Here is a 57,323-nt window from a genome sequence, read left to right as displayed (position 1 = left end):
TATTTTGAAACCTGCGGGGAAACCGTCCAATCCGACGTCCCAACTGGTCCGTCAAAGCTCCAACATCACCGTGGCTTTGGCTGATGATGATCGCACTTTGGATCTGCGCGGCCGCACGGTCGAAGATGCCTTGCAGGAACTGGAATTGGCATTGGACAAAGCCGCCCAAGCCCGCGAAGATCGTATTAAGGTCATCCACGGCCATGGCACGGAAGCTTTGAAAAAAGCCGTGCGCACCTACCTGTCCCGCTCCATTTACGTGAAAAAATGGAAAGCCGGATCACCGGAAGGTGGCGGCGATGGCATTACATGGGTTGAGATCGGCGAAGCATAAGGAACTTTATGACGTACGTGAATATGGTTTTGAATCATCCTTGGTTTAATCAGTTTGTGCTTTGGTCCCTGCTGGGACTGGGCGTGGGCGTGGTTGCGAAAATCATCATCCCCGGCAGCGAAAACATGGGATGGATTCGAACGATTCTTTTGGGCCTTGCGGGATCTTTCATTGGAAACTTCCTGACGCCCCGGGTGTTTCACTGGCCCAAGTACAACGCCTTCAGTTGGGAGGGCATTGCCATCGGTATTGGTGGCGCGGTGATTCTGGTTCTGGTGAACCGGGTGGTCACAAGATCCTAGAGCGAACTCAAAAGCGCGCCCCTTAAAAGGCGCGCTTTTTTTATTTATTCAACAAAGTTAGGCTCCGGAACAGGTGGCGGAGTTTCACGCTTCGGATGACAGACCACTCCGCATTTCACGAAACACCCGCGTCCCGTGTTCCAGCAATACTTCGCAATGGGCATCATGTCGGAAGGACAACTAAGGCGATTGGCCTCAAAAACAGGTTCCACTACGAAGTTTTCTTGAATTTCCTGAAGATTGACCACTTCCTCAGCAGCAAAAGACGTGGCACTTGACAAGGCCACCACTGCAAAGAGAGATAGAACGAATGCTTTCATATATTCTCCTGGGTTATGATTGATGTATGCGACCCGGGATCAGGCTAAAAGGAAGCACCTTGGACTTGCTATTGATTTCAGATAAGCGTGCCGGAAATCAGCGACAGAAAGAATGAATATGTTAATTGAAGACTACAACATCGCAAGCTGGATCATTTCAAAGACACTGGCGCTATCTTACTTTGTCGCCTTTTTGTCTTTGTTGCCACAGGTATTGGGTCTTTATGGATCTCAAGGCATCTTGTCGATTGATCATCTGCTGAATCTTCTGGATAAAGAGCTTAAAGCGGAGCGCTTCTATCACGTTCCCAGTCTGTTCTGGTTTTCTTCCGGCGATTTAACTTTGAAACTTTTCTGCTTTATCGGCATGACCGCTTCTTCTCTGGCATTTCTGGGGTTTTCTCAGAGCTTTATGTTTTTGACGTGTTTCATCTGCTACCTTTCTTTTGTCAGTTGCGGGCAGATCTTTTTAAGTTATCAGTGGGACAGCTTGCTTCTTGAGCTGGGCTTTTTGGGATTGTTCTTCGCCCCTTGGCAGTGGGAGTGGATTCCACTGGCGGCGCACAACCTGCATCCGATCATGCTGGGGCTGGTGATTTTCCTGTTGTTCAAACTGATGTTCTTATCCGGCATCGTAAAACTTACGCACAAAGATGGCAGTTGGAAGGACCTGACGGCCCTGACTTATCACTACTGGACACAGCCGCTGCCCACGCCGATGGCTTACTTCGCGCACAAGATGCCCCGCTGGTTCCAGAAAATGAGCACCGTGATCATGTTCTTTATTGAACTGGTGTGTCCGTTCCTGATGCTGGTTCCCGGAAAAACCCAGGTCGTTGCCGTGGCGCTGCTTTTGACTTTGCAGTTCCTGATCATCCTGACTGGCAACTATGGCTTCTTTAATCTGCTGACCATCGGACTTTGCCTGGCCGTGCTGCCGGATTCGGCGTGGGGTTTCAAAATCAACTGGGTGGAAGCCACCACTCTGCCTACTGCGGTGATGCTGATTCCGGCATTGATTCTGGTTCCGTCGTCCCTGTTTTGGATTCTGAAAACGCTTTCTGAAAACAGCACGAAATTAAATTTCATGTTGCCGTACATGCGCTTCTTCTATCCGTTCCGCATCAATAATCCCTATGGGCTGTTTGCGGTGATGACGAAGACCCGCCCGGAAGTGGTTTTACAGGGAAGCAACGACGGATTGAACTGGGAAGATTATGAGTTCCAATTTAAGCCTGGCAGCCTGAAGAAAGCTCCTCCGGTGTGTGCTCCCCACCAGCCGCGCATGGACTGGCAGATGTGGTTTGCGGCTCTAGAGAACTTCAACGAAAACATGTGGCTGCAAAACCTCGCAACCCGCGTATTTGAACAATCCCCCGACGTGATGACCCTGTTCAGCAAGGATCCGTTCAAAGGAACCTCGCCAAGATTCCTGCGTTTTGAACGCTACGAATACCGCTTCAGTGACTTCAAGGATCTGCGCCAAAACGGCCAGTGGTGGGAACGTGTTCATTCAGGTTCTTACGGCCCCGTGTTCGGCAGAGACGACGGGAACGGCGAACCTGCTTAGAAGATTTTTCAGCCTGTCTTAAGTGTAATCCACCATAAACAAACAATGAGATTTCAGACTTAAACGCGCCGGTGACGAAACTGGCGCTCTTTTATTTTTTGCATTCTTTCATTAGAACTTCTCCATTCACAATCAAGGAGTTTTTATGAAAGCCCTCTTGTTCCTTCTGATCGCTGGTCTTCTGCTTGGCACTGTCCCTTCCCACGCCAAACTTCAACCTCTGACAGACGACGAGATGTCGAACGTCTACGGCTCGGCCGATTTGGCCAGCAGCCTGCTCTTTATGTTCGAAGTAAGACGGGTTTCCGGTCAACCCATGACCGGGGTTGAAGTCATGAACCACCTTCAGGCTGTCAGCAAAGCTTTCGGTATCACTCTGGAAAACATCACAGTTGTGGGTGAAAGATATGGCTCATTGCAGATGACGGTGATCAAGGATGGCAAAACCATTTCGACCACTCAGCTTCCGTCTTACTTTGATCGCATTCACATCGGAGCCATTCGAGCGGGCAACGGACCTTCCATGGGTTCTATGACGATTGAGGGTTTAAGTATCTCCGGCCACATCACCGTAACACTGCACTAGAATGAGAAACCTGCGCGCAAAGTGACACGCCTTGCGCGGCACCCTCTTAGAAGTTTGACGTTTCACTCTGGGAACGTATCACCCTGAGAATGATGGAATTTGCAACCACCTGAAATCAGGTGGTTTTTTATTTTGTCTCAGTCTGACCTATGGCACCGCTGTTGCTTTATAGATTGGCATTAGGGGGCTTTATGAAAAATGCGAAACAAATCTTCACAACTCTTCTGACACTCGGTGCACTGTCCATGTTGACAGCTTGCGGATCCAGCCAGCAGGTAGCAGGCTCTACGGATTCTTCCAGCCGCACACCAGTCACAGACATTGGTTCTGCTTCTTCTAAAGCTCTGGCTTATTGCAATCAGGCTTCCGGCAACGAGATCACCGGTAAAATGAAGGTCTTCGTTGATTCCAGCAACTATGTTCGCATGGAATACGTTTACCTGCGCCTGACTTCACTTCCAGCGACTTTCAAATCCGGCAACTCTTACATCTCTTTGTGGAAATGGCTGGCAAACCCATCCGGTTACACCAACCTGGACACTTCCGCTTTGAACTTCGCTTTGATGAACCCGGCAAACGGTCAATACCTGACTGGCTGGAAAACAACTTTGAAATGGTCTGATGTTGTGACTGTTGCTTCCGGCATGGGTTACACAGACCCACAGACTTTCTTCAACAACGTAAACATCCTGGTTGATCTGAAAGATCCAAATGGTGAATACGATGCTTTGAAGATCTCCAACTACGATGCATCCACCAACAAAACCATCAACTCTGTTGACGGTCTGTTGCCACTGTTCTCTGCAAACCCTGCGGACTATGCTAACGACGGCGGCTCTACCCGCGCCGGTGTTCTGCAGAAGCTGCACCCGTTCTATGGCAAGTCTGGTCAGTTCACAACTTCCCAGTTCCAGTCCATGGCGAACAACTACTGCTTCTAAATAAGTCCCAACCCCCAAACGCAAAAAAGCCACTCTTCCCCCAGAGTGGCTTTTTTCATTTTTACGCGGTGTTTATGCAAAAGTAAGCAGGTACCTTTTGCGACCACGGCCGTTCAAAACGGCCCAGATGCAAGGCGGAGGTGGGTCCTCGCAGCGCAGGCGTGCTCCTGCACGTCGAAGCGAGAAGCCCCGCCGACAACGCAGTCAGATGGGCCTTTTTCACCGACCGTCAGTGGGCGGATTCCTGGCTGACTTCTTCGGCCTGTAAGTTTTCGCCTTGTCGGTAGCGATCTGCCAGCGTCTTGTCGGTCGTTGGGAACGAGAACAGCAACGAATGAACGTTGGAGTCTTCGTCTTCCTGAGTGACCGCGATATAGATCAGATCCTTGGTGGTTTCGTGATCCGGGAATTCGCGGATGAAGCTGACCAGGATGTTTCCGTCCAAATCGTTTTTGCGCCAGATTTCATCGGCACTTTCGATAGTTTCTTCACGAAGGTCGGCGTAGTCTTTGAACTTTTCCTGTGGAATGTCCTTTTCCCCACGCACTTTCAGCATCGCCTGATAAAGACCCATGGCCAAAGGATCCCCTTCGCCCATGGCATCACCTTCCACCGAGCCTGCGGATACTTCTTCAAAGGTCTTATCATAGACCATTTCACCGCGCTGATAGTTCTGCCACACGCGACTGTCTTTGGAGGGGAAATGGATGAACACGAATGAAGGGTACTCGTCTTCACTGGACACGTACGCGACCGCGACGTATTTGAAGGCTTCATTGCCTTCTTCGAAACTTTTAATGAAGTGATAGATGGCAAATTCTTCGAAGGTTTTGTCATCCATCCAGACTTCATCTGGTTCGTCCAATGTGGACTCCAAATAATGCTCGCGTTCAATTTGCTCTTCGTCAGTGAAATCCTCAGCCGAACGCAGAGCGATATACTCTTCCTCCAGCTTATCGATGGCGCTTTGGAAATAGCCAAAAAGGTCTTTTTCATTCTCAAAAATAAGTCCAGCCGCCTCATCAACCAGAATGAGTTCTTTTTCGGAGGAGGTGCTTGGTTTCTTCTTTGCGCGGGTCTTTGTTTTCGCCATTCGTTTCGTATCCTTCACCTTTTTATTATTGAGACAATCCCTTCAGCCAACAACTAGAAAAAAGACACTCTCGACGGCCCCTGTCATAGACGCATTTTTGGTCTTGCAAGTGTGGACAATATTCCTCACCATTCAACTTAAGACGTCAGCAGGAGGCGCTCTTGGTCAACTTAGAAGAAACAAGTCTGGAACGAATGGAAGCTTTGCTGTCTCATTCCGCCATGGGTGTTCATGTTCTTTTTGACAACAAGTCGATCGCCACGGTCCTTAAGGAAGTGGCAGACGATAAGGACTTCTACAGCTTCGATAAGATGAAGAAGGTCCAGGATGTCATGACAGAACTGATCGCGAAAAAGACCTACTTTGAAAAAATGGCGTACTTGCAGGCACTGGATCAGGATTCCTACCAGATGCTGGTCAGGGCCTACTTCCACATCGTGGAAAACACGGTCCGCGCCAATCACGAACACGCACACTAAAGAAAACGGGAACTAATAATTCCCGTTTTTTCGTTTAAAGTTTGCACACTTTCCCCGACTTGCTTCAGCCAATTTGGGATCTTCGATATTTCGTCTAAAGCTTAGAGTATTAATTCGACATCACCGCGCTTATTTAATGCGATGTGCCGACAGAATGTTATTCTGAAGAGGTCGGATTTGGTGTCTTTCAAGATTCCCACCGCAAAGCCGATAGGAAGAACTGTGAAATATCGGATCTTCTTATCGGCTTTCTTATTTGTTCTGCTGCCGGCCTTTGCACAGGCCGAGTACCGGGTCTTTCTTTTGAAGATCACAAAAAAGACCGCCGCCCCCCAGGCACAACAACCCGAGACGCAAGACTTCCGTCTAGTTGAGAGCACGTTGGATCACGTTCAGTACCGCTATTACTATCCCGTCGCCGCCGATGAAGAGGTTACCTACATTGATACCTGGCGCTGTTATGGGCGCACCAGTGATTTCCAACCTCACTGCCCCAACCCGAAAGGCCAGATTCCTGCCGAGCCCACCCCGGCACCTTAAAACCTGTGTGTCGATTTGATACACTGGTTTCATGTCGTCAATTGACAATTCCACGAGAAAAGCCCAGCAAGCGGATTTGAGTGAACTTCAAGCCGATCACGCGCGCAAAAAAAAGCAGCTCGTGAAAGAGAATGAAGCACAACTTTCTGATCTCAAGGACTATTACAACGATAAGAAGACCGGACTTCAGGAACAGAATGAAGCCGCCATCAATCACATCCGCAAAAGCCAGCAACAGGCCGCCTCGGAAGCTCATGAGGACCGTCAGCGTCTGACTGAGAAATACAATTCCCGCACCCAGGCTATTGCCAAAGGCTATGACGAAAAGCTGACCACCACCCGTCAAAAACGCGCTGAACAGATTGCGCAGGCCCAGACAGATTCCCGCGAAAAAGTGGCCAGCATTGAAAAAGACGCCGCCGAACGAGTGGAATACGTGCGCACCAAAAGTGCCGATGACATCAAGGGCGCCAAAGAAAAATACAACAAGGACATGTCCCAACTGAATGAGTTCAGCGATCGACGCCTGGAACAGCAACGCACGCAAAACGATGCCAGCCTGAAAAGCGAAGTTGAGCGCGGCCGCAACGTGCAGGAGCGCGTGCGTGCACGCAATGAAAAAGAATATGGCGAATTGCGCGAACGCGGCGAAAAAGTTCTGGTTCAGGAAAATGAAAAGCAGCAAAAACAACTGGCTCGTCAGGACAGTGATTTTGCAAAACGCTATGACCAGCAGCAGACGCAGTGGGAATCCCGCGAACAGAATCTGAACAAACAGTACTCTTCCCGCCTGCAGGATCAGAAAGTGGCTTATGAAAACCAGCTGGACAACCAGCATGACCGTTTCCAAAGCACTTACATGAAAACCGAGGATGCCAACCGCGAATCTTTGAACATTCAGAAGAAACGCTATGTGCGTGAACTGGCTGAAACCCGCAAGGACTTTGTAAAAGCCGCCGGCAAATACGCCACCAAAGAAGCCGATCCGTTTTACAAGGTTGAAGACCGCGGCAGTCAGCTAAAGGAGAATCCGGATTTCTATATTCTGCGTGCCTATGTGCCCGAGCATGAAAAGGATTCCGTAAAGGTGACGATTCAAAACGATCGCGCCACCGTTTCCGGTCAGCGTTCTTTCAAAGACAAGATTGAGGAAGACGGAAAAAGCGTCAGCAGTTCCAATTTCCAGACATTCCGTGAAGAGTTTGCTTTCGACAAACCCGTCATCACAGACGGCATGACCCGCCAGCGCGATGGCGACTGGGTTGTCTATCACATCCCTAAAGGGATTCCGAGCCGCTTTGAGCGAAAGGCTTAAGGCTCGTTTGCGCGGCCAGCAGATTTTCCAGGAAATAAGCCGACAACTGATGACGTCCCTCCACTGAGGCTTTTTTGTAAAGGCTCAGGGCTTGCTGACGAGTTGTCGTTTCAGAAGTGCCCCGCCTGTCCGCGATCTCGCGCAGACTGAGGCCAAGAAGAATCAGGCTACCCACTTCACATTCAGTTTTAGTTAGTCCCCATTTGTCGAAATGAGTTTGAAAGTAAGCTTGAAATTCTTCAGGATTTTGTTTCATATCCGAAATTTAATCGGAATTTGTTTAAACTGTCATCATACAGAAGTACGCAGTAAGAAAATATTCTTCCCCGGGTGGAGAAAAAGAACTCTCCGGAACGGGTGTTCCTTAGACTTTCATCAAATAACGAACTTCACGCATTACAAACGCCAGACGAGTTTGCAGATCCTGAAGCATCTCAAGATTGGCGTGCAACTGAGCCAAAGCATCCACTTCCACAACAGGTTTGTCGGCCATCTCGTGGTAAGCTTTGTGAGCCACAGGAGAAAAGGATTCAACAACAGACTCAGTCACCACCGCTTCAACTTGTGCGTTTTTATCCAAAGTGATCACTCTCATCTTGTTCTCCTTCACCTGCGTTCTCAGGCGCGAAATCAAAGTCTAGTTAGCTTTTTTCAGTTCCAACAACTTAAATAAACTTACATGGACATTTTACACTGCTAGGCGCTAGTACTCGCACTGCAGGGCTGAGCTGTCCGTCTCTGCCAGCACCACTCGGTCATCACCGCTGGACAGATAGGTCGCCATCACGGAACCCGCGCCATCCTTGTGTTTCAGGCCGAGCACGTGACCCATTTCATGAAGCACCAAAGCCTCAATATTCACCGGGCCGGAGCTTTTGCGGGACGGATTCACCGCCGTCGTCAAAGTGGCACCATTCCAATAGAAATTAAAGTCATAGCCGTTCAAACGGATGTCGGCTTCCTTAATAAGGTCCCCGATCCAGTAAACACTTGTTCGCCCCTGTTCCGAAGCGCGGTTGCTTTCCCAGGCATCCATCAAATAGATGATATTCTGCCCGTCTTTGTGAGGAACGATCGGTCCGCTATAACGTGGATATTGAATGATATTAATCAGCTTGCGTCCGGCGGTGCGTTCCCAGGTTTCTGCTGCTCGCATGATTGCAGGCACCATGGAATCCGGAATCGAGGTATGCAGTTGCATGGTCACTGGAGCATCGCTTTTCCAGGAGATTCGTTCGCCATACACGTTTTGCACGAAACCACAGTCTTCCTGGGATTTCGGCGCGCAGGCTTGAACAACTAATGCTATTGATAGGACCAACGCGGTCCCAAGCCACTTCCACATGAGAGCGACCTCCTCTGCCTTGGTGTATTACAAGGAAAGGGCCACCTTGGCCCGCGCGAATGTTTTGTCCTAACTGATTGCTTTTATTGGTCTATTCAAGGGCCTCGCGATTCAGCCCTAAAACCACCCAGCGCCAAGGAAAAGCCGTCAGGTTTAGCGACAGCGCCTTAAAATCGCCCTAAGTAATTGATTTTATATGAGCTTTTACGTGTAAAAGCTTTGAACACCCCTTCGCCGCAAAGTGTGGTGCAAAAGGATCCCAAACAAACTGGCCCGCCGATTGCTTTAGTAGAAAGTATGTCTCAAATAGAGACAATCGGACCCCACCCCAATCGGGGAAACCTTAGCGGTCCACACAACACATCCCACATCCTACCTTCCCTGGTGGTGAGCTGAAGAAAAGCTCCTCCCGCCAGCCGCGCGCGCGACGTTCAATCCTTGGAAAAAGACCGCAATTTTGATAAGTAAAAACCTTTCAACCAGAAAGGTCCCCTCATGATGAAACTGACAGTGATTCCCGGCGATGGTATCGGCCCAGAGATTATGACTCAGGTCGTTCGCGTTCTTAAACACGTACATGCTCCTTTCGAATACGAAGAGCATCAGGCCGGTGAAGTGGCCCTGAACTCTGTGGGCGAACTTTTGCCTCAGACCACCATTGACTCCATCAACAAAACCAAGCTGGCAATCAAAGGCCCGACAACCACTCCAGTGGGTGGCGGTCATAAATCCATCAACGTGACCATGAGACAAAAGTTCGATCTGTACGCCAACGTGCGCCCGGTTCGTTCTTTGCCTGGTGTTCAGTGTGTTTGTTCTGACGTGGATTTGACCATCGTGCGCGAAAACACCGAAGACCTTTATGCCGGCATCGAACGCATGGTCGATGAGGACACTGCTGAAAGCATCAAGCGCATCACCCGCAAAGGTTCTGAGCGCATTGCCCGTTATGCTTACGATCTGGCTCAGAAAACCGGCAAGCCTCGCATGGCGATCGTGCACAAGGCCAACATCATGAAGCTTTCCGACGGTCTGTTCCTGAAAGTGGCGCAGGAAGTGGGCTGGCAATATCCAACCATCACCACCAAAGACGTTATCGTTGATAATGCCTGCATGCAGTTGGTGACCAAACCTCAGCAGTTTGACGTGATCGTGACTGAAAACCTGTACGGCGACATTCTTTCGGACCTGTGCGCGGGTCTGGTGGGCGGTCTGGGTGTGGTTCCAGGCGCAAACATCGGCGCAAATCACGCGATCTTTGAAGCGGTTCACGGTTCTGCTCCGGATATCGCAGGTCAAAACAAAGCCAATCCAACAGCCTTGCTGCAATCTGCAGTGATGATGCTTCAGCACGTGGGCGAAAACGCCAAAGCCGATGCGATCATGAAGGCCTTGGTTGCCGCACTTTCTGACGTCAACGCAAGAACTGGTGACTTGGGTGGTAAAGGCACAACAGTGTCCTTCACCGACGCCATCATCCAGCGCCTGGGTCACTAATTATGACAAAGCCACTGATGATCTCTCCGGTTCGCACAGCGATCTTCCATCAAGGTGGGGATCTGGTGGAGTTCATCCTGGCTCATGTCGAAAAATCCCAATGGCAGGAAGGAGTCCTTCTTGCCATCACCTCCAAAGTGATCTCTCTGGCGGAAAACCGCCTGGTTCCTTTAAAAAGCATCGACAAAAAAGACCTGATTCGCCGCGAGGCTGATCACTACCTGGGTGAAATCGGTCATGGCGTGTCCTTGACGATCAAAGAAGGTCTGCTGTTGCCTGCGGCCGGGATTGATGAATCCAATTCTGAAAACGGCGACTATATCCTGTACCCGCAGGATCCCTATCTTTCTGCGGAAAAACTGCGCCGGTCCCTTTGCGAGCGCACAGGACTTAAAAACCTGGGTATCATCGTAACGGATTCCCACACCAGTCCTTTACGCAACGGTGTGACCGGTATTGCCCTGTCCTTTGCAGGCTTTGATCCAGTTCGCAATATGGTGGGTGAAAAGGACATCTTTGGCCGTGAACTGAAGATGACCAAGATCAATCTCGCCGACAGTCTGGCTGTCTCGGCAGTTTTGATGATGGGTGAAGCGGCGGAACGCTGTCCGCTGGCCCTGATCGCGAATGCACCGGTGACTTTCAATGAAAATCCCCGACGTGAGGATCTGCAGTTTGCTCCCGAAGACGACATGTACCTGCCTCTTTACAAACATCTCATGAAGTAGAGTTTGCCTGATCCCGGTTTTAAACTTAACATTGGTTACATGAAATCAATGTGTTTGCTTCTTGGATTCTGCCTGCTGATGTCTGCCTGTGCCACCAACCAAAAAAGCCGTCTGGCTGCCACCGGAATCGGTATCGGTGTGGGGGCTGCGATTGGTGCTGCCACCGCCCCTGAAGATGAACGTCCTGAACTGCATGCCCTGTACTGGGGTGGCATTCTGGGGGTCGTTTCTGCTGTGGCTGCCAATTACTATTATAACGACGAAAAAGACATGGAACTGATGCGCCTGGAAACTGAAAAAATGAAGGCTCAGTTGGATTTCTTCCAGAATGGCCCTGCCACTTTGCTGAAAGAAACCACCGGCAAAGCGGACAAAAAATACTTCCAAAGCGGCAAAGCCAAAATCAAACTTTACAAAATTGACCAGTGGGTTGATGAAGGCCCGAACAAAAAATACCACCGCGATCAGATGATAGAAATTCTGCCTTTGGAAAAAGGTGAATAATGAAAACGCGGGTTTTGTCGGTCCTGCTGGCAGCGTCGGTGATTTGGGCTTCGGTCGTCACTTACCTGTACTGGCAGCTTAAGAACAATCCGCGTGTGGTCGCCGTGACCATTGATGCCGGGAAAGAATCCCTGCAAAACATCCAGATGGGCGAAATGGAGCGCATGACCTTCCTGCGCCAGTATCTGGAGCGTTTCTTTAACTATGACTCCAACAACTTCTGGCAGTCGCAAACCTCGCTGGCATTTTTGATGGCGCCCAAGCTGGGTGAAGAGCGCATCCGCGAAGTCAGCCGCCTGCGTGAAAAAGTGCAGCAGAAAAACATGTCCCAGATCGGACGCCTGATCAGCTTAAAGCTTCTTTCCGATGGCAGCTATAAGGCCCTGCTGCAACTTCAAATCACCGAAGACACACAAAAGAACCAACTGTTCGCCACCACACAAATCCGTCTGAACACCACCGAGCGCAGCCTGGAAAACCCCTGGGGTCTGGTGGTCAGTGAAATGAAGTTCACCGGCACAACTCCGCAGGAACCGGCATTCCCCGCCCAGGTGTTCGCAAGTCATCAGAATCCGACATTGCTGACTTTCCCGTGTGCCATTGAAAATATTGAAAATCCGCGCGAGCAGGATCTGAAAATCAAGATCACCACCCTGAATATCAGCGAACTGCAAATCACGACGGCCAAATCCTTCAGTGGCACGGCAGCTTTGATCGCGATTTGCAAGGACCGCGAGTTCAAGTTTGAAATCAGTGCTGATGGCAAAGAGCGCGATCTGTTTGCCGCCTTCCCAGCCGCTGCTGGCAGCGAGCGCCGTCGCGAGACTGCCCCGGTCAAAGCCAAGAAAAAAGACATCTATGAAAAGACCATCGAAAACGTTCTGGGAATTGAGATCGACAACTAGACCGTCTTCATGTCACTGCGCTTAAGGGCATCATTCAACAACGCCTGATCGATGCCCACCATCACCCCGACTTTCGGATCTTTCGCTTCACAGACAAAATAGGCCGGCACCGGCAGCGTTCGGCGCTTTCCTTTCAGGTCATACCAGTCATCATCTTTTTGGATCTGACGGTCGCCTTCCTCTGTGGTGAAGGGCCAGATGTCGGCATCAAAGAATTCCCCCACGAACAACGCCTGCCCCTGCGGCCCTTCCGCTTCGCCTTCCACGAAATAGCGGGAAAGCTTGCGGCTGTCGCCCGCAACGTAATTAAATGACGTCAGTTTCCCGACAACAAAGCATCCACTTTCCGGGTGACGCAAAAATTTTCTTAATACATCCAGACGTCGTTCCCGCAAAAACACGCGGGAACCAAAAACAAAAGTCCCCGCCAAAAGCAACATCGCCAGTGCACTGCCCACGGAGGACCACATCGGAAGCTGATGGGAATAAGCCATTTGCAAGAAGAAACCGGCAAGCCCCAGGCTGATCAGGGCACATGCGGCGAAAACAAAGATCATCAAAAAGCCCGGAAGCCCGCGATGCCTTGCCAGTCTTTGCAGGCGTTCGCGGTTCTTCAGGTCCTGTTCATTTTTTACAACCAGATATTTCCATGAGCGGTACATGGATTAAGGATGATGAGTCGCCACCGCGCGGTCAAGCCCCGCCTCGACCGGCTTGGGGAATCGCAGAACCACCTGAGTCCCCACACCGACGCGGGAACGAATCTGCAGGTCACCGCCCACCGATTCCAGAGTTTTCTTGGCATCATACAGACCCAAACCGTTGCCGTTGTCTTTGCCGTAGCTCACGCCCTCTTGCGCCAGTTTTGGCAAAATGTCCTCAGGGATACCGCTGCCATTATCCATAATCTGAAGCAGCCAGTGATCCTGACGCTCCATCAAAGTCAGATTGATCGAAGCCTCTGATTCCGGCAGCGCTTCCAGGGCATTGTTCAGCAGATTGCTGACCACACGCTGGATTTTCACTGATTCCAGATTCACTTTCACCGCATCAGAATGAATGTGTTTATGCCATGTGAAGTTCACGGCAGGGTGTGAGAAACGATACTCTTTCAACAAAGAATCCATCAAATCCGTCAAATCAGGTTGCACGGTCTTCACAACCGGCAAGCTGCTTTGCGTATTTTGCTTGCGACCCTTCGCCAGCAGATCTTCGGCAATGCCCTTGATACGGGCCACGGCGTGATCAAACAGCTCTTTCTTTTCTGTGCTCATATCATGGGACAACTGACTTAAAGTGGTCAATGCCATCAACGGACCACGGATATCATGGGCCACCTGGCGCGAGATTTCTGAGATCTCTTTGTTGCGAGCAAGTTCAGATTCAAGTTTTTGTTCGTGCAGACGCGCCAGGAATTCACGGCGATAACCAAAACCCAGCAGAATCAAACCCAGCACCACACCCAGCATGAACACCGGAGAAGTCAAAGCTTTGACCACCAGTTCAGACGGGCCAAAACACACCGCCATTTTACCGGCAGGCAAAGAATTCAAAGTGATAGGCACCTCGGTGGAAACCAGGCACTGCAAAGAATCAGGATTTTGAACTTCGCTTTTTACGACGGCGGTGTGAACTTCTTTAAGTTGCTTCAGAATTTTATTCTGCAGGGTTGGATCCCCCTGGAAAAGTTTGGCACGGGCAATATCATCTTCCCAGATACCGACATACTGGCGAACGGAGTCCTTCGCACGGTGAACTTCGTAGCCGAAACTAAGCACGGCCACCACCAGACTTACGATCATAAAGACCGACAGCCATTTCACGGGGATCTCATTTTGAGACGAAGTTCTTGTGTTTTCCATACCCTAAACACAAGCAAAGCCCGGTCCGACCTGCCCTCGACCAAGACCCCCAAGGACCTGTTTAAACTTTTAACAGGAGACGAAACAGGGGCGCTGTTAATTTTTGGAAATTTCTTAAGGAAAATCGTTAACTTTTACCTCTGAGGAGCCGTTTTAGTACCTGATGAATAAGCTCTTGGGAGGCCTTGCACTGGCCATAACATTACTGACTTCATGCACGGGCCCGCAGCGCGCACCGAGCTCTGTGATGTATGACGATGAACGCGCCAACCGCATTCAGGAAATCGACGTCGAACTGTCCCGCTATTGGAACAGGGACTGGAAGTACAATCAGGAACTTTTCCAAAAAGGGAAAGAAAACGCAAAATTCCAAAAAGACCTCGATCACGCCAATGAAAACTGGCCCCATGTTGAAGCCCTGCTCAGTGAGCGCAATGCCGAAATCAACCAGCTGTCCTCGAAACTTTATCTGCGTGAATGGTCCGGCCTGGGCCCGTGGTTTGAAGCCACCTTCCGCCCGCGTCTGTTTGAAAAAGAAGAAGTTTTAAGAATTCGTTCTATGGACGACTTCAAGCTGGGAGCCCCTTCCGGGGCCTTCCCGATTGAGCATCAGTTCTATGGAACTTACATCCTGCGCTTTGAAAATGACCTGCCGGTTGAAAACAGTCCGTTCCGCGACGAAAAAAGCAACCAGCAGAAGAAATATCTGAGAGCCCGCCTGGAATGTGATGGCGACATCATTCATCCGGGAGGCTGGATTTTCTCGGGCGAAAAGCAGAGCCGTGTTTATGAATTTAACTGGTACTTCAACCGCGAAAACGGCCAGAAAGTGCGAGTGAAGTTCACTCCCCGTGTGAACTATTGCAAATTCTCGTTCCGTGATCCAGACAAGTCCTCAACATGGACCAATGGTCTGCAACTGGTGGATCTGAGCCGCGTGTCCCAGGAATGGATCAAGTTGACCAACCAGATCGACATCTGCGCCCGTCCCGATGGCAACTTCGGCAACGACGTCACGGCCTTTTTCTGGAAGCAGGACTTCAACTATACGACCTGCCCGCAGACTTTCGATAAACTGGTAAACCTGCGCGATCCGTATGTGTCGATCAATCAAAAGATCCTGGCACTGACCGGCTCTCCGCTGAGCCGCAAGGATTTCAACAACAAGAACCCGCTGGCGGAACTGGATTTCTCTAAAGCTCCGAAGTTTGACATCATCTGGGTTTCTTCTTTGAACTTCTCGGCGGACTTCTATGGCATGGTATTGTCCAGTGCCCTGAGATATCACGGTCAGCAAGGCACCCAGATCCGCATTCTGGTCCCGGAAGTCACTATGACTAAAAAGGACAAGGCGATTCTGGATCGCTTGCAACAGGGTCTTCCGAACATCAAAGTGCAGTACTATAAATACGTACTGTCTGATGAAAACAACGGCGGCTGGTTTGACAAGTTCCACCGGGTGAATCACACGAAACTGATTATTGGTCATTCCAGCACCAACACCAAAGACAGCTTCCTGATCACCGGGGGCCGCAACATTCGCGATTCTTATATATTTAGTGATACACCTTTCTATAAGGCGTACAAATACCTGAAGAACTACGGCGATGGCGAAGAGGCTTATGTTTATTATGACGATTTCGAAATCGAAATCCGTGGTTATGCCTTCGTAAAATCCGTGATGGCCCAGATGCTGGCCTTCTGGATGCGCGATCCAGAAACCCAGCGCCACCGATCCACAAACATCAACGTGCCTAAAGAAGCCTCGGCAGATCAGGTCATGCGCCTGCGCTCACTGCCTTATGCCGCACCACTGGTTCGTCACATCACTTCGATGCCTTACTTTGACGGCTATCAGTTGGAAAAGTTCTATATCGACATGATTGATTCTGCTCAATCAGAACTGCTGTTGACGACACCGTACTTCCGCCCGTCGGTGGCAATCAGTGCAGCGTTGGATCGCGCTGTTCAGCGCAAAGTCAAAGTGAAGATCATCACCCGTATTCATCTGGCTGGTGACGGCACACCAAAGATCGCCGAAGACGTGAACAAACAAGGCATCAACCGCCACCTGAAAAATGTCGAAATCTACGAATGGACCCAACCCAATTCGATCATGCATTCGAAAATTCTGGTGATCGATAAAAAGTTGAGTTTCATCAGCAGCGTTAACATGAACCGCCGAAGCTTCATCCACGACACTGAAAGCGGCGTATTGATTTTGCACGGCCCCACCGCACTAGAAATGCGCAAAGAGGCCTTAGACTACATCAGCAAAGGCCGCCGCATCACAGCCCAAGAAAAAGTAGGCTGGATCAACTCGACCCTAATCGACTGGGGAGATTCGCTCTTCTAATTCTTTTTTTGAAATCGGGATTTGGTTTGAACACGGGGGGATTGGGGAGGTCACCGGGCTTTCCCGACACTCCGTCGGCACGGCGTCGTGCCTCGTCGCTTCCCACCTGCGGTGGGAGGGCCATCCAAGCCCCGCGAAGGCCGACTGCGGTCGGGAAAGCCCGGTGACCTCCCCAATCCGTCTTCGAACGAAATGACTTAAAAAGAAATTAGAGGAGACGACTGCGCACGCGCGCGAAGTTCCAGGTTCTTACGAATGAAATTGTGGACACATTTCTTTTGACGACGCTTTTACGACGGACTTCCGTTTATCTCGCGCAGACGTTGATTGTCAGGTTTGGTATCCCCTGCGCTGCTTTTTTTCTGTGGCTGAGCTTAGAGACCATCCCAAAGATCCCTACTCTAGAAATTCGAAGATGATTGCAGGACAGGAAGGACTTGGCTGGCCGAAGGGAGACCTTCGCGGGGCCTGGATGGCCCTCCGCCGTCAGGCGGAAGCGACGAGGCAGGATGCCGTGTCTCCCGCAGCGCCGGGCAAGGCCTTGCTGGCCTGCAAACCCCGCGCTACGAAGAACTAACTAGTGAAGGGACTCTTTGTGAAGCTTGTCTTTAAGCTCCTGAACCTCAGGAATGGAAACTTCGTAAGGACGACCACAAACCTGACAAGTCACGTGGACTGGTTCGGATTTTTTGATCATGTCTTCGAAATCTTCCACCGTCAAAAGTTCCAAAGCTCGCATCACGCGGTCTTTGGTGCATGGGCAGAAGTATTCAACTTCCGGTTTGTGTTCGATTTCTTCAAACGGGATGCCATCCATGAATGGGGCCACCAATTGTTCGGCAGTGGCGCCGTCCAAAAGCATTTGTGAGATGTTTGGTTTTTTGTCTTCGTAATTTTTCTGGATTCTTTCCACGACCGCTTCGTCCACGCCAGGCATGACTTCAATCAGTACGCCGCCGGCAGAACGAACTTTGCCGTAAGTGTCCAGATAAACACCCAAAGAAACCAATGAACGGATTTGGTGGGACTGGTGCAGATAGTGGGCGATGTCCTGCCCGATTTCACCGCTGACCAGTTCAACAGTTCCTTGGAATGGTTGTTTTTGGAATGGTTGATGTCGAGCCACACTCAACAAACCGATGCCGATGGCGTCTTTCAAAGACAAACCATTGTCATAATTGGCTGGTTGGTATTGTGGGTTTGCGGTGTAACCACGCACGTGTCCGTTGTAGGACGCCTCTGCATAAACACTTCCCAGCGGGCCGTTACCACGGAAAAGCAGGCCGACCATTTGATCGTCCTTCAGTTGAGCCGCCATCAAAAGAGCGCCCACCATGCTGCGGCCCACGGCCACCGTGGCCAAGGGATAAGTGTTTTGCAGACCCTGCATATGTCGAACGACTTCAGTCGCATTCACTGCGGCAATACGCACAGTCAGATCTTTGGATACGAAGCGATGAACTCGTTCTTTACTCATGACAAACTCCCGGACTTTATGGAAAAATGAACCTAACAAAGCAAGACCCTAATTTCAAGCAGAAGAGAGCCCCCCGCAATGAAGATCTACGTCTTTAGACACGCCCAGAAAGCCATGGATTTTTCCGGAGACCCCGATCTCACGGCCGAGGGACATGCTCAAGCCTCCAAACTGCTCGACAAGGTGCTTAAAGAGGAATTACCGCGACCGACGGAGCTTTGGGTGTCCCCTAAAAAGCGCACCCACAGCACCTTCCGACCCCTGTCCCAGCATCTGGGGCTGCCGCTGATCACCCAGGACGCGCTGCTAGAACAAAAAAGCGACGAAACCCTGAGTGATTTTCGTAAACGCATCAGCAAGCTTCTGGAAAATGCCGCCACCAAAACAGATGCGACAATTTTCATGTGTTCCCACTATGACTGGGTGGTTGAAGCCATGGGAGTGGCCCCTGCTGATAAAGATCTCTCTGATGCTGAGTTTTCCCACTGGAGTCCCTGCCAGCACGTCGGTTTTCATGTGAATTCCGACGGCGTTTTTGAATTCATCGAACTAAAAAGGATTCAACTATGATTCGCAATATCTGGGCTGTCGGCCGTAATTACGCTGAACACGCAAAAGAACTGGGTAACGAGGTTCCCACCGAACCGATGATCTTTTTAAAGGCCGGAAGCACCGCCACTTTGGCCGCCAAAGAACTGGTTGTGCCGGCTTGGATGAATGAGGTTCACCACGAGGTGGAACTGGCGCTGCAGTTTGATGAAAACCTGCAGATTGACGAAGCCTGCATTGCTCTGGATCTGACCGACCGGGACAAGCAAAATCAGTTGAAATCCAAAGGCCATCCCTGGACGCTGGCCAAAAGCTTCAAGGGCGCCACTCCTCTTTCGGCGTTCTTCCCGGTGGACGATCTGGAAGAGCTGAAGAACCTTGAAATTATTCTAAAAATCAACGGTGAAACCCGCCAGATGGGGAACACCAACCAGATGATTTTTTCTCTGGAAAACCTGATCGAATTCGTGCGCCAGCACTTCCCGGTTGAACCCGGCGACCTGCTTTTGACCGGCACTCCGGCCGGGGTCGGCCCTATTCGCCGTGGCGACGCTCTGGAAGCCGAAATCGTGGGCAAAATGAAACACCAATGGCTGGCTCGCTAGCCATTCGCGTCAATACCCTGTTTCCACCCCTATTCCCGGAACACTAATCGCTTGAATTTTTATATCCCCGTGAGAATATGCGGCCCTTCTGTAGAGGTAAAAGCATATGAACGACATTCAGTCGCAAATTGTCTCCCGTGGTGAAGAGATTCTGAAACGCATGGAAAGCCAATCCAAGGCTTCCATTTTCTCCAAAGACTTCTGGTATGGCTCCATCATGGAATGGAGCATGAAAAACGAAAAATTCAAAACCAACATGTTCCGTTTCGTGGACGTGCTTCCTTCCATCAACTCGGGTGATGAAGTCGCGCGCCACTTGAAAGAATACTTCTCTGAAGACGGTGGCACTCTGCCTCCGGTATTCAACGTGGGACTGGGCTTGGGCTCCTTGGCTCCGGGCCTGATGGCTGGTGCTATCAAAAAGAACGTTATGGGTATGGCAAAAATGTTCATCACTGGTGAAAGCCCGGATGAAGCTTTGCCGGTTCTTAAAAAAGCCCGCAAAAACAAAATGACCTTCACTGTCGACATTTTGGGTGAAGCGACGCTGTCTGAAAAAGAGGCGCAAGATTACAGCAACAAGTACATGGAGCTTATCTCCTGGCTGGCGAAAGACGCCGAGAAATGGGACGAAGTTCCGCAAATCGACCGCGACCACGAAGGCGCTTTGCCGAAAGTAAACGTGTCCGTGAAAATGACGGCGCTTTATTCCCAGATCAAAGATGCGGCTTGGGATGAATCCAAAAAAATCCTGAAAGACCGTCTGCGCCCGGTGTTCCGTCTGGGCATGGAAAAAGGCGTGTTCGTGAATCTGGACATGGAACAGTACTCTGTCAAACACCTGACACTGGAAGTGTTCACAGAACTGATCAACGAACCTGAATTCAAAAATTACAAGTTTTTTGGCATCGTGATTCAGGCTTACCTGCGCGATTCCTTCGAAGACGTCAAATCCCTGACAGAGTTCGCGCAAAAACGCGGCACTCCGTTCTGGGTTCGCCTTGTTAAGGGAGCCTACTGGGATTACGAAACCATCGAAGCTGAACAGCGTGGCTGGCCGGTGCCGGTTTACACCAACAAGGCTGAATCCGACGCCAACTACGAGTTGTGCGCGAAGTACCTTCTGGAAAACATCAAATCCATCCGCCCTGCTTTTGCATCCCACAACGTCAGAACTTTGGCGGCGTGCATGCTTTACGCAGAGAAACTGAACATCCCGAAAGAGGCTTTGGAATTCCAAATGCTTTACGGAATGGCAGAACCCATCAAAAAAACCATTGTGGACATGGGCTACCGCATGCGTGAATACGCTCCGGTGGGCGAACTGATCCCAGGCATGGCGTACCTGGTGCGCCGTCTTCTGGAAAACACATCCAACGAATCCTGGCTGCGTGGCAAATTCGCCGACAACAAATCCATGGCGGAACTATTGAAAGATCCGGCACAAGGATTGACTCCGACGTCTCCGGTTATTCCGAAAAAACCAGGCAAGTTCTATAACGAACCGCTTTTGGATTTCGCAGTAAAAGCTGATCGCGAAAAAATGCAAAAGGCACTGGCTGATGCGAAAGCCTCTTTGCCAGTGAACGTGAACATCGTGATCAACAACAAAGAATTTCAATCCGGCAAAGTCTTTGACCGTGTGAATCCATCCCAGTCCGATCAGATCGTGGGTAAGATCCAGATGGCAACAACGGAGCAGGCTGAACAAGCCATGCAAGCAGCGCAAACTGCTTACAAAACCTGGAAGAACGTTCCTTGCGAACAGCGCGCCGCTTTGGTTGATAAACTTGCTGACATCATGACCCGTGACCGCTTCAAACTGATTGCGACGCAAGTCCTTGAAGTTGGTAAACCATGGGCGGAAGCTGACGGCGACATCGGCGAAGCGATCGACTTCTGCCGTTACTATGCGCGCCACATGCGCGAGCTGCAAAAACCACTTCGCGTGGGTGGCTTGCCGGGTGAACTGTCCCACTACATCTACAAATCCCGCGGTGTGACGGCGGTGATTGCTCCTTGGAACTTCCCTCTGGCGATTCTGGCCGGCATGGTGACTGCGGCGGCTGTTGCAGGTAACACCGTGGTGATGAAACCTGCAGAGCAGTCCACAGTGGTTGCCTGGGGCTTGATGAAAATGATCCAGGAAGCCGGATTCCCACAAGGCGTGATCAACTTCCTTCCGGGTTACGGTGAAGAGGTCGGCGAATACATCGTGAATCACAAGTACACGACCACGATCGCCTTCACAGGTTCCAAAGCCGTGGGCCTGCACATCATGAACCGCGCAGCGGTGGTTCAGCCTGGCCAGCAGCACGTCAAACGTTGCATCATCGAGATGGGCGGTAAAAACGCCGTGATCATCGACAACGATGCGGATCTGGATGAAGCAGTTGATGGCGTGATCTATTCTGCGTTTGGTTTCAGCGGTCAGAAATGTTCTGCTGCCAGCCGCGTGATCGTGCTGGATGAAGTTTACGACCGTTTCGTGGACCGTCTGGTGGAAACAGCGAAATCCATCGAAATCCACCCGGCTGAAAATCCAAAAGCTTACATGGGTCCGGTTGTCGACAAAGAAGCTTACGACCGCATCCTGGGAACGATTGCAGAAGCAGAAAAAAATCACAAACTGCTATTCAAGGGCTCGGTTCCTGGCGGCGGATTCTTTGCCCCGCCGACAATCTTTGGTGATGTTCCAGGCGACGCGAAGCTGGCTCAGGCTGAAATCTTCGGCCCGGTGGTGGCTGTGATCCGCGCGAAAAATCTGGATCAGGCGTTGGAAATCGCCAACAGCACCGAGTACGCGCTGACGGGCGGTATGTTCTCTAGAAGCCCTGCAAACATCGCTCGCGTGAAAGAAGAACTGGAAGTCGGAAACCTTTATGTCAACCGTGGCATCACCGGCGCAATGGTCGACCGTCATCCGTTCGGTGGCTTCAAGATGTCTGGTGTTGGTTCTAAAACCGGCGGCCCGGATTACTTGAAACAGTACATGGAGCCAGCGTGCGTGACCGAGAACACTCTTCGTCGCGGCTTTGCTCCGGCGGAAGAATAGTTTTCCTTCAATTCAAGAAAACCACCCAAAAGCCCCTGGTCACCCCAGGGGCTTTTTTGTTTTTTCCCTTTAGCCGAGCCAGGGAACGCCCATTCTTTAAACACCTTCTGGCAAAGACTTCACGCCCCCCAACCTCAATCCCATTCTAAATTTAATAGAGCTGGCCCGGCCCCTGCATTGTTTGCGGTATTGATTTTTAATCCCTCACCACTAAGGATTTATATGAAGCACCTTCTGCTTTTCGCCATCGCTCTCATGCTGACTGCCCCCGCTCAGGCCGTGACATCGGACCGTTTTATTTTTGATTTTCTTGAGCAGACCCAGCGCTCTTTGAACGTTATCAACAAAGAACGGGCGGCAGAAGGCAAGCGACTGTACTGTGAAGCCCTGAACCAGGAGCAGGTTCTGCTGATTGCAGCCACGGCTTCGGTCCCCGACATCACCGTCGCGGAGTTCACCAAAACCGTTACCGAAAATCTGAAGTGCTACCCGGTCTTTTTCCCACCGTGGGGCCGCAAGGGTGTTGGTGGTACGCTTTTGAATACCAAAGCTTATGTCATGGATGTTCTGCTTGTTCAGAATGTTCTAAAGTGGATGAACGAAGGCAAAATGCCTTCTCCCGAAACTCCCCTGATGGAAAGCTATAATCCCGATTTTTTCAAACAGTTCGAACAATAGACAAAAAGCCGGCACTCAACGCCGGCTTTTTTTATTTAAAGCGGATGTCTTCTTCAATGCTGTAAGCCGGACTGTTACCGCAGCTATCGGCCTACGCCGCAAACACCTTAAATCAATTTTAATTTACACAAGAACTCCAGCCTGTCTCAGATCAAGACAAGAACCTCCACCCGGGAGCTACCAGATGCGATAAATTGAAGATGAAATTTCTGCGGAGAAAATCGAACACTTCTCGAGAAAGAAAACTCACAAAAAAGTCTGTGGTTTCCGATAAGAAATCATGATCTCTTACGGTACGTTACCACCAAATCCAATTAAAGCGATCTCAAGGGGTTTCCTTGTTCTGCTGACCTGTCTTTTGACGGGATGTACCTTGGATTCCGTCATTCAGGCTCTGACCAAAGAAGACTTCAAACTGCTCACCGATCCGGCCACAGATTATGTGGACCTGAGCACTTCAACACTGAATCTTCAAGGTCATTGTGATGCCACCGAAGGTACTGTGACCCTGAAGCTGGGCTCGGTGGAAAAAGAAACACTCACCTGCCCAGAAACAGGCCTATGGCAATACCAACTTGATGTGACTTCTTTGGGGGACGGTGAAGTTGATCTGACCGTTGAACAAGCCGAGTTGAAGGATGCCAGCAAAAACGTCAAGTCCGCCACTGTCACGCTGAACAAAGATACAACCCCGCCACAACTTTTGGCGATGCCCGATATCATCCTGAATGATAAAGGTTATATCAGTTGGGACTGTCAGAATCTGAATGACAAGTGTACGTTCCGCTCATTCGTCTCGACAACGGACCTGTTTACCTTTGCTGCTGAACCTTACACAAATCTGAAAAGCAACGTGACCTTCCCCGACGGAAAGTCATATCTGTTCCTGCAGGCCAAAGACGCTGCCGGAAATCTTTCGGCCGTTAAGAAAATTGAAGTCTACTCCGGCGCTATGGGGATTTTGCTGAATCCCATGCAAATGAAACTCGCGATGGATCAGTCCGTAACTCTGCGATTCTATATCCCCCAAGTGTTCAGCGAATACACTCTGTTTAACAACGACACCTGCACGGGCGCAGAGAGTTGGCAGACCCGTACGACTGGCGACCATCCTTGGAATTTGCCATCCTCGACTCCAGCCAACTATTTCGTTTCCGCTAAGTTCCGAACATCCACGGGAGTCGTCAGTCAGTGTTTCACGGACAGTATTCCCATCATCGATACGCTCACTTCATATGATATTTGCTCGAGTGGTTCTTCTAATGCCATATTTGGCTTGCTAAGAAGCAGCCTTTACTCACAAAATCCCGGATACAATAACAACGAAAACTGCTCCTTTACCGTGAACACGACCGCCGCCATGGACATTGTTCCGGCAGCCAATATATCCACCGAGATCGACAAGGACATTTTATCCGTCCGACAAAATGGTCTGACACTATATTCTATTTCAGGCACGTTACTCCCAACGGGACTACAAATAATCACCAGCACTGAGCCTGGGTCTTTCACATTCAATTTCAACTCAGATGCTCAAACCGGCGCAGAGGGCTTCGTTCTTTATTGGATGCCCAAAGACGCCATCCGCCAGGAAATCATTATTAATGACGGCGCCACTCAGACTAGTTCAAAAAATTTGCGTGTGTCCTTTGACGTTCCCGCTTATATGAAAGAGTACTATCTGACTGAAGACTCTTCGTGCACCGCCGGAGGCACCTGGAAAACCCTCGCAGCTCTGAACCAGTTTACGGCCCTGACCACCAACTCAACAATATCCTTAAAAGCCCGTTTCCGCGACGTTTTCGGCAACGAGTCCGAATGTGCTTCGGCATCCATTGCCTATGTTCCGCCGGAAATCTCAATTATGGATCCAGTCACCGTGGCAAACATCACCAATTCCGTGGATCTAAGCGGAACCTGCAGCGACGGTGGGGCCACAGTCAAAATCTCAGGGACCTATACGGGCGAAACAACTTGTACGGCGCAAAGTACCTGGTCCAAGTCCTTCGCGCTTGGAAGTGTCCCAAACAACACCACCATCACCGTCACGGCTGAGCTGATACTGGCAGGAACGGCTCAAGCTTCAGCAACAAGATCTTACACCATCCATCGCCACGTCACCCCGACATTCCCCGTGGCCAATGGTTATGTGGGCCCGACCTTCACCATGCGCGGAACCTGCTATCCGAACAGCGCCACTATCAACATCACGGCTCCAAATCCTGCCACTGTCACTTGTACCAATGGGGAATGGCAGTCCGTTCAAACCGTGACCGGCAACAACGAAGACGTCATTAACGTCGCCGGAAATCTTGTTTTCAATTCGACCCAGCAGGATTCTTTTGCCTTCACCGCCAAACTATCCACTGAGCCAACGCTAGCCACCGTCTTTGGGGCCCCCGTTGGGAAATCCTCAGAGGCCAGCCATGCCTTCACGGTCAGCGGAGTTGGCATCAGTGCCTTTAAGTACAAGTTCGGCAAAGACGTTGCCTGCTCGAATTCCTCGGGCTATAGCGCCGAGATCAGTTCCGCCACCGGTATCTTCGTCAGTCAAATCAGCAATGCTGATGGCGATAATATGGTGCTTTGTGTGGTGGGACTCAACGGACTCAATGGTCTATGGCAGGACTATGCCGTTGCCACCACCCACACCTGGAAAAAAGTTTTGCCACAGTCCGTAAACTTCAGCGCCTCCAGTAAAAAGTTTACGGAAGGTCAGACCGCCATCACGGTGGACGTGACTCTGGATGCAGTTTCCACGGTTCCAGTCCGTGTTTACTACAATCTCACCGGAGATGCGGTCTACATGGTCGATCATAATCTGGGACTGGGTTATATCGAGATTCCGGCAGGTCAGCTTTCAGCACAAACCACCTTTGATACTCTGAACAACACACTGGATTCCAACGACAAGGATCTGGATGTCTATATCACCCACACTGACCAGCCAAACGTTGTCGTTGGCATAAACTCACGACAAAGATTCGTCATTAAAAACACGACCAACAGTTACAAAAAAATCCTCAGTTTCGCTCACGGTTCTGACTACACCCAACCTTCTTTCCTGGCCCTGGCTGACGATGGTAAAATCCGCGTCTGGGGCGAGGCCAATGCGACCACTGCCGGAATCACGATCACCCAGGCGGGGACAAACTTTAAACAGGTCACTGGAACGCGAGTGAATTTCTGCGCCCTGAGTGAAGCCAATCAGCTCTACTGCGGTGGCGTGGGCGGCCTCAGCGGCACAGTTGTCGACTCTGGTATCACTTACAAATCGATCAGTCTGAAACACTACACAGGCTGTGGCATCACCTCCGACGACCGAGTTCGCTGCTGGGACATTTCTGCGTCCCCTGTCACGCCCTACTATATCGATGACGGCGTCGTGAAATTTAAAAAAGTCGTGGCGGCTCAGTCTTCAACGATTTGCGCGATTTCACTGGCGGATGATCTGTACTGCTATGGCAATAACACCTATAAACAAATCGCCAACAATGGCACAGCCTCCTTTGGCGTTCTCACCCAGGTCGACTCTGGGGTGAAATACAGTGACGTGACTTCTTACACCTATGTCTGCGGCATCACACGCGACACTCAGCAAATCAAATGCTGGGGGCGCAACAATCTTTACCAACTGGGCAACGGCTCGACGATCAACAATCCGACGCCGACGATTGTAAATTCAACCACGAAATACCTGCAAATCAGCGGTTCTGACAATCATGTGTGTGCAATCACTGAAACCAATGCACTGAAATGCTGGGGTACCGGAATCAAAGGCGGTTATAATAGCGCGCAAACAGACCGGACTTATACGACGCCGACCCTGCTGAATACGAACATCGCCTGGAAGAGCATTCAGACCAACGATGGATCCATTTGCGGTCTGTCGGACGATGATATGCCTTACTGTTTCGGCGATGGCACGAACTATGGTGATATCCCTAAGACGGCGACTCCAGTACTTGAAGCTGTCGATCTTTACTCATCCTATCGCGATTTCGCGACGGCCTATGGCCGCGTGTGCGCCATCCGCAATGATGGTGCAGGCTACTGCTCCATGGTGGGTCATCCCCTCTTCCGAGCTCAGCCCAATGTGGACTTCAGCAGCGGCAAAGTCATTTCGTCGCGAGGCGTGGTCTGCCTGAGTCTTGCGAATTCTTCCTACTGCACAGGGGTGAATTCCAATGGGCTTTTGGGCGACACCGATACGACGAATACTAAATTGGATCTGGTACACACAGGAGGCCTGGCTATTCAAGCCCTGGCGACAGCTGAAAACTACTGCGTGCATGCCATCAATACCGCTGGCAGCTTGTACCGATGGGGTTCGAGCTCCGCGCCTGTATGTACTTCCATCACAAACCAGATCCCGACTTTGGTGGCCACAAGTGTGAAGTTCAAACCCCTCATTCAAAGTACGACCTCCGCCGCGTGCGCCTTGAGTTTGGACAATGAAGTGTATTGCTGGGGATACGGCGCAATCATGCGCACTGGATCAAGCGCAACCCCCATCAGCGTGGATCCAGGCTATAAATATACTGACATTAAACTGAGTGACGACCGCTTCTGCGGCATTCTGGAAAACTCTCAAGTGCGGTGCTGGGGTACGGGGTCAGCCGGAAAGCTGGGACACAACAGCACTGCGAACTCCACTGGCACCCTGACCGATGGCGGTCGCACTTACAGTCAACTGGTGCTGGGCAACTCGATTGCCTGCGGGATTAGCGGCACTAATCTGGAATGTTGGGGCGGTGGCTTTAGCAATGTCCCTGTGGTGGTGAACAGTCCGACCAGCTACAAAGAAGTCGCTGTTGGCAATGGAGAACTGATAGCTCTGACCACAGGTGGCGCCGTGCACTTCTGGCAACTGGGTGACTACTTGAATCCACCGACAGTGATTTCTGGCGGTGTGACGTTTGCAAAACTCAAAGCCACGAATTATTCCGGAACCACCAGCTCGATGTTCTGTGCGCTCACAACGACAGACAAACTTTATTGCCGAACTCCAAAGGGTGCGGGCACCTCAATCAACATACTGCACCAGGTTCGCGCTTCCCGATTCTAGAAAAAGAAAAAGGCCACTGTTTCCAGTGGCCTTTCTTAATTTAATTAAAATAGAGGTGAGAACATCATGCTCCCCGAGACCTTCCTTGGTATCACCCCTCCCGTAAAAATGATTGCAGCATAACAAAAACTCGATTGCAAGCGACTTATTACAGATTTTTTAAGAATTATGCCCGGAGCCTACAAAAACCCACCCTTTCTGCCAAGTCCTTAAGCAAAACTCAAAATTCCTAAAACTCTTTTGTGTTTACGATTGCAACCTGAATCCAAAAGCGAGCGCAGCGATGCTGCCCCAAAAAACAAAACCCACCAGTCAAGGTGGGTCAAAAAGGTTCAGATGCAAGGCGGAGTAGGCCCTCGCAGCGCAGGCGTGCTCCAAGCACGTCGGAGCGAGAAGGCCGCCCGACAACGCAGTCAGATGGGCCTTTTTCACCCACCGCCTTAGAAGTCAGACAAGCGGTCTGCTAGTTCTGGGTGATCAATGAACGGATTTCTGTTCCCCTGAGCTTTAAAGATCTCAACATTACGTTTCATTTCGTCCTGATCTACCGGATCTTCGCGGTTCCATTTGCGAAGAATGTTTTCTTCCTGTGGATCAATCGGAAGGTCATAGCGCATGGAGAAATAGAACAACGCACGAGCCACATTCCCTTTGTGGTTTTGAGGTGGCTCAAACACCTCGTCAGAACCGGCGCTGCCGATACCGAAACGGGAATCCGGGCATTTCAACTCCATCACATCTTTGCTGACTTCACCAAACGGATGGTTACCGCGGATGGCATTCAACTGAGAATCCGTCGGGAACAAGTGATGCAAATCGGATTTCTGAACATCATCCGGGAAACGACGAGTGAAGTGGCTTTGTGGCCAGGTGTGCTCAACGTTGATCACGGTGTTGTTCGGAATAGTTCCCGGAGAAGGCGGAGAGCTGCGGAAGTCTTCCGGACCACGATCCGAATTGCAGTAAACGTCACGAACCGCATACTGATTGCCGTCTTTAACAAGGTAGTAGTTCCCCATCAGGAAAACTCTGGCTGCCTTATAGCCGATGGCCGTGTGGCGGTAGCAGTGACCTTGCCCCTGCATGCAGTTTTTCACTACAAGATCATAAGAGCCTTTTACCGCAATATGATAACTTTGCAGAACAGACTTGATTCGGTTTTGAAGGGTCTCTCCGGAAACTCCGGCGCGAAGGTCGCGATAGAACTCTTCCCCATAGTATGGGACCGCTTGGGATTGGGAAGCTGCATTTGCAACTCCAGCAACAGACAACAATGTAAGAACAATCACTGACTTAATGAGCTTCATTAGCTTCATTCGGGTCCGCCATTTCAACGTAGGGGGTGATCTCCAGCCTCTGCGCGGTAATGTGTCCCACCGGTAACGTTTCTGTCAACGGGTATATAGAATTTACAAACAAGCCCCAGCATGGCGCCAAACACGCTGCCACCCAAGTGCGCCGCATAGGCAACGCCACCCCCAAGGCCTTCAGGAATCGCCCACAGGTTCGCCAGATCGACGATCAGGAACAAAGGTATGATCAGCAGGGTCGGCAAATAAATCGCGCCATAATGGCCTGGCATCGGCGATGCAAAATATAGAAACTTCACTCGCATTCGAGTTTCAGCCACACAATAAAATGCGAGCAAGGCACTGATCGAGGCACTGGCCCCCACCATCGGCACGGCTCCATGGGTATCAGACAACAGGAAGCCGAGCCCCCCGGCCATGCCTCCCGCCATATAGACAAATAAAAGCACCCAGCTTCCCGCCATCACTTCCACCGCCGCCCCCAGTAAAACCAGGAAGCCCAGATTGGAAAGCAAATGCATCCAGTTGGAGTGAGAGAACTGATACGTCATCCAGGAAAGAGGCCCCTTCGCCCCCGAGCTCAGCCCGAAGCGATACAGCAGTTGTTCCTGATATTTTTTGCGGAATTCAGCGATATTCTTTTTCCAAGTGGCAATCTGCACTTCATCACCGCGATAAGTCCCGGCTTCAGCGGCACTCAGGAAGCGACGGTCCCTGAGCGCATAGGCCCCCAGAATCCCCATTTGTTCGGCGTTGACCGAATTCATCTGATGCACCCACTGGGGCTTTTCATACAAAATTTCGGCAGGAATGTTTTGCAGATACTGGTAATACAGCCGGCCCGTCAGAACCAGTCCGTCTTTTTGCAGTACCGGCGATGAGGTCAGACCCGAGTTCACCCCGCTGAAGATCAGAATAAAAATAAAGACATTCAGCACCGCCAGCGTGATCGTCAGCGGGTACTTGGAATAGTCTTTAAAGTCTTCCGGGCACGGGATGATCATGGAACCTCGTAACGTTCTTTGAAATCGTCAATCCAGCTTTCCTGTTCGGCAGCACTTGCCGGCATACGACCGCCATTGCCACTTTGCGGGCCCAGCTCGGCATCCCGCAAAGCCCACACAGAACGAACGAAGCGTTTTTCAAGACCGGACTGCAGAATCGGATTCTTTTGCAATTCAGCGATCGCTTTCAAACTGCCGGCAAAGTCGTTGGAGGCAAACAGCTCCTCAGACTTCAGGAACTTCGTCGTCCACAGACGACCATCGGCCTGCTCCAGATCATCGAAGCTTCCCTCCTCTGCCATGTAGCGCGCCAGCGCGCACGTGGACGAAGACGAATCCTCACAGATTTTGCTTAAATATTGTTCCTGGGCTTCGCCGTCGGCCAAAAGATATTTGGCCAGATAAGCCAGCGGCTGGGCATTGACCGGGTCACCCCACAGCGCCACTTCCGCTTCTTTATCCAGACACTCGCCAGAGATTTCATTCAACAAATACAAAGACAACGCCGCATCCAGGCGCGCTACACCTTCAAGATCCGCACTGCCGCGCATTTCTTTGCAGGCCGCCACTTGTGTGCCGCCTTTTTCACGGTACTCCCCGGCCATCAGACTGTGATAGGTCTTAAAGTAACCCAGCACTCCGAACAGCAGCAGGAACAACAAGCTCATGCGCATCCAGGAATTAATGAATCGCGACTCCAGCGGATGAGGTCCGTCATCATGCACTTTTTTAAGGGTGATCACCAGTGTATCGGCGGCACGATCCGGGAAGGCCCGGCGCAGCGGATGACTGAGGATTTCCATAAACGGCAACGCCAGCAGCACGAAGCTGAAGCTCCACGACAAAGAACGAATCACACACTGAGCATAAGACAAACGCGGCTGATACACGGGATACGTAATCACACGCAGTTGCAGAAAGATCTGACCCGGCGTCGCCTGCCAGAAATACAAGAACACCGACTGCAGGAATGTCACAATAAAGACCACGGCCAGCACCACAAGGCCCGCTGCCACCACACCTTCCGCCGAGTTCGCATTCAGCAAAAAGAAAGTCTTGGTCTGACGAACAAGGCCTGCAACCAGCAGACTGACGATGGGTGATAAAATCAAAAAATCCAGTATCAGTGCGATAAAACGATCGGCCACAAAGGCCACCGGCACTGTACTGGATTTTGGATGATGAGGCTTAACTTCTGGAGCCGACAGATCTGGAAATACCATACAGATCGTATCGGCCTGAAACAGGAAACACTAAAGAGATTAGTGGGCGAAATTGATCGCCTGAACACGACCTTGATCATCAGTAACGAACTGGGCTTTACCGATGATTTGCTTGGAGGAATCGATCAGACTATAGACCTGCTCCCCGGCAGCATTGGACGCCACAGACACTTCGGAATAGTTCATGCCGAAAGCTTCGGAATACTTTTTAAGGAAGCCGGCTTTGTCTTCGATAGCCATCGGGTGTTCACCCGCCTGGGCATCAATGAACTCCAGGCTTTCAATACGGCCTTGCGCCAGCTTCATGCCGTATTTGCCTTCAAGATAACCAAACACCAATTCATCACGCAATGTCGGAGCTTCCGCAAGACTTGCCGCCATAGCAGATTTTTCTGTCGCCATTCTTTTTGCCAGGTCGTGTTCCCACTTCACATCTTTGGCGAAGCTGGAAGGTTCAAAGCTCGCAACCCCACGGTTGGCGCCATTAGCCAGGTTTTGATCCGGGCCGCGCACCAGCCACTGATTCAGGAACACCGTCATCAAAAGCACCGAAGCGATGGAAAGAACAAGAACCGCTTTTTGTTCCTGCGCTTTGTCCTGCAGTCTTTTTCTTACTGATTGTGCTTTAGGAAATTCGATCACGTTTGCGTTCCTCATTTATTACCCTTTCGCAAGTGCTGTATATTGTCACTGCGAAGGGCGTGCCGTTTAATAACCACTTCAATTCATTCTAGCTGCACAGAGCCTGAACAGACGTACAAAAGATGTTTGACGTATTATTATGATCATCTCACTGTGAGACGACAAACGCCATACATCCGGGACTCTAGTCGAGGGCCTTTTTCACCCAAGAATCAATCCCCGCCTGCATTTCCGGGAGGCTGTAGTACAGGACCCGGTCCAAATCCACGCCCTGTCCCTCGATTTGATGCTGCTTGTGGCTGAGATAAATCGCCTCTGGGATGGAGATCTGCACCCCCGGCCCCACCTCTTCCAGTGGATACCAGACACCAACCAGCAACTGCCCGCGACTGGGACTTCCCAGCAGGGGCGCTTTTTTAAACTCTTTCAAAGCCTGCGCGACCATTTCAGCCACAGAAGAGCTTTTCCCATCGACGAGCACCCGCACCTCGCCTTTAAAGCACTGAGGGTTGTCGTAAGTCTTCAACAAAATCTCGCTGCTGTTATCAAGCACGGCCAGTTGTTCCTGATCCCGCAAATCATTAGGAAGTTCGGCCGGAGCTTTCACTGGGGCCCGGGGCTTTACCAGGCGCCCGACCTCCTCGGACTTGCACATGAACAACGACAGAAAACGCAGACCCGCGACGAAATTGCCGCCCGGGTTTCCGCGCAAATCCACCACCAGCTTGCGCAATGGCGCGATCTGCTGTTGCAGCGTTTTGAGTTTTTCTTCTTCAAAGAAAGCCGCACGGAAGGACGGGATTTCCAGCACCGCGTTTTGCGCGGATTTGATTTCAAGATTCAGATCCTCGGACCGCTGGATGGAGCGAGGTTTGATTTTGACAGAAAATTCCCTGTCCTGACGAAGCATCAGGTAGGAGCCCTGCTCCGTCTGCGCTTCCCAGGGGTTGGGTTGTTCGGCGTTGATGCTTTGAATGACATCACCGGGTTTCAAGCCCGCCTCTTGCGCCGGAGAATCAGGATGAATTTTATAAATGACCAGTTCCCCGTCGACAAAACGGCTTTCGATGCCGGTCTCCTGACTTTCCCCGCGCCAGATACTGGCGACCTCGGAAGAATCATAAACCTCGAGGTGCGACACCTTCAGCAACGCCAGGGCATTGTTCATGTCCTTGATGATCAGTTTTTTCGGAGAATACGGAGTGACCAGACGGCTGCGCCGACTGCAGGTCTTTTTCCAGTTTTTGATTTTGCTGTCGTCAAGAAAGATTCTTTCCGCGACAAGATCACACACTGCCGGATACGGATTAACGAATCCGCGCTGCAGAGTGAAATGATACGCCCCATAGGCGCAGGAGACTGCCAGAAGAATTCCTAAGATCCGCGTCATCTCGGTCCAGTAAAAACAAAGACCGGATGTGTCTTCATCCGGCCCCTGTCTTTCAATTCAAAAGGAAGAATTAAGCAGCCACTTTCTTCTTGCGAGCCGCAGAAGGATCAATGTGGTATTGCTTTACTTTACGATACAAAGTCGCGCGACCGATACCCAAAGCTTTTGCCGCTTCAGTCAGGTTGCCTTTGTATTGCACGATCGCGTTTTCGATGGCGTGAGCTTCAAGCTCTTCCATTTTCTGAACGCTGGATGAAGTAGCTGTTGGCGTTGGGAACTGGATTACGTTACCACCACCCACGTCAGAGTTGATCGGGCTTGTGCCTGAAGCCAAAGCCGGAACACCCGCTACTAGTTGTTGTCTGAAAAATGCGTTATCAAGCCCTTCTCTGAACTGTGCAGATGAATATGCTTGAACTGTCACATCGTGGTTCTCCCAGTACTTTTTTGTGTTTTCGATTGTTTCCTGGCTATCGCTCACCACGATCATAACTGTACGTGACATTTAGTCCTCCCCTTTTGAAACATTAACAAAGCCTATTTGACTCACTTTGTACCTATCGGCGTATCACGCTGAGAATTTAGGGCCAGTTGCAAATATTTTTTGAGACACTTTAAGCAGGCCAAAACACTGGACTTTTGTCGGTCCAAAAATCCCGCTTGACCGACCTTTCCGAATTTATGCCCAAATTCTTGCCGGTTTTATCGGCAAATTCAGCTTCCACAATCTGCTCGTCGCTTCGGACTGTCTTTGTTATATTGATGCTGGCTGTTTATTAAGGACGTTCTGGAATGCCACAGTTTCTATCTGCTCTCTTTATATTGACGTTTTTCTCGGGATCTTTCGCTTTTGGGGAAGTGTTGCGGGTGAATGTCTATGACCTGCCTCCGCACATTTTCACTTTGAATGAAGAACCCGAGGGTCCGGGCATCACGTTCTTCAAAGACTATGTGAAACTGCCTAACACCGAAGTGCGCTGGGTGGCCACGCCGTTTGCACGCGTCTTATGGGACATGCAAAACAAGAAGGTGGACGTTGCCCTGTTCCTGGTGCCCTCACCCGAACGAGAAAAGTACATGCGCTTTTCCAAAACACCCTTATTCACGACATCTTCGGCGATTATCATTCCCCGCAACTCCCCCCTGACCCGGGCGACCTCACTCAAGGACTTCCGCGGGCGCACTCTGGGGCACTCCAAGGATTCCTTCACTCCGACAGAGCTTCTAAAGCACGGAATCAAGATCGAGCCTTTAAGTGGTGAAAATGTGATCGAGCGCAACCTGCAGAAGATTCGGGCCAAAAGACTGGATGGCATCTTTATCCCAACAGCCTCCAACGGAGAATACATTTTGCGCAAACTGAGAGTGGATGATCAGTATCAGGTCTTTGTGGTGCCAGACACCACTTTGAATCTGCATGTGGCCTTTCGCAAAGACATCGACGAGAAAACCTATCAGATGGTAGAGGCTGCTCTAAAAAAGAATCAGCGCATTTATCGCAAGCTGCTGGATCAACAGCTATCCAGATAAAAAAAGCCTCCATCGCGGAGGCTTTTTCTTTTTAGGTTTGTGAAACCAAAAAATTATTCCAGCAGGCTTCGAAGCATCCACGCTGTTTTTTCGTGAAGCTGCATTCTTTGAGTCAGCAAATCCGCACTGACTTCGTCGCCAGCTTTTTCAACCAACGGGAAGATGGAACGAGCCGTGCGAACAACCGCCTCCTGCCCTTCCACCAGCTGTTTGATCATGTCTGTTGCGGAAGGAACACCCACTGGTTCTTCGATGCTGGTCAGTTTCGCGAATTCCTTGTATGTGCCCGGAGCGGCCACACCCAAAGAGCGGATGCGTTCAGCAATCAGATCCACGGCTGTTGCCAGCTCGGTGTATTGCCCTTCGAACATCACATGCAAAGTCTGGAACTGAGGACCGGTGACATTCCAGTGGAAGTTGTGAGTTTTCAAATAAAGAGTGTAAGAGTCTGCCAACAAACGGGACAGGCCATCAGCAATTTTCTGACGGTCTTTTTCCTGGATACCAATGTTGATAGAGGGCTTCGCGTGCTTTTCGGACTTGTTGTTCTTTTTCATAGTCGGAACCTTTCTGTAAAAGCTACGACCTAAACTCTAAACCAAAATTCATAGATGAAAAAGGAGCGCTGCACACCAATTGAGAAACCAGACAAAAGGCAAAAAGGTACCTGCTTACTTTTGCATAAGCTGCGCGTAAGCTGCAGTGCTTCTGCAAAAGTAAGCAGGTACCTTTTAGGAAAAAACAAAACCCAGCTTTTGAGGGCTGGGTTTTGATGGTGTTTTTTTGTGATTCAGCTATGCCAGTTGTGCTGAACTAGCGGCGGCCGGATTTGATTTTCACTTGAAGTTTGGAGATCAAGTGAACTGCCATTTTTTCCTGAACTTTACACATTTTAAGTTCATCACGGCGGTAAGATCTTTGAGATGGAGTCAAAGTTCCAGTCTCAAGTTCCATTTCATAATCCAATTTGGAAGAACGGATGCCTTCCAGCTCTTTAGTTTGCGTCTTGAACAGTTTGGTCACGCCAGAAAGAGGAGCTACTTCGATCCACTCTTCTTTACCACGGTACCAGCTCACCATTCTCAGGAAACGTGCCTTGTTTTTAGCCAAAGTGAACTTCGGGAAGTTCGTGTCTTGCAGCTCAAGGATGTTTTCCACTTCATCTAGGTTCAGGTCATCTTCTTCACCTTCCATCAGAAGGTTGTCAGACAGGCTCGCCAATAGAGCGGTTTCCTGTTCTTCATCGACATCTACGTCGAAGGCCGATTTCTTCACCTCTTTTTCGTTATCTAGGTCAGAATCCAAATCTGTGTCGATTTCGTCGGCGTGCATGTTAGTGCCTGGATTGATCAAAACGAGCCTCCCCAATAGTGCATTAAAACGTCTAGGTGATTTAAAGTGGCCCAGTTATATCGCAACTTCTGGAATGACACAATATGTTAATTGCATGAAAAAAGGTGAAAATCACAGGAAAGCCACCCACAAACCGAGACCTTTTTGCATTTTCATATCTAAATTTCATGCTCGAAAAATGGGCATTTCTACTTTACTGCGATCACGTCAACTCGGAATCCACCGGGCTTTTTCCAGAAGTACGAAGGTGAGGCTTTTACGGTTATGCGATAGATGGGACGCCCGTCCAAGACCGTCTCCCGCACTCCACTGGATTTCAACTCCCCTTCCAGTCGGTATTCGCGTCGTTCCCCCGACGCATCCGCGTACTGAATACGCACCTCGACAATCTCCAGATTGTTGCGCAGCCCCACCAAGCGAATGCGTTTGATGCGATTCAAATCGTAACGTGGAAAGAAATCAAAAGTTCTAGTGCCGAAACGACCCGTTTCCCCGCCCCCTAAGGAATAAGGAACATCTTTAGGCGGAGCTGGTGGCGGCACGGGATAAGGTTCACCCGGATAGGGATCATCCGGCAACGGCATCGGCAGTCCGTCGTTTGCGTACCCGGTTGATAGAGTGAAGATCGTCAGAATAAGTAGAAACCACTTCCCCATGCAGGCCTCCTAGGCATTGACCCTAGTCGACCCGAGGGGATTTTGGAAATTACGGAAAGGACACTATGTCTGAAATCAATCCCAGCGCATGTGCTTCACGGACTCACCAGAGTCACGCAGCTCACGCAAGGAATCAATTCCGATCGCCAAATGCTTGTCTACAAAGTTCGCCGTGACTTTCTTGTCGCTTTCTTCGGTTTTTACACCGTCCGGGATCATCGGATTGTCAGACACAAGCAACAAAGCCCCACGCGGGATTTCATTCACAAAACCAGTCACAAAGATCGTCGCCGTTTCCATATCCACGGCCATCGCACGGGTCTTGGTCAGATAATCTTTGAACTGTTCGTCGTGTTCCCACACGCGGCGGTTGGTGGTGTACACCGTTCCAGTCCAGTAATCGCAACTGTGTTTCGCGATCATTGTGGAAACGGCTTTTTGCAGACGGAAAGAAGGAAGAGCCGGGATTTCTGCCGGCAGGTATTCGTTACTGGTGCCCTCACCACGAATGGCCGCGATCGGAAGGATAAAGTCACCCAGTTGATTTTTCTTTTTGATACCACCACATTTACCCAGGAACAAAACAGCCTTGGGATTGATTGCAGACAGCAAGTCCATGCAGGTCGCTGCCAACGCACTGCCCATACCGAAATTCAGGATGGTGATGTTTTCAGCCGTGGCACTTTGCATCGGTTTATCCAAACCGCGCACCGGCACGTTGAACTGTTCGGCAAACATTTTCACGTAGTTACCGAAGTTTGTAAGCAGAATATAATGGCCAAATTCATTCAGCGGCACGCCTGTGTAGCGAGGCAACCAGTTATCGACGATTTCTTTTTTTGTTTTCATGCTACTCCTAATAATTTTCTTCAATTGGTAAATTGGTTTAAGCTAACATGATATTTCACAGAAGAAAAGGGGTCCGATTATGAGTTCTACGCAAAATCATATTCTGATGGAAATTGCACCAAGGCTGGTCTCTGTCGGAGGACCTCAAGTCCACCGTCTGATCCCCTATTCCAAAAAGCGAATGGTAGGGCCCTTCATCTTTTTCGATTATTTCCCTGCCACTGATTTCGCGGCCGGCGACGGCCTGAATGTGCGCCCTCATCCTCACATTGGTTTGTCCACCCTCAGCTACCTGCTGGAGGGAAAAGTTCTTCACCACGACAGCCTCGGACACAAACAGGTGCTGACACCGGGGGACGTGAATTGGATGACTGCGGGCAAAGGAATCTCACATTCTGAAAAGCTGCCGGAAGACGTTATCGGAAAAGCCCACCGTCTGCACCTGCTGCAGTTCTGGGTGGCCCTGCCACTGAACGAAGAAGACCGTGAACCCAGCTTCAAACATCACCCCGAAAGCAGCATCCCGCGTTTTAAAGTCGATGATGCCGATGTGATGCTGATCGCCGGAGAAGCCCTGGGCAGAAAATCACCAGTGGATGTGTATTCGCCACTGTTCTTTATGGATGTGAAGCTAAGCAAAGGAAAAACTTTCCACTATGATCCCGGCACGCAGGAGCTGGCATTCTATATCATCAAAGGCAGCCTGAATATCGATGGCAAAATCATTCCGCCGGATGACTTTGTGGTCCTGGAGCAGGGTTCATCCTTGAAAGTCACCGCCACCGAGGACACACAAGTCATCGTTCTGGGCGGCGAACCGTTCCCGGAGCCGCGCTATATTTACTGGAACTATGTTTCCTCTTCGCAGGAAAAAATTGAAGAGGCCAAAAAACAATGGCGAGAGTTGACCTTCCCCCAGGTCCCCGGCGAAACTGATATCATCCCGTTGCCACCGGAACCGACCGGAAAAGGGTAAGGAGTTTTTGTGCTGAAAAAATCAAAAGGACTTGTCGTCATGGCCTTGTTTGCCGCAGGCTGCGCCACCACTCCATCCCCGTCCACCCCGGAAGGCGACGAAGCCCTTGTGCCGAACTGGGAAACCCACGCCCGTGATGCTGAAATCATGAAAAGCGGCCCCGCCCCGGCATCCGCAACGGCGGCCACAACCGCGCCCACCAGTGCCATGGATGAAATGGCCTTGGAAGCCCAGCAGTTCGCAACAATCAACTATGACAACTTGGGCAAAGACCTGAAAGCCGGAAAAGGCAAAAACGTCACAGAACTTTTCCGCATTCTGAAAATCCAACAGAAAGACCAAGCCACGGCTTTGCGCCGAGTGAAGTCACTTCACGACGGCAGCACCAGCGCCGACCAGTTCGCACAATCACTGTGGAACTGGTACCAGAATAGAAATTAAAGATTAAAACCAAGCCTCAAACTGGTAGCCTAAATTTGTGCCGCTTAGCTTGTCGCTGAAGGCGGGGGCGCGGTTTCCGATGAAGTTTGCGCCTTGGTTGGCGTCATTCCAGAATGAGTGGGACACAAACGCACGCATCACCGGGCGACCCCACATGCTTTTTCCCACGGACAACTGAGCTGCCGCAGTCACGCGACCCAGGTCGCGATCCCCGACGTAATCACCACCACCGGTTTTTTCAGATTCATTGTTGATGCGGGAATAGCCCGCTTCGAAAGCCCATTGGAAACGATCGGACACAAAGTAAATCGGACGAACACCGATGGCCTGCATCTGACTTTTGCTGTCGGTATCGGTGCCACTGTCCGCAATCTCTGCGGCCAAGCCAAACATCAACGCCCAACGATCCGTCACATCATAGGTGTAGTCTTCAACAAATCTCCAGGTCCATGCGCGATTTTGGCTTTCATCCGTCGCGGGTACTGTGCTGTCAGCATAGATATTAAATCCACGCATCGTGCCCTTTCCGTACAAAATGGCAAAGTTGTTGTTACCACCCCATACCGGCCCCTGAAGTCGTGTCGCCAAAGAATAGCCATTCGTGGGAACATATTCTTCGGTGTCGGTGGAGCTTCCCGCCGCCCATGCATACACACCCCAGAAGTTCAGCTTCTGATCCGCGAATGAAGGCACCGCAGTCCAACGCAAATCCAAAGCATTCAAAACCGGACGACCGACATTGGTGTCATTCAAATTATCATCAGCCTGAATCAAGTGAGCGAAAGCAAAGCGCCCTTCACCCAACGGCAGACCTTCGATCCCCGCACCCACGCCGCTCATGTCGGCATAGTAGTACCAGTCAAAAATATGAAGATCGACATCGCGATAAAATCTTTTACCAACCCAGAATTCCCCGGGGATTTCGGTAAAACCACCAGCCTTCACAAACGCTTCAATCTGGCTTGTGTCGCGGTTTGCAGCCGCCTCCCATTGACGCGTGCCTAAAGAGCTATAGACCATGCGGAACTGGGTTTTGAAAAATACGGGATCTGTTTCGGTGGGTTTAACATGGTGGAACACCATGGCCAATTCAGTGTAGAAATCGCACTCATTGCCTAAGCGAAGGAAATTACCGGGCATTCCCGCGTTTCCGAAGCAATTCATGTGACCACCCTGCATGTTCAGTCCGCTTCCGCCACGCAGATATCCGGTGAAAGTCGTTTCCACAGCGTGAGTTGTGCTGCTTAGAATCAAGAACAATAACGCAATCGTAATAGTTTTCATCGAGTTCCCTTGAAAAAGCTGAGGGATACCCATAAAGTCTGCGCCTGAAAAGACCTTACGCACGAAGACTCAAACTTTTTGGGGGAAATATTTGAAGCGCTTCCGTACCTGTTCACAACTATTGATTTTCTGCTTCGTACTTTCTTGCACACTTTTGCTGGGACAAATTTCTGAAGCCAAAGCTCCTGCGCGCGCGCAGTGGGTGGACAACTCGCGCATTGTTTTGCGCTTGCCACAAGGCTTCCGCGTTCACCAAAATCTTGTATTTTCCCTCGGAGAACGCATTTCACTGCACCAGCAGGACTCCATTCTTCTGCCCGTGATTCGCACTGATTATTCCCACGTTGAGTTAAGCACACAACACCTTTCCTCCACACAAATTGATCAGCTCATTCGTCGTCCTTTGCGTCTTTTTGTTTCCAATAAAAACGGCCAGGTGCTGGATTCCACGGCTTTGCAGTATTCAGGCATTCTGGATCAAATGTATTTCTATAACGGCAATGACCTTGGCGCCCACGTGCGTTCCACGAGTGTCGGTGTAAAACTATGGGCACCCACGGCACGCAACGTGGAATTGCTGCTATATAAAGAGGCGCAAGACACCCATCCAGCGGCTGTTGTACCAATGAAGCGACAACACAGCGTGTGGTTCGCGGATCTTCCCGGAAAATACGTCAACTATTTCTATCTTTACCAGGTTGAAGTTTACCAGCCCCTCACCGATCAGGTCGAATCCCACACTGTGACGGATCCTTACAGCTTCAGCCTGACTGCGGACGGCGCCAAATCCCAAATCGTGAACTTGCAGGATCCCGCGCTGAAGCCACAAGGCTGGGACCGACTGCAAAAACCGTCTTTGCGCTCTTTCAACGACATTGTGATTTACGAGCTGCATATCCGTGACTTCAGCGTTGCTGACTTCACCGTGCCTTTCCCGTATCGCGGTGGCTATGAGGCTTTTGCACAGACCAACACCGACAGCAGCAAGTACCTGCAGTCTTTGGCGGACGCCGGAATGACTCATGTGCATTTGCTCCCGTTCAATGACTTTGGCTCGGTTCCGGAAAACAAAGACTCTTGGGAAAACTATGAGTCCGAAAGTTCGGACCTTCAGGAAGCACAAGCCTACCTTGGCCGCATCAAAGCCAAAGACCCGTTCAACTGGGGTTATGATCCGGTTCACTTTATGACTCCGGAGGGCAGCTATGCGACAGATCCAAACGGGTCCCGCCGTGTGTTTGAAACCCGCAACATGGTTCAGGCCCTCAATAAAATGAACCTGCGAGTGGTTCAGGATGTTGTATTTAACCACACCTTCGAGGCCGGTCTGGAACCTTACTCGGTCTTTGATAAGATCGTGCCACTTTATTACTACCGAGTGAACGACGAGGGTGACATTCAAAAAAGCTCCTGCTGCAACGACACCGCCAGCGAACATCGCATGATGGAAAAGCTTATGATCGACAGCGTGCTTCACTGGGCACGCACTTACAAGATCGATGCCTTCCGCTTTGACCTGATGTCGTTCCACTCCCGCAGCACGATGGAAAAAATCAAATCCGAATTACGTGGCCTGACCGAACAAGAAGACGGCATCGACGGCTCCAAAATTTATCTGTATGGCGAAGGCTGGGCATTTGGTTCTTTCTATGACCGCTATCCATCCGAGTCGCTGCACATGCTGAATTCCTATGGCAGCGGCTATGGCTTCTTCAACGACCGTCTGCGCGACGCGGTTCGCGGGGGCACAACCAATTCCGCTGAAAAATCCGATCAGGGGTTTGCAACGGGGCTTTATTTTGATTTCAACAAAGAGCCTGCCAACCGCAACACCCCGCCAGATAGCAACGGTCAGCGTGAAAAGATTTTGCATCTGGGGGATGTGATTAAAGCAGGCCTTGCGGGCAATCTGCGTGATTTCCGTTTCAAGGAACACTGGGGTTCATTCGTGACCGCCGGACAACTGCACTATCGTGGGGCGCCCACCGGCACCAGTGCTGAAGCCCTCGAAACAGTCAGCTATGTTTCTGCGCACGATGGTTACACTTTGTGGGATGCCGTTCAGGCCAAAGCGCCGTTTTATACCAGCGGCCGCTTCCCTGCTTTGAGTAAATCCGAAGACCGCCAGCGCATGCATCAGTTGGCCCTGGCATTGCCAATGCTAAGCCAAGGCATTCCGTTTATTGAATCCGGATCGGAGCTTTTGCGCAGCAAGAACGGCGATCAGGACAGCTACAATTCCGGTGATTTCTTCAATCGCATCGACTGGAGCCGTCAGCAGAACTTCTGGGGCGCGGGACTTCCACCTGCCTGGAAAAACATTGATGACTGGTCGTTCTGGCAGCCACGGCTGCAGGAGCCGGGCATGAAAGTCACGCCTGAGCTGATCACTCGCACCGAAAAGTACTTCAAAGCCCTGCTGCGTGTCCGTCAAAGTTCTGACCTGTTCAAACTCAACGATTTGTCCGAGATTCAAAGATCTTTGACCTTTATCGACAACGACAAACAGGCCGAACCGGGTTTGATTGCGATGCATCTGCAGTCGTCCTCGGAAAAACTTTTGATTTTCTTCAACGCCGCCCGCGAAGCGCGCAGCTTTGAACACGGTGTCTTAGGTCAAAACTGGGAACTGCATCCGCTGCTGGATGAAAAAGTCGATACCATCCTTTCTCAGGTTCTGCTGATCCCGGGTGATAAACGCATCCAAATCCCGGGTCGCAGCACCGTGATTCTAATTCAGAAAGCCGGTCACTGATGAAATTCTGGATTTTTCCTTTTCTGATTCTTGCTTCACTCACCGCCCGGGCCGAGGATGTGCGCATCCAGATCTGGCACCAGATGATCTATGGCCACCGTCAGGTCTTGGCCGAGGCCCTGGAAAAATTTGAAAAAGAAAATCCCGGCATCACCGTTCAGGCCACTTATCGCGAAACCGAAGAACTGCGTTCCAGTTATCAGTCTGCCGCCATGGGTGGCAGCGGTCCGGAATTGGTTTACGGCCCCAGCGATCAGGTCGGCCCTTTTGCCACCATGGGCATCGTGCGCCCGCTGGATGAAGTTTTGGGTTCTGATTATTTCCAGAATTTTGATCCACTGGCCGCCCCCGTTTACGACAACAAGCACTACATGATCGGTGATGCGGTCGGAAACCATCTGATGCTTCTGTATAACAAGAAGTTCATCACCACCCCGCCAAAAAATTCACAGGAACTGATCGAGCTTGGCAAAAAAATGACGGTGGACACCAATGGCGATGGCAAAATCGACCGCTGGGGTCTGGTGTTCAATTATACCGAGCCGTTCTTCTTTGCCCCGTTTATTCCCGCTTTTGGCGAAGCCTTTCTAAAAGCCGACGGAGTCACTCCGAACCTGAACACCCCGGCTTTGAAAGACACTTTCCAGTTCATTCTGAAGCTGCGTGATCAGGACAAGATCATCCCAAAAGAATGCGACTATGAAACCGCCAATGCTTTGTTCAAAGAAAACAAGGCCGCGATGTTAATCAATGGTGACTGGTCCTGGGGTGACTATCAGCAGGCCAAAGTCGATTTTGGTATTGCTCGCATCCCGATGATTTCTGAAACTGGCAAATGGCCAAGCCCGCTGGTGGGAACCAAGGGCTATTCCCTGAATGCCAACATGAAAAGCGAGGCTCATTACGAAGCGGCCGTCAAACTTTTGAAGTATCTGACCTCTACGCCGGTGCAGTTGCTGTTCGCTGAAAAAGTCGGCGTTCTGCCGTCAAATCTTCAGGCGCGTGAATCTGACATCGTCAAAAACAATCCACTCTTGAAAATTTCTGCCGACATCATGGAAGTTGGAACACCGATGCCGGTGACCCCGGAAGTGCGTGCCGTCTGGGACAGTCTGCGCATTCAGTACCAAAAAGTTCTGGCTGGCAGCCTGCAACCGCAAGCCGCCGCAGAACAGGCGCAAATCACCGCAGAACAACAAATCCGTGACATGAACGAAGTTCTGACTCCGGGTGTGGGTGCCACTGTTTTGAAAGTTATTTTCGGCATTGGCATCGTTCTGTTGATCTGGCTGACAAGAAACTCGCTAGTGGCGTTCTTTAAAGGATTCCGCGGGCCCCAGCGTTTTGCCTATTACATGATGCTGCCGGCGTTTATCGGCATCTTTGCGGTGATCATCTATCCGTTCTTCTATAATATCGCGATTTCGTTTTCGAACTTCAGTCTGCGCACATTCCAGGACTGGTCGTTGGTGGGCTTCCATCACTATATCGCAGCTCTTTCCGATCCGCGCTTCTATTCCCTGTTCCTGAAAACCGTTATCTGGACCGTGGTGAACATCGTCTTCCACGTTTCTATTGGTGTGTTCCTGGCAGTGATCATCAATCAGGTGATTGCCGGCAAAGGATTCTGGCGGGCCTTGCTGATCATCCCATGGGCGGTGCCTCAATACATCACCGCTCTTACCTGGCGTGCGATGTTCAATCAGGAATACGGGCCGATCAATATCTTCCTGCAACAGTTCCTCCACATGTCCCCGGTTCAGTGGCTCAGTCAGCCGACGACGGCTTTTGCTGCGTGTATTTTGACCAACGTGTGGCTGGGCTTCCCGTTCATGATGATTGTGGCGCTGGGTGGTCTGCAGTCCATTCCAAGCTCTTTGTACGAAGCCGCAAGACTGGATGGCGCCAATGCTTGGCAGCGCTTCCGTCATATCACCTGGCCGTTGTTGTTGCCGGTGATGGCTCCAGCGGCTTTGCTGGGCTCTATCTGGACATTTAACAATCTGAATGTGATCTGGCTGGTCAGCAACTCGGGCGAACCGGGTGATCAAACGCACATTCTGGTCAGCTACGTTTATAAAGCGGCCTTCAACCTGTATCGCTATGGCTATGCGGCTTCTGTGTCCGTGATCATCTTCCTGATTCTGGTCGTCTGGGGTCTGGGATCACTGAAAAGCCAATTCAAAAAGGAGACGAAGTAATGCTTAAAAAGACCTTCTCCTGGATCAGCATTTTGCTTTTCTCACTGTTTTCGATTTATCCGATTTTGTATGTGCTGTCGGTGTCTTTACGTCCCGACAACGCTTTCCAGACACAGTCCTTGGAAATCATCGGACCGAATGCTTCCTTTAAGAACTTTGTGGATCTGTTTGCCACCACCGACTTTCTGATCTGGATGCGCAACTCGTTGGTGGTCAGTGCGGCGACCACACTTTTGGGTGTGGCTTTGGCATCGACCAGTGCGTATGCATTGGCAAGATACCGCTTCCGTGGGCGCAACATGATGCTGTTCTCGCTGTTAATGACCCAGATGTTCCCGGCAACCATGCTGATGCTGCCGTTTTATATCATCCTGTCAAAACTGCGCCTGATTGACAGCTTCTGGGGCTTGTTCCTGATTTATTCTTCAACCGCGCTGCCGTTCTGTATCTGGCAGATGAAGGCTTACTACGACACCATCCCGCGCGAGCTGGAAGAAGCGGCGTTGCTGGATGGCTGCTCAAAGTGGATGATCTTCTATAAGATCATTCTGCCGGTGTCCTCGCCGGCTTTGGTGATCACCGCGTTATTCAGCTTTATGAGCAGTTGGAGCGAATACGTGATTGCTGCCGTGGTTTTGCAGGACCCGCAGCTTTACACTTTGCCGTTGGGACTTCGTTCGTTCCAGGCAAGTCTTGCGACCCAGTGGGGTCTTTATGCCGCGGGCGCCCTGATTGTCAGCGTTCCGGTTTTGATTTTGTTCATCAGTATTTCCCGATATCTGGTTTCTGGCCTGACCATGGGAAGCGTGAAGGGTTGATATGGCAAAAATTCAGTTTTCCAACATCAAAAAAAGTTTCGGTTCTGCGGATGTCTTAAAGGGCATTGATCTGGATATCGCTCCGGGCGAATTCCTGGTTTTGGTGGGCCCCTCCGGTTGTGGCAAATCGACTTTGCTAAGAACTTTGGCGGGCCTTGAATCTGCGGATTCCGGCACCATCAGCATCGACGGCAAAAAAATCAACGACATCGAACCGCAAAACCGCGACATCGCGATGGTCTTCCAATCCTATGCCCTGTACCCGCATATGACGGTGGCAGAAAACATGGGCTTTGGTTTGAAGCTGAAGAATCTGGCAGCCGGCGAAATCACCAAACGCGTGAATGAGATTTCTGAGCTTTTGCAGATCAAACACCTTCTGGATCGCAAACCCAAAGAACTTTCCGGCGGCCAGCGCCAGCGTGTGGCCCTGGGCCGTGCTTTGAGCCGTCAAACCCCGGTGATTTTGTTTGATGAGCCGCTGTCGAATCTGGATGCGCATCTTCGTTCCCAAATGCGTCTGGAGATCAAACGCCTGCACCATAGTTCCAAGAGCACCATGATCTATGTGACCCACGATCAGATGGAAGCCACAACTTTGGGGGACCGTATCGCGGTTCTGAAGGACGGCGTGATTGAGCAGATCGGAACTCCGTCTGAGATTTACCACCGTCCGAAGAACACCTTTATTGCGACCTTCATTGGTTCACCTGAAATGAACTTCCTGGAAGGTGCGGTTCTAGAAAAGATCCCATGGCCTGAAGCCCGCAAAGCAGATCAGATTCTGGGCATCCGCCCGGATGCTTTTGCCTTGAATCAGGGGCCTTTGGGAGCCCAAGAAGTTGCTTTGGGGGACTTCCAAGTTGAGATTTCTGAAAACCTGGGCGGCCAGCAGATGCTTCACGGAACACTTTCCGGAAACAACGTACGCATCCTGGTGGATTCGATGGATAATTTTTCCATGAAGCAGACCCTGCCTCTGAAGATCGACCTGACAAAGGCCCACCTGTTTGATAAAAAAACGGGCCTGAATCAAAGGCTTTAAGGAGATCGGATGATCCGCAGTTTATCCCTCGGTATTACAGCGATTTTGCTGACTTTGGCTTCTTGCCTGTCAGCAGCTGCGGCTCCGCGCACGGTCTTCGTTCAATTGTTTGAATGGCCGTGGAATGATGTTGCCCGTGAATGCGAAACCTATCTGGGGCCGGCGGGTTTTTCTGCCGTTCAGGTTTCCCCGCCTCACGAACATATTCACTGGCAGGGCAACCCCTGGTGGGAACGCTATCAGGTGGTCAGCTACAAACTGGAATCCCGTTCAGGGACTGAGGCTGAATTTGCCGACATGGTCCGCCGCTGCCGTCAGGCCGGTGTGGATGTCTATGCCGATGCGATCCTGAACCACATGACCGGCATTCCCGGAGGTGTGGGTTCTGCCGGCACGCAGTTTAGTCACTATGAATACCCTGGTCTTTATTCCCATCAGGATTTCCATCACTGCGGCAGGAATGGCAATAACGACATCCGTGATTTCCGTGATTTGTACGAGCTGCAAAATTGCGAGCTGGTCGATCTGGCGGACCTGAAAACCGAATCCACTTACGTGCAGGAAAAACAGGCCGAGTACTTAAACCGCCTGCTGGATCTGGGCGTGGCAGGCTTCCGTATTGATGCCGCGAAACACATCCCGGCCCGCGATCTGGAACAGATCCTGAAACGGCTGAAAAGATCAGCTTACATCTATTCTGAAATTATCTATGACCCGGCAGGCCCTGTTCAGTACAGCGAATACACCCCGTTCAGTGATGTGACCGCCTACGACTATCCTCACCGTCTGGGTTATGCCTTCAAAGACAAGAACACCGATGCTTTGCAGTTCATTGCCAGCGGCTTCCCAAGCAGCATTGATTCCATCGTCTTTGTCACCAACCACGACATCGAACGCACGAATGATTATTCCGTTTTGAAATATTCAAGCCCCGAGCAGCACCTGTACCGTCTGGCGCAGATCTTTATGCTGGCGTGGCCGTTTGGTTACCCGCAAGTGTATTCCGGCTTTGATTTTAATTCTTTCGATCAGGGACCGCCATTGAACGACAGCCTTCGCACCCTGCCGATTCTGGATGATCAGAACCAGTGCCGCGCCCCGTGGACCTGCGAACACCGCCTGCCGGAAGTGGCGGCGATGGTGGACTTCCGCAATCAGACCGACAAGGCGTTCACAGTTTCCAACTGGTCAACCCACGGCCGCGACGTGATCTCGTTTGCCCGCCCGCGCTTTGGTTTTGTGGCCATGAACTTTGGCAGTCAGTCTGTGACCAAAGAATTCCAGACCAACCTGCCAGCCGGTGACTACTGCAACATCGTGGATGCAGGCTATCGCCTGAAATCACGCAGTTGCGCCGAAGGCTTCAGCGTCAATAACAGCGGGAAAGTGCGCACCACACTGGCGCCTTATTCATCCTTGGTTCTTTTAGTGAAGGCACAAGTTAAGAAATAATATGAAAAAGAAAACCTACACCATCGGTCTTGATCTGGGCGGAACCAAACTGGCAGCAGCGCTGCTTTCTGATACCGGCGAAATGCTGGATTTCATCAAAGTTCCAGTCGACATGAACCGCGAAAAATCAGCTCCCAAAGCCCAAAAACGTCTGATTCAACTGATGACGGACATCGCTTTGGATTTCAAAAAACGCTTCCCGAACGAAACCAAAGCATCGGTATTCAAGGGCATCGGCCTTGCCAGCGCAGGTCCTTTGAATGCTGAAACCGGCACCCTGATGAATCCGGCAAACTATCCAGGCTGGAAGATCGTTCCGATCCTGGATCTGTTGACCAAAGAGATCCACAAAACCTGGAAGACCCCGGTGTACTTCCAGCACGACGCCACGGCGGCGGCTTTGGCGGAAGGCTGGGTTGGTGGCGCTCAGAAAATGAAGTCCTTTGCGATTGTCACGATCGGCACGGGTGTGGGTACTGGTGTGATCTTTAACGGTCTGCCGGGCCAGTCTGACGGCATGGGCTCTGAGTACGGCCATATTGTCGTTGATTATCAGCGCCTGATGAAATCCCCGGACAAAATTGATCACTGCACAGTGGAAGGAATTGCGTCCGGAACGGGTCTTCTGCGTCGTGCCCGTGAAATGGGCTTTACTGGAAATTCTGTAGAAGAACTAATTGCTGCCAACGATGCCAAATACCAGGTGCTGTTCAAGGAAATGGCCTGGGCCCTGGCGATTCTTTGCTACAATCTTTCTATCGGCTACAACCTTGAAAAAATCTTCTTAAGTGGCGGCCTGATCAAGATTCGCAACATGTACTTAAAAGACCTGAAGGATCACTACAAAAAAATGGTCCGTCAAAGCAAAGCCGTCTTTGAGTGCCCGATCGAAGTGGCCAAGACCCAAAACCACGCAGGCGTGATCGGCGCGGGCTTCCTGCCCCACCTTTACGGAAAAAAGTAAGACAACAACCAAAACAAATAAAAAAGGCCGGTTCATCACCGGCCTTTTTCTTTTCATGTTTTGATAAACTAAACTGTCAGCTCTTTCGGGATCCCTTTTGGAATCGCGCTTAGAAGCTTCTTCGTGTAGTCGTGTTGAGGGGCATCGTAGATCGCCTGAGCCGTGTTGTGCTCAACGATCTTACCACCGAACATCACTGCCACTTCGTCCGAGATGAATTTCACCACAGACAGATCGTGAGAGATAAAGATGTATGTCAGGTTCATCTCGTCCTGAAGATCCAACAACAGGTTCAGGATCTGCGCCTGGATGGAAACATCCAGAGCGGACACGGACTCGTCACACACGATGAATTCAGGGCGAACCATCAAAGCACGCGCGATGGAAATACGCTGTCTTTGACCGCCAGAGAACTCATGCGGGTAACGATTCATCATCGCCGGGCTCATGCCCACTTTTTTCAGCATCTCTTCCGCGATTTCGCGGCGCTGATTGTTGTTGTCACCGATGTTGTGAATCTGCATTGGCTCCATCAGGATGGTCCCGATAGTCATACGCGGATTCAGGGAGGCATACGGATCCTGGAAGATGATCTGCATTTTTTTGCGGATCGGATGCATTTGGCTGTAATCAAGCTTGGTGATGTCCTGACCATCGAAGATGATCTGACCATCCGTCGGCTCAATCAAACGCATCAGCGTGCGGCCCAGAGTGGTTTTACCGCAACCGGATTCGCCCACCAGACCCAGGGTCTGACCCTTTTTAACTTTGAAGCTGACGCCGTCCACTGCTTTTGTGTAGCTCTGAACACGGCCCAGAACACCGCCCGTGTGAGGGAAGTGGGTTTTCAGGTCATTCACTTCAAGAATAAGTTTGTCTTCACGAACGATTTCTTTAGACGGAGTGTACACGCGCGCCGCTGGAGTGATTTCTTCACCTGTCGCGCTCATGAAGTCAGAAAGAACCGGAAGACGAACCGGGTTTTCATCCAAAGACGGACGGCACGCCAAAAGACCTTTGGTGTAAGGGTGCTTCGGGTTGTCGAAGATTTCTTTGGAAACTCCACGTTCAACGATCTCACCTTTGTTCATAACAATCACTTCATCAGCGATGTCAGCAACAACGCCCAGATCGTGCGTGATGAACAAAAGACTCATGTGGGTTCTTTTTTGGATGTCCGCCAGAAGATCCAGGATTTGTTTTTGAATTGTCACGTCCAACGCTGTGGTGGGTTCGTCACAGATCAAAACATCCGGATTACAAGCAATCGCCATCGCGATCATGATACGCTGGCGCTGACCACCGGAGAATTTGTGCGGATAGAAGTACAGACGCTCTTCAGCGTGCGGAATACCCACTTGCTTCAGAAGGTCCAAAGCTTTGTCCAAAGCCTGCTGTTTGTTCAGGTTTTGGTGAAGCATCAGGGTTTCAGTGATTTGATCCGCAACCGTCAGAACCGGATTCAAAGAAGTCATCGGCTCCTGGAAGATCATGGAGATGCGTGCACCACGAATTTCACGCATTTTCTTTTCAGAGACTTTCAGCAGGTCCTGGCCTTCAAAAAGAATTTCGCCGCTGGAAACACGGCCTGGATTTCCGATCAAACGCATGATCGCCAGGGACGTGATACTTTTTCCGGAACCGGACTCACCCACCAACCCGACAGTTTTACCTTTCGGAAGGTTGAAAGAAATGCCCTTTACGGCCTGTACAATCCCGTCTTCGGTTTTAAACTCAACAGCAAGATTGCGGACTTCGATAATATTTGTGTTGCTCATTCTTTTTTGTCTCTCCAGATGGCCTCAGGATTCTATCACCTTTTAAGGCAAATAAACCCCTGAAATGACCACGGTCAAATTCCAGAAACACTGAATCGCTTATCCGGGCAAAATGGTCAATAAATTGTGTTCAATCCTATTGGATTTTCAAAGGATTTTGCCCTGTCTCGAACTGAGATGTTCCCTAAAAAGTCCTGTTTCCGGGCCCAACGGGAACATTTAGTCATTTTTTCAGTATAGAAGGTCCAGACATCGGCCGATGACTCTATAGAAGACGGCGTTTTCAAGGGGGCACCCCTATGACGCTCTAGGTCTAGCCGGGAAATCAGGAGGAACCTAAATGAAGATCCTTTCATCATGCATCAGCACCATGCTTATGGCCGCGATCCTGTATCATCCTCCCACTTTTGCCAGCGGCACCGAAGCCGGGACCTGCACCGACTGCTTTGTGGAAACGCCCAACGGCCTTAGAATGAAAGACAATCTCACCTTCGTGGCTTCGGTTCTTGACGATATCAACGACAAGTACAATTGGGGTCCGTCCTGTAACAACTATGCAACCGGCACCAAAATCGGTGAATGGGGTCACGCGATCCGCAAAGAGTACATGGCTGGAAACTTCACTCACCTTGCGGAAGGTTCTCCGGACATCCATAAATTGTGTCCGAACTATAAAATCATGAAGCCCACCGACAAGGCCAACTTCTGGGTTTTGATCTTCAATGCCATGACCCACTACGAGAGCACCTGCAACCCCAAAGCCACCGCCCAGGGGCCAAACGGCAGTCTGTACGGTCTGATGCAATTGCATGTGGGCCGCGAGCAGGTCTATGCAAAATCCTGCGAAAAAGGCGACAGCAAAACGCCGGTCAACACTTTCGCCTGCACCCTGGACATGCTGAATGGTCAGTTGCGCCGGGATGATGCCCTGTTCAGCCGCAAGTCCTATTGGGATGTTCTGCGCCCGCAGGCCGCCAGTGGAAAAGCCAAAAAGATTTCAAGATCCATCAGCGCTTACGTTCCCTGCCACGATGAAAAACGTCTGAACGTGAAGCAGGCGGAATTCTTCGACAACGAGGAAGTCTGGAAAGCACTGCAGATCAGCGACACCCCGGACGACGGAGCCTGGGACGGATAGCATTCCTCAAGTCAGGTAAATCCTACAAAACCGGCCACCACAGCCGGTTTTGTCGTTTTGGTGTTCGCCATGAAATTTCGAACAGTTCATCCGCCAAAAAGCCTTAAACTCAGGTAAACCTCGCAATTGACATATACATGTGGAACTTGAGTTGATAAGTGTTTGGCCAAATGAAGACGTTGAACAAGTTTTTCCATGTAAAGTTTGAAGAAAGACGTGCGGCAAATCCACGTTTTTCATTGCGTGCCCTGGCTCAACGGGTGGAAATTTCTCCAGGACATCTGTCTGAAATTTTCAATAACAAGCGTCCCGTCTCCTCTGCCAACTTCAGCAAGCTTGTGAATGGCCTGCGCCTGTCCGATGAGGACGTGCAAAAGGCCCAGTCCCTGTTTGACTCTGAAAGAAAGCGCAAAAAAGCGACTCATTCCATCGAGCGTGTTTTGAGCAAATCAGAGTTCTCTGAAGTTTCCAGCGTCGATTTCTTCTTGGTACTGGCGGCGATGGACCTGCACACCGAGGAATGGGATGTGGAGCTGATTTCGGCTGAAACCGGGGTGCCGGCGGACCGCACGAAGGTTGTTATGAACAAGCTCCTGCAACTGGGGCTGGTGGAAATGAACAGCCCGACCACCTACGTGAAAACCGTGCGCAGCCTAGCCTCTGAAAGCGACATTCCGAATTTTGACGTGCAAAAATTGCACAAAGAGGCCCTAAAGCGCTCGACTGACATTTTCCCGCAGGTTCCCACTGAAAAAAGGGAAATGGTTTACCTGACAATGGCTGTAAATCCGAAAAATTTGGACCGGGCAAAAAAAGAACTCGAAAAGGCCTGGAAAAAGGTTTACGGAAAGCTGACTCAAGGCGAATGCACTGAAATCTACACGCTGGGCATGCAATTGCTGCCGGCCGTGCAAAAGGAAACAGAAGAATGAAACATCTGATTGCTGTTATCGTTTTATTGGCGGCGCCCAGCGCCTTTGCCCAGTACGTGGTTCGCAACGGAGGCTACGTGGTGAGCTGCCTGAACCAACCGACCGTCGCTTTGGAACTGGCCGAAGCCAAGGAAGAAGGGATTTCTGTTCAGTACTCTCCGGCCAGATCCTATCAGGCCAAAGTTTCTGACTTGATCGCGCGCATCCGCCCGGTGAATTCCCAGAAAGCTTTGAAATACACCCAATGGCTGAAACAGTGGCCACAGCAAATCCGCTGGAAATCGTCCTTTGCTTTGGAAGGCCCGAACGATCAGGGTGATATGGAACTGGGCCGCGGCTGCCGCCTGAAGATTGCCATCGTTCAGACCAACGAAACCCGTTTCGGTGAACAGTTGTACGAAATTGATTCTTTGGTTTGGGGCTCTTTGGATGAAAACCAAAAAGCCGCTTTGGTGATGCACGAATTCATCTATCGCGACATCCTTGAGGAAAATCCGGAATCCAACTCTTTCGAAGTTCGCTTTATCAACAAAGCCCTTCACGACCTTGATTCCCAGCTCCGTGACCGTCGCAAGTTCACAGAGCTGATGCATTCTTTCTAACGGCAGGAAGCGGACACCAGGCGCTGGAAGTCGGTGTCCCTTTTGAATTTGAAAATCACGTCGCCGTCACTCATGTAATTGAAAATATCCTGATTGCGCAAAGAACAGTTTCTTTGCGCTCCTGTCAGCACCGACTTTCCGGCTTTGATCATCGCCGGGTCCTGATTCAACGCAAAGCCCACATCCAGAATCTGCCCCTGATAGCCGACGATGGACACCCCGCCTTTATTGTTGGTCGCGACCTTATCCACCACCACCTTGGCAGCACCTGAAATCGACTTCAATACGGCCTTGTTCACATCAAAGACGAATTTGTCACCGGTAACGTGCTCAATGATCAGCTCATCTGTTTCAGGGACCCATTGATAGCTGCTCGTCGTCTGCTTTCTTGGAAACAGGAAGAAGTCCCGCGCCCCGAACTGCCCGTCCGTGCCGTAGGCATTAAAGACCATGAACATTCCGTCTTCAGTCAGCACATAATCGCGGTACACCATGGTTTTATAAGCATCCGTCGGAGAAACCGACAGCATGCAGATCCCCGCCTGTTCAAGCCAGATGCGCTGAAGTTGAACGCCTTTGAGGGTTTCAGTGATGGTTTTGCAGCGATCCGGCGCAGGAGCTGCTTTGGCCAGCAAGACGAACAAAAACGTGGTGACAAACAAAACGCTCTTCATGAATCCTCCTTGGGATGACTTTCAGATTACAAATCCCCCTGAAGCGGTCAACGAGCCCACGACCAGATCCTGTTTCATCAAAAAGGTGTGAACAGATAAATTTCTGCTTCCCCGCCAAAAGTTTGACTGAAAATCCATGCGCAGGCCCAATGAATTGTCACCTTGGGAGGTTCTTATGAAGTGTCTGAAAACTTTGATGTTCTTTGCCTTGCTTTCACCAATTGCAGCTTCGGCGCAAGTTGAATCTCGCATGGATTTTGGAATGCAGATGGTGGGATCGGAACGCTCAAAAGATATGCTTTTGACTAATTACAGTTCTGGGACCATTTATGACATTTCACATACAATTTCAGCCGACAGCTTCTTTGTCGCCAGTGATTGTCCCACACAGCTTCGATCGGGCCTGTCCTGCCGATACCGTATCGCCTTCCTGTGCCAGCGCGAGGGTTATCAGACAGGAACACTGAATATCTTCACGTCAGACAAGAACTATCGCGTGCATCTTTCCGGATACTGCAATCCGCTGCCTTAGCGGTCGTTCAGCCCCAACCCCTGCAAAATGCGGGGGATGCACTTTTCCACTCTGGAAGTCCGGGTGGCCGCCTGTTTGGCTGATTCAATATGCATCAGGTACAGGCGCTGGCGACCCGGGGTCAGTTTTTCAAAAGCCGCTTTCAGCTTCTTGTTTTTATCCAGGGCCTGTTTCAATTCTGCAGGCATCACCGGCATCTTTGCCTGCTTCTTTTCGGTTTTCACTTCAGATTCAGAAATCTTGACGGCTTCCTTGATATAGGAACGAATGGCCGCCTTCACTTTCGTAATATCTGCCACGCTGGTGAATTCAAAACGTCTGGCAGACTGAGAGTTCGCCCCGGGTGCCTTCAGCAGTTTTTTGGCATCTTTAAGCTCACTCCCCTGAAAGAACATCAGGGCGCAGGAGTTTTTAAAATTCTGGATGATGGCAATATTCTTATCCCCATGCAGATAACAAGGCAGGCTCCATTTGAAGTCCTCCGTCAAACCGCTGTCCAAAGCAATCTGGCGTATAAGCTGTACTTCGTCTTTCCACTTCTTTTCAGACTTGATAAAGGCATCGACTTTGGCATTTTTGGAACTCATCACCGCACTCCTTGCCTTTAAAGGATGCTATGAGGGGCCTCAGGAATCAAACAAATGCTGGAAAGACAGCCCCGCAAAGAACATCATTCTTTCCGCGTATATTAACTAATTTTTTATAAATTTAACTTATGTCTTTGAAACCTCTATAAGCATCTTCATCAACCCCCACCGGAGCCGAAATTGAAAGCACTTATTTTTACCATGACCATGCTGTTATCCATCAACTCATTTGCCAAAGACGCCAACTATACTTCCCGCAAACTGCAATATGCGCTGGAGATCCTGACCTCTATCACCGAAGAATCCAAGGTGACTCAGGTTCAGCCTAACAAAGACATCAAAGCCATGATGATTGAATATGGGATCAAGGAAGGCGCGCTGGAATCCGCAGAGGACTTTAACTGGGTTAATGACAACAGCGCCTGGGAAGGTGACTCTACCAAATGGGGCATGGACACTCTCGAGGGCGCAAAATCTTATGTGATTTCAGTGCTGGAGCAGCGTCTGGAATACAGTGACAATAACTCAGCCGACAAAGTGGTTTTCGCTGACAACTATATGAAGGCCCAACATGCCTTTTCTTTGCTGAATGAACTTAAAGGCATTCAGTATGGCGTTGGCCCCGTGGGGGCCGTTCAGTGTGGCGGACAATACGCGGCCCTGCTGATCATCGATACCTTCACTGGTACTATCTATACGATTATCATGGAAGCTTCGGGCTGCTGATCGGTTTACAGTTCAAGTACTGCGCCCTCGACTTCTTTAAGAACCAACTTTGCTTTGCCGGTTTGGACATCCATCAAGGCCATGCCGGAGGAGGGCTGGCCCCAGATGATTCCATATGGAGTGATGTTCATCTCATAAGAAGACAGCTCCCATGAAATTTCGGATGTCTGCCCGGTCACCATATCCAGGGCCACCGGGAACTCCGAGTCCGGACTCCAGTAATAGAATTTTCCGTCCTGAACATACCAGTCATTAAAGTCTGCATCGTCAGGAAGGGCCCATAAACCGACCAGCATCGAATCCGTCTGCACGGTCAGCAAGCCGAATTCATAGTCGCCATTTTTTTCAGCTT

The 57,323-nt window shown here is 50.6% G+C and carries 55 protein-coding genes (2 of these 55 running past the window's edge); 32 read left to right on the top strand and 23 right to left on the bottom strand.

The genetic code is table 11. The features are described 5' to 3' along the window. Nucleotides 1-334, top strand: the 3' end of a protein-coding gene (locus ACZ520_RS05835; RefSeq protein ID WP_464127742.1) for an endonuclease MutS2. It extends 1,997 nt beyond the left edge of the window; only the last 334 of its 2,331 coding nucleotides appear in the window; the start codon falls outside the window, past its left edge; its stop codon occupies nt 332-334. Nucleotides 335-342: 8 nt separating this feature from the next. Further along, nucleotides 343-636, top strand: coding sequence for a GlsB/YeaQ/YmgE family stress response membrane protein (locus ACZ520_RS05830; RefSeq protein WP_088565788.1), 294 nt, complete (start codon nt 343-345; stop codon nt 634-636). 44 nt (nt 637-680) lie between these two features. Here the strand turns inward: ACZ520_RS05830 and ACZ520_RS05825 are convergent, their stop codons facing one another. Next, the gene (locus ACZ520_RS05825) at nt 681-956 is read right to left on the bottom strand and encodes a hypothetical protein (protein ID WP_088565789.1); all 276 of its coding nucleotides are present in this window, start codon (nt 954-956) and stop codon (nt 681-683) included. A gap of 112 nt (nt 957-1,068) precedes the next feature. Between ACZ520_RS05825 and ACZ520_RS05820 the strand changes: the two genes are divergently transcribed. From ACZ520_RS05820 to ACZ520_RS05810, 3 genes are all read left to right on the top strand, one after another. After that, a complete protein-coding gene (locus ACZ520_RS05820) occupies nt 1,069-2,526 on the top strand; it encodes a lipase maturation factor family protein (protein ID WP_464127741.1) in 1,458 nt (485 codons plus the stop codon). 145 nt (nt 2,527-2,671) lie between these two features. Then, entirely contained in the window at nt 2,672-3,112 is a 441-nt protein-coding gene (locus ACZ520_RS05815) for a hypothetical protein (RefSeq protein ID WP_464127740.1), read from the top strand. Nucleotides 3,113-3,303: 191 nt separating this feature from the next. After that, nucleotides 3,304-4,053 (top strand): hypothetical protein, encoded by a 750-nt coding sequence (locus ACZ520_RS05810; RefSeq protein WP_416480963.1) that lies wholly within the window; start codon nt 3,304-3,306, stop codon nt 4,051-4,053. Nucleotides 4,054-4,282: 229 nt separating this feature from the next. On the opposite strand, the gene ACZ520_RS05805 is transcribed toward ACZ520_RS05810, so the two are convergent. Further along, nucleotides 4,283-5,146, bottom strand: coding sequence for a PBECR2 nuclease fold domain-containing protein (locus ACZ520_RS05805; protein ID WP_416480962.1), 864 nt, complete (start codon nt 5,144-5,146; stop codon nt 4,283-4,285). Nucleotides 5,147-5,307: 161 nt separating this feature from the next. Between ACZ520_RS05805 and ACZ520_RS05800 the strand changes: the two genes are divergently transcribed. From ACZ520_RS05800 to ACZ520_RS05790, 3 genes are all read left to right on the top strand, one after another. Continuing rightward, on the top strand, nt 5,308-5,625 hold the full coding sequence (locus tag ACZ520_RS05800) for a hypothetical protein (protein WP_157678781.1): 318 nt from the start codon (nt 5,308-5,310) through the stop codon (nt 5,623-5,625). Between the two features lie 222 nt (nt 5,626-5,847). Further along, complete coding sequence (locus ACZ520_RS05795; RefSeq protein ID WP_464127739.1) at nt 5,848-6,165, top strand: hypothetical protein; 318 nt, start codon at nt 5,848-5,850, stop codon at nt 6,163-6,165. Between the two features lie 31 nt (nt 6,166-6,196). Next, nucleotides 6,197-7,480: an Hsp20/alpha crystallin family protein gene (locus ACZ520_RS05790; RefSeq protein WP_464127738.1), complete on the top strand. Its 1,284-nt coding sequence runs from the start codon at nt 6,197-6,199 to the stop codon at nt 7,478-7,480. Here ACZ520_RS05790 and ACZ520_RS05785 read toward each other — a convergent pair. From ACZ520_RS05785 to ACZ520_RS05775, 3 genes are all read right to left on the bottom strand, one after another. Beyond that, nucleotides 7,443-7,736, bottom strand: a complete 294-nt coding sequence (locus ACZ520_RS05785; protein WP_088565795.1) for a helix-turn-helix transcriptional regulator — start codon at nt 7,734-7,736, stop codon at nt 7,443-7,445. The two genes, ACZ520_RS05790 and ACZ520_RS05785, sit on opposite strands and share 38 nt — an antisense overlap. Nucleotides 7,737-7,844: 108 nt before the next feature. Continuing rightward, nucleotides 7,845-8,075 (bottom strand): hypothetical protein, encoded by a 231-nt coding sequence (locus ACZ520_RS05780; protein WP_088565796.1) that lies wholly within the window; start codon nt 8,073-8,075, stop codon nt 7,845-7,847. A gap of 108 nt (nt 8,076-8,183) precedes the next feature. Next, nucleotides 8,184-8,825 (bottom strand): matrixin family metalloprotease, encoded by a 642-nt coding sequence (locus ACZ520_RS05775; protein WP_198298007.1) that lies wholly within the window; start codon nt 8,823-8,825, stop codon nt 8,184-8,186. Nucleotides 8,826-9,320: 495 nt separating this feature from the next. Between ACZ520_RS05775 and ACZ520_RS05770 the strand changes: the two genes are divergently transcribed. The 4 genes from ACZ520_RS05770 to ACZ520_RS05755 are packed head-to-tail and all read left to right on the top strand — an operon-like array spanning nt 9,321 to nt 12,459. Beyond that, a complete protein-coding gene (locus ACZ520_RS05770; RefSeq protein WP_417869949.1) occupies nt 9,321-10,322 on the top strand; it encodes an isocitrate/isopropylmalate dehydrogenase family protein in 1,002 nt (333 codons plus the stop codon). 2 nt (nt 10,323-10,324) lie between these two features. Beyond that, nucleotides 10,325-11,050 carry a coenzyme F420-0:L-glutamate ligase gene (locus tag ACZ520_RS05765; RefSeq protein WP_374032427.1) on the top strand — a complete coding sequence of 242 codons (726 nt, stop codon included), beginning with the start codon at nt 10,325-10,327 and terminating at the stop codon, nt 11,048-11,050. 39 nt (nt 11,051-11,089) lie between these two features. Next, a complete protein-coding gene (locus ACZ520_RS05760; protein ID WP_088566881.1) occupies nt 11,090-11,554 on the top strand; it encodes a hypothetical protein in 465 nt (154 codons plus the stop codon). Further along, nucleotides 11,554-12,459, top strand: a complete 906-nt coding sequence (locus tag ACZ520_RS05755; RefSeq protein WP_088565799.1) for a hypothetical protein — start codon at nt 11,554-11,556, stop codon at nt 12,457-12,459. The genes ACZ520_RS05760 and ACZ520_RS05755 overlap by 1 nt, the downstream gene beginning before the upstream one ends. On the opposite strand, the gene ACZ520_RS05750 is transcribed toward ACZ520_RS05755, so the two are convergent. Beyond that, entirely contained in the window at nt 12,456-13,121 is a 666-nt protein-coding gene (locus tag ACZ520_RS05750) for a hypothetical protein (RefSeq protein WP_464127737.1), read from the bottom strand. The genes ACZ520_RS05755 and ACZ520_RS05750 overlap by 4 nt on opposite strands. Nucleotides 13,122-13,124: 3 nt before the next feature. After that, the gene (locus ACZ520_RS05745) at nt 13,125-14,282 is read right to left on the bottom strand and encodes a sensor histidine kinase (protein WP_464127736.1); all 1,158 of its coding nucleotides are present in this window, start codon (nt 14,280-14,282) and stop codon (nt 13,125-13,127) included. 202 nt (nt 14,283-14,484) lie between these two features. Between ACZ520_RS05745 and ACZ520_RS05740 the strand changes: the two genes are divergently transcribed. Next, nucleotides 14,485-16,677, top strand: a complete 2,193-nt coding sequence (locus tag ACZ520_RS05740; RefSeq protein ID WP_464127735.1) for a phospholipase D-like domain-containing protein — start codon at nt 14,485-14,487, stop codon at nt 16,675-16,677. Nucleotides 16,678-17,254: 577 nt separating this feature from the next. On the opposite strand, the gene ACZ520_RS05735 is transcribed toward ACZ520_RS05740, so the two are convergent. Next, nucleotides 17,255-18,154, bottom strand: coding sequence for an Hsp33 family molecular chaperone HslO (locus tag ACZ520_RS05735; RefSeq protein ID WP_088565803.1), 900 nt, complete (start codon nt 18,152-18,154; stop codon nt 17,255-17,257). 78 nt (nt 18,155-18,232) lie between these two features. Between ACZ520_RS05735 and ACZ520_RS05730 the strand changes: the two genes are divergently transcribed. The 5 genes from ACZ520_RS05730 to ACZ520_RS05710 all read left to right on the top strand — a co-directional run bounded on the left by ACZ520_RS05730 (nt 18,233) and on the right by ACZ520_RS05710 (nt 28,109). Then, the gene (locus ACZ520_RS05730; RefSeq protein WP_416480958.1) at nt 18,233-18,724 is read left to right on the top strand and encodes a phosphoglycerate mutase family protein; all 492 of its coding nucleotides are present in this window, start codon (nt 18,233-18,235) and stop codon (nt 18,722-18,724) included. After that, on the top strand, nt 18,721-19,308 hold the full coding sequence (locus ACZ520_RS05725) for a fumarylacetoacetate hydrolase family protein (RefSeq protein WP_464127734.1): 588 nt from the start codon (nt 18,721-18,723) through the stop codon (nt 19,306-19,308). The genes ACZ520_RS05730 and ACZ520_RS05725 overlap by 4 nt, the downstream gene beginning before the upstream one ends. A gap of 106 nt (nt 19,309-19,414) precedes the next feature. Beyond that, nucleotides 19,415-22,363, top strand: coding sequence for an L-glutamate gamma-semialdehyde dehydrogenase (gene pruA, locus ACZ520_RS05720; protein ID WP_464127733.1), 2,949 nt, complete (start codon nt 19,415-19,417; stop codon nt 22,361-22,363). A gap of 222 nt (nt 22,364-22,585) precedes the next feature. Continuing rightward, nucleotides 22,586-23,041: a hypothetical protein gene (locus ACZ520_RS05715; protein WP_464127732.1), complete on the top strand. Its 456-nt coding sequence runs from the start codon at nt 22,586-22,588 to the stop codon at nt 23,039-23,041. A 373-nt stretch (nt 23,042-23,414) separates the two neighbouring features. After that, nucleotides 23,415-28,109, top strand: a complete 4,695-nt coding sequence (locus ACZ520_RS05710) for a hypothetical protein (RefSeq protein WP_464127731.1) — start codon at nt 23,415-23,417, stop codon at nt 28,107-28,109. A gap of 440 nt (nt 28,110-28,549) precedes the next feature. Here ACZ520_RS05710 and ACZ520_RS05705 read toward each other — a convergent pair whose 3' ends face one another. From ACZ520_RS05705 to ACZ520_RS05680, 6 genes are all read right to left on the bottom strand, one after another. After that, nucleotides 28,550-29,416 (bottom strand): endonuclease I family protein, encoded by an 867-nt coding sequence (locus ACZ520_RS05705; RefSeq protein WP_416480956.1) that lies wholly within the window; start codon nt 29,414-29,416, stop codon nt 28,550-28,552. A gap of 23 nt (nt 29,417-29,439) precedes the next feature. Continuing rightward, the gene (locus ACZ520_RS05700; RefSeq protein ID WP_464127730.1) at nt 29,440-30,423 is read right to left on the bottom strand and encodes a rhomboid family intramembrane serine protease; all 984 of its coding nucleotides are present in this window, start codon (nt 30,421-30,423) and stop codon (nt 29,440-29,442) included. Next, entirely contained in the window at nt 30,420-31,646 is a 1,227-nt protein-coding gene (locus ACZ520_RS05695; protein ID WP_464127729.1) for an RDD family protein, read from the bottom strand. The genes ACZ520_RS05700 and ACZ520_RS05695 overlap by 4 nt, the downstream gene beginning before the upstream one ends. Nucleotides 31,647-31,685: 39 nt before the next feature. After that, on the bottom strand, nt 31,686-32,303 hold the full coding sequence (locus ACZ520_RS05690) for a hypothetical protein (protein WP_374028105.1): 618 nt from the start codon (nt 32,301-32,303) through the stop codon (nt 31,686-31,688). A 169-nt stretch (nt 32,304-32,472) separates the two neighbouring features. Next, a complete protein-coding gene (locus ACZ520_RS05685) occupies nt 32,473-33,678 on the bottom strand; it encodes a S41 family peptidase (protein WP_464127728.1) in 1,206 nt (401 codons plus the stop codon). A gap of 70 nt (nt 33,679-33,748) precedes the next feature. After that, nucleotides 33,749-34,183, bottom strand: a complete 435-nt coding sequence (locus ACZ520_RS05680) for a helix-turn-helix domain-containing protein (RefSeq protein ID WP_011163743.1) — start codon at nt 34,181-34,183, stop codon at nt 33,749-33,751. Between the two features lie 287 nt (nt 34,184-34,470). Here ACZ520_RS05680 and ACZ520_RS05675 point away from each other — a divergent pair, with 287 nt between their 5' ends. Further along, the gene (locus tag ACZ520_RS05675) at nt 34,471-35,208 is read left to right on the top strand and encodes a substrate-binding periplasmic protein (RefSeq protein WP_464127727.1); all 738 of its coding nucleotides are present in this window, start codon (nt 34,471-34,473) and stop codon (nt 35,206-35,208) included. 53 nt (nt 35,209-35,261) lie between these two features. Here ACZ520_RS05675 and ACZ520_RS05670 read toward each other — a convergent pair whose 3' ends face one another. The 4 genes from ACZ520_RS05670 to ACZ520_RS05655 all read right to left on the bottom strand — a co-directional run bounded on the left by ACZ520_RS05670 (nt 35,262) and on the right by ACZ520_RS05655 (nt 38,066). Continuing rightward, nucleotides 35,262-35,765: a Dps family protein gene (locus ACZ520_RS05670; protein ID WP_464127726.1), complete on the bottom strand. Its 504-nt coding sequence runs from the start codon at nt 35,763-35,765 to the stop codon at nt 35,262-35,264. Nucleotides 35,766-36,021: 256 nt separating this feature from the next. Next, a complete protein-coding gene (locus ACZ520_RS05665; protein WP_232468645.1) occupies nt 36,022-36,561 on the bottom strand; it encodes a hypothetical protein in 540 nt (179 codons plus the stop codon). 188 nt (nt 36,562-36,749) lie between these two features. Further along, nucleotides 36,750-37,217 carry a hypothetical protein gene (locus tag ACZ520_RS05660; protein WP_088565814.1) on the bottom strand — a complete coding sequence of 156 codons (468 nt, stop codon included), beginning with the start codon at nt 37,215-37,217 and terminating at the stop codon, nt 36,750-36,752. 75 nt (nt 37,218-37,292) lie between these two features. Then, entirely contained in the window at nt 37,293-38,066 is a 774-nt protein-coding gene (locus tag ACZ520_RS05655) for an AMP nucleosidase (RefSeq protein WP_088565815.1), read from the bottom strand. 79 nt (nt 38,067-38,145) lie between these two features. Between ACZ520_RS05655 and ACZ520_RS05650 the strand changes: the two genes are divergently transcribed. Continuing rightward, complete coding sequence (locus ACZ520_RS05650) at nt 38,146-39,042, top strand: pirin family protein (protein WP_464127725.1); 897 nt, start codon at nt 38,146-38,148, stop codon at nt 39,040-39,042. A gap of 9 nt (nt 39,043-39,051) precedes the next feature. Then, on the top strand, nt 39,052-39,483 hold the full coding sequence (locus ACZ520_RS05645; RefSeq protein WP_416480952.1) for a hypothetical protein: 432 nt from the start codon (nt 39,052-39,054) through the stop codon (nt 39,481-39,483). Between the two features lie 3 nt (nt 39,484-39,486). On the opposite strand, the gene ACZ520_RS05640 is transcribed toward ACZ520_RS05645, so the two are convergent. Further along, nucleotides 39,487-40,767 (bottom strand): carbohydrate porin, encoded by a 1,281-nt coding sequence (locus tag ACZ520_RS05640; protein WP_232468647.1) that lies wholly within the window; start codon nt 40,765-40,767, stop codon nt 39,487-39,489. A 91-nt stretch (nt 40,768-40,858) separates the two neighbouring features. On the opposite strand from ACZ520_RS05640, the gene pulA reads away from it, so the two are divergent. From pulA to ACZ520_RS05610, 6 genes are read left to right on the top strand one after another with little or no spacing between them, the layout of a single operon-like run. Further along, the gene (pulA, locus tag ACZ520_RS05635; RefSeq protein ID WP_464127724.1) at nt 40,859-43,522 is read left to right on the top strand and encodes a pullulanase-type alpha-1,6-glucosidase; all 2,664 of its coding nucleotides are present in this window, start codon (nt 40,859-40,861) and stop codon (nt 43,520-43,522) included. Next, the gene (locus tag ACZ520_RS05630; protein ID WP_464127723.1) at nt 43,522-45,723 is read left to right on the top strand and encodes an extracellular solute-binding protein; all 2,202 of its coding nucleotides are present in this window, start codon (nt 43,522-43,524) and stop codon (nt 45,721-45,723) included. The genes pulA and ACZ520_RS05630 overlap by 1 nt, the downstream gene beginning before the upstream one ends. Continuing rightward, on the top strand, nt 45,723-46,541 hold the full coding sequence (locus ACZ520_RS05625) for a sugar ABC transporter permease (protein WP_011163732.1): 819 nt from the start codon (nt 45,723-45,725) through the stop codon (nt 46,539-46,541). The genes ACZ520_RS05630 and ACZ520_RS05625 overlap by 1 nt, the downstream gene beginning before the upstream one ends. A gap of 1 nt (nt 46,542) precedes the next feature. Then, entirely contained in the window at nt 46,543-47,586 is a 1,044-nt protein-coding gene (locus ACZ520_RS05620) for an ABC transporter ATP-binding protein (protein ID WP_416480949.1), read from the top strand. A 9-nt stretch (nt 47,587-47,595) separates the two neighbouring features. After that, nucleotides 47,596-49,038: an alpha-amylase gene (locus tag ACZ520_RS05615; protein WP_417869932.1), complete on the top strand. Its 1,443-nt coding sequence runs from the start codon at nt 47,596-47,598 to the stop codon at nt 49,036-49,038. Between the two features lies 1 nt (nt 49,039). After that, the gene (locus ACZ520_RS05610) at nt 49,040-50,002 is read left to right on the top strand and encodes an ROK family protein (protein WP_088565823.1); all 963 of its coding nucleotides are present in this window, start codon (nt 49,040-49,042) and stop codon (nt 50,000-50,002) included. Between the two features lie 68 nt (nt 50,003-50,070). Here ACZ520_RS05610 and ACZ520_RS05605 read toward each other — a convergent pair whose 3' ends face one another. After that, nucleotides 50,071-51,780, bottom strand: a complete 1,710-nt coding sequence (locus ACZ520_RS05605; RefSeq protein WP_088565824.1) for an ABC transporter ATP-binding protein — start codon at nt 51,778-51,780, stop codon at nt 50,071-50,073. A gap of 340 nt (nt 51,781-52,120) precedes the next feature. Between ACZ520_RS05605 and ACZ520_RS05600 the strand changes: the two genes are divergently transcribed. The 3 genes from ACZ520_RS05600 to ACZ520_RS05590 all read left to right on the top strand — a co-directional run bounded on the left by ACZ520_RS05600 (nt 52,121) and on the right by ACZ520_RS05590 (nt 54,452). Next, nucleotides 52,121-52,918, top strand: coding sequence for a hypothetical protein (locus tag ACZ520_RS05600; protein WP_198298009.1), 798 nt, complete (start codon nt 52,121-52,123; stop codon nt 52,916-52,918). Between the two features lie 170 nt (nt 52,919-53,088). Beyond that, nucleotides 53,089-53,850: a TIGR02147 family protein gene (locus tag ACZ520_RS05595; RefSeq protein ID WP_374032402.1), complete on the top strand. Its 762-nt coding sequence runs from the start codon at nt 53,089-53,091 to the stop codon at nt 53,848-53,850. Further along, entirely contained in the window at nt 53,847-54,452 is a 606-nt protein-coding gene (locus ACZ520_RS05590) for a hypothetical protein (RefSeq protein ID WP_374032401.1), read from the top strand. Before ACZ520_RS05595 ends, ACZ520_RS05590 begins: the two co-directional genes overlap by 4 nt. Here ACZ520_RS05590 and ACZ520_RS05585 read toward each other — a convergent pair. Then, entirely contained in the window at nt 54,449-55,126 is a 678-nt protein-coding gene (locus ACZ520_RS05585; protein WP_374032400.1) for a hypothetical protein, read from the bottom strand. The genes ACZ520_RS05590 and ACZ520_RS05585 overlap by 4 nt on opposite strands. Before the next feature lie 175 nt (nt 55,127-55,301). Here ACZ520_RS05585 and ACZ520_RS05580 point away from each other — a divergent pair, with 175 nt between their 5' ends. Next, a complete protein-coding gene (locus ACZ520_RS05580; protein ID WP_374032399.1) occupies nt 55,302-55,658 on the top strand; it encodes a hypothetical protein in 357 nt (118 codons plus the stop codon). On the opposite strand, the gene ACZ520_RS05575 is transcribed toward ACZ520_RS05580, so the two are convergent. Further along, nucleotides 55,655-56,245 carry a YdeI/OmpD-associated family protein gene (locus tag ACZ520_RS05575; protein ID WP_464127722.1) on the bottom strand — a complete coding sequence of 197 codons (591 nt, stop codon included), beginning with the start codon at nt 56,243-56,245 and terminating at the stop codon, nt 55,655-55,657. The two genes, ACZ520_RS05580 and ACZ520_RS05575, sit on opposite strands and share 4 nt — an antisense overlap. Before the next feature lie 180 nt (nt 56,246-56,425). Between ACZ520_RS05575 and ACZ520_RS05570 the strand changes: the two genes are divergently transcribed. Then, entirely contained in the window at nt 56,426-56,971 is a 546-nt protein-coding gene (locus ACZ520_RS05570) for a hypothetical protein (RefSeq protein ID WP_374032397.1), read from the top strand. A gap of 5 nt (nt 56,972-56,976) precedes the next feature. Here the strand turns inward: ACZ520_RS05570 and ACZ520_RS05565 are convergent, their stop codons facing one another. Beyond that, nucleotides 56,977-57,323, bottom strand: the final stretch of a protein-coding gene (locus tag ACZ520_RS05565; RefSeq protein WP_464127721.1) for a hypothetical protein. Its footprint extends 2,851 nt past the window's final position; the window shows 347 of its 3,198 coding nt (coding positions 2,852-3,198); its start codon lies off the right edge, out of view; the stop codon is at nt 56,977-56,979.

This window comes from Bdellovibrio sp. BIS2 (genome assembly GCF_055398295.1).
Note: the sequence above shows the minus strand (reverse complement) of the source record. Positions and strands in the feature narration are given on the sequence as shown.

What these genes read in the sequence shown, in the direction of transcription:
- ACZ520_RS05605 (WP_088565824.1), bottom strand. Translation starts at nt 51,780, where the DNA reads ATGAGCAACACAAATATTATCGAAGTCCGCAATCTTGCTGTTGAGTTT.
- ACZ520_RS05580 (WP_374032399.1), top strand. Translation starts at nt 55,302, where the DNA reads ATGAAGTGTCTGAAAACTTTGATGTTCTTTGCCTTGCTTTCACCAATT.
- ACZ520_RS05780 (WP_088565796.1), bottom strand. Translation starts at nt 8,075, where the DNA reads ATGAGAGTGATCACTTTGGATAAAAACGCACAAGTTGAAGCGGTGGTG.
- ACZ520_RS05660 (WP_088565814.1), bottom strand. Translation starts at nt 37,217, where the DNA reads ATGGGGAAGTGGTTTCTACTTATTCTGACGATCTTCACTCTATCAACC.
- ACZ520_RS05675 (WP_464127727.1), top strand. Translation starts at nt 34,471, where the DNA reads ATGCCACAGTTTCTATCTGCTCTCTTTATATTGACGTTTTTCTCGGGA.
- ACZ520_RS05600 (WP_198298009.1), top strand. Translation starts at nt 52,121, where the DNA reads ATGAAGATCCTTTCATCATGCATCAGCACCATGCTTATGGCCGCGATC.
- ACZ520_RS05815 (WP_464127740.1), top strand. Translation starts at nt 2,672, where the DNA reads ATGAAAGCCCTCTTGTTCCTTCTGATCGCTGGTCTTCTGCTTGGCACT.
- pruA (WP_464127733.1), top strand. Translation starts at nt 19,415, where the DNA reads ATGAACGACATTCAGTCGCAAATTGTCTCCCGTGGTGAAGAGATTCTG.
- ACZ520_RS05590 (WP_374032401.1), top strand. Translation starts at nt 53,847, where the DNA reads ATGAAACATCTGATTGCTGTTATCGTTTTATTGGCGGCGCCCAGCGCC.
- ACZ520_RS05690 (WP_374028105.1), bottom strand. Translation starts at nt 32,303, where the DNA reads ATGAGGAACGCAAACGTGATCGAATTTCCTAAAGCACAATCAGTAAGA.
- ACZ520_RS05650 (WP_464127725.1), top strand. Translation starts at nt 38,146, where the DNA reads ATGAGTTCTACGCAAAATCATATTCTGATGGAAATTGCACCAAGGCTG.
- ACZ520_RS05725 (WP_464127734.1), top strand. Translation starts at nt 18,721, where the DNA reads ATGATTCGCAATATCTGGGCTGTCGGCCGTAATTACGCTGAACACGCA.
- ACZ520_RS05575 (WP_464127722.1), bottom strand. Translation starts at nt 56,245, where the DNA reads ATGAGTTCCAAAAATGCCAAAGTCGATGCCTTTATCAAGTCTGAAAAG.
- ACZ520_RS05805 (WP_416480962.1), bottom strand. Translation starts at nt 5,146, where the DNA reads ATGGCGAAAACAAAGACCCGCGCAAAGAAGAAACCAAGCACCTCCTCC.
- ACZ520_RS05625 (WP_011163732.1), top strand. Translation starts at nt 45,723, where the DNA reads ATGCTTAAAAAGACCTTCTCCTGGATCAGCATTTTGCTTTTCTCACTG.
- ACZ520_RS05770 (WP_417869949.1), top strand. Translation starts at nt 9,321, where the DNA reads ATGATGAAACTGACAGTGATTCCCGGCGATGGTATCGGCCCAGAGATT.
- ACZ520_RS05655 (WP_088565815.1), bottom strand. Translation starts at nt 38,066, where the DNA reads ATGAAAACAAAAAAAGAAATCGTCGATAACTGGTTGCCTCGCTACACA.
- ACZ520_RS05790 (WP_464127738.1), top strand. Translation starts at nt 6,197, where the DNA reads ATGTCGTCAATTGACAATTCCACGAGAAAAGCCCAGCAAGCGGATTTG.
- ACZ520_RS05715 (WP_464127732.1), top strand. Translation starts at nt 22,586, where the DNA reads ATGAAGCACCTTCTGCTTTTCGCCATCGCTCTCATGCTGACTGCCCCC.
- ACZ520_RS05735 (WP_088565803.1), bottom strand. Translation starts at nt 18,154, where the DNA reads ATGAGTAAAGAACGAGTTCATCGCTTCGTATCCAAAGATCTGACTGTG.
- ACZ520_RS05825 (WP_088565789.1), bottom strand. Translation starts at nt 956, where the DNA reads ATGAAAGCATTCGTTCTATCTCTCTTTGCAGTGGTGGCCTTGTCAAGT.
- ACZ520_RS05640 (WP_232468647.1), bottom strand. Translation starts at nt 40,767, where the DNA reads ATGAAAACTATTACGATTGCGTTATTGTTCTTGATTCTAAGCAGCACA.
- ACZ520_RS05830 (WP_088565788.1), top strand. Translation starts at nt 343, where the DNA reads ATGACGTACGTGAATATGGTTTTGAATCATCCTTGGTTTAATCAGTTT.
- ACZ520_RS05730 (WP_416480958.1), top strand. Translation starts at nt 18,233, where the DNA reads ATGAAGATCTACGTCTTTAGACACGCCCAGAAAGCCATGGATTTTTCC.
- ACZ520_RS05670 (WP_464127726.1), bottom strand. Translation starts at nt 35,765, where the DNA reads ATGAAAAAGAACAACAAGTCCGAAAAGCACGCGAAGCCCTCTATCAAC.
- ACZ520_RS05705 (WP_416480956.1), bottom strand. Translation starts at nt 29,416, where the DNA reads ATGAAGCTCATTAAGTCAGTGATTGTTCTTACATTGTTGTCTGTTGCT.
- ACZ520_RS05755 (WP_088565799.1), top strand. Translation starts at nt 11,554, where the DNA reads ATGAAAACGCGGGTTTTGTCGGTCCTGCTGGCAGCGTCGGTGATTTGG.
- ACZ520_RS05585 (WP_374032400.1), bottom strand. Translation starts at nt 55,126, where the DNA reads ATGAAGAGCGTTTTGTTTGTCACCACGTTTTTGTTCGTCTTGCTGGCC.
- ACZ520_RS05785 (WP_088565795.1), bottom strand. Translation starts at nt 7,736, where the DNA reads ATGAAACAAAATCCTGAAGAATTTCAAGCTTACTTTCAAACTCATTTC.
- ACZ520_RS05630 (WP_464127723.1), top strand. Translation starts at nt 43,522, where the DNA reads ATGAAATTCTGGATTTTTCCTTTTCTGATTCTTGCTTCACTCACCGCC.
- ACZ520_RS05685 (WP_464127728.1), bottom strand. Translation starts at nt 33,678, where the DNA reads ATGACGCGGATCTTAGGAATTCTTCTGGCAGTCTCCTGCGCCTATGGG.
- ACZ520_RS05765 (WP_374032427.1), top strand. Translation starts at nt 10,325, where the DNA reads ATGACAAAGCCACTGATGATCTCTCCGGTTCGCACAGCGATCTTCCAT.
- ACZ520_RS05810 (WP_416480963.1), top strand. Translation starts at nt 3,304, where the DNA reads ATGAAAAATGCGAAACAAATCTTCACAACTCTTCTGACACTCGGTGCA.
- ACZ520_RS05760 (WP_088566881.1), top strand. Translation starts at nt 11,090, where the DNA reads ATGAAATCAATGTGTTTGCTTCTTGGATTCTGCCTGCTGATGTCTGCC.
- ACZ520_RS05680 (WP_011163743.1), bottom strand. Translation starts at nt 34,183, where the DNA reads ATGTCACGTACAGTTATGATCGTGGTGAGCGATAGCCAGGAAACAATC.
- ACZ520_RS05695 (WP_464127729.1), bottom strand. Translation starts at nt 31,646, where the DNA reads ATGGTATTTCCAGATCTGTCGGCTCCAGAAGTTAAGCCTCATCATCCA.
- ACZ520_RS05700 (WP_464127730.1), bottom strand. Translation starts at nt 30,423, where the DNA reads ATGATCATCCCGTGCCCGGAAGACTTTAAAGACTATTCCAAGTACCCG.
- ACZ520_RS05610 (WP_088565823.1), top strand. Translation starts at nt 49,040, where the DNA reads ATGAAAAAGAAAACCTACACCATCGGTCTTGATCTGGGCGGAACCAAA.
- ACZ520_RS05820 (WP_464127741.1), top strand. Translation starts at nt 1,069, where the DNA reads ATGAATATGTTAATTGAAGACTACAACATCGCAAGCTGGATCATTTCA.
- ACZ520_RS05775 (WP_198298007.1), bottom strand. Translation starts at nt 8,825, where the DNA reads ATGTGGAAGTGGCTTGGGACCGCGTTGGTCCTATCAATAGCATTAGTT.
- ACZ520_RS05740 (WP_464127735.1), top strand. Translation starts at nt 14,485, where the DNA reads ATGAATAAGCTCTTGGGAGGCCTTGCACTGGCCATAACATTACTGACT.
- ACZ520_RS05620 (WP_416480949.1), top strand. Translation starts at nt 46,543, where the DNA reads ATGGCAAAAATTCAGTTTTCCAACATCAAAAAAAGTTTCGGTTCTGCG.
- ACZ520_RS05615 (WP_417869932.1), top strand. Translation starts at nt 47,596, where the DNA reads ATGATCCGCAGTTTATCCCTCGGTATTACAGCGATTTTGCTGACTTTG.
- ACZ520_RS05750 (WP_464127737.1), bottom strand. Translation starts at nt 13,121, where the DNA reads ATGTACCGCTCATGGAAATATCTGGTTGTAAAAAATGAACAGGACCTG.
- ACZ520_RS05595 (WP_374032402.1), top strand. Translation starts at nt 53,089, where the DNA reads ATGAAGACGTTGAACAAGTTTTTCCATGTAAAGTTTGAAGAAAGACGT.